The sequence below is a fragment of the Streptomyces subrutilus genome, assembly GCF_008704535.1.
GTDB lineage: Bacteria > Actinomycetota > Actinomycetes > Streptomycetales > Streptomycetaceae > Streptomyces > Streptomyces subrutilus.
Map to the genome: position 1 here is coordinate 3,468,498 of NZ_CP023701.1, position 57,671 is coordinate 3,526,168.

The window sequence follows — 57,671 nt, forward strand, 5'->3', positions numbered from 1 at the left end:
GTAGTCGAGCCCTTTGATCAGGTTCTCGGCCGTGCCCGGGTAGCCCGTCAGGACGATGGACGCCGGGAAGTTCTGGTCCTTGTGCTGCGGCTGGAAGTACTCCGGCGGCAGCCACACGTAGCCCGGGCTCGTTATCCTCGACTTCTGCCCGGTTATGGCCACCTTCAGGATCTGGCCGCCCACCTGGGGCTTGCCCCCGCCCGGCACGTCCAGCTTCTGCTTGTCGATGACCTTGATGTCGTCGCTGCTCATCGAGTGGTCGACGACCTTCCCGATGGACGTCTCCTGGCCGAACAGGTCGGCCCAGGACCCGTAGAAGAGGAACGACTTGTTCGCCGCGAGTCCCACGGCCGAGAACAGCGCGAGCTGGGTCGCCAGCAACAGGCCGACGCGGCCCGTGTAGGCGCGCCAGGAGCGGCCCGAGAGCTTCGGCCAGAGCCAGACCGTGGCTGCGAAGAGCAGCACACCCGCGACGATGGCCAGCGCCAGAACCGTATTACTGGTGAGACCCATGAGCAGTCAGTCGACTTTCTGATGGCAGGACTGGAAATTTCCGACGGAAGAGTGAACCCGCTCCTCGTCGATGTCGTCCTACTGGACGCACCACACACCGGAGGCTGTCGCGGCCTTCGGCCACATGATCTCTCGCGGAGCAACGGGAAGCGATGTCTAGCAGGATAGATGGCGATAAGTCGGGACAGGTTCCGAGCGGGGTGCGCCGAATCCTCCGTGGTCCACGGCCGGAGTCGGTGCCCGGCATCGTAGGTACGGCCGCCATGATCGTCGGGCTGCTGGACATCGCGGCCGGAGTCTTCCCGCGCTTCCGGCACAGCCGGATCCACGCGGTCACCGAAGTGCTGCCCGGTTCCTTCGGCCCCTTCGCGGCGGCCCTGTCGATCAGCGCGGGCGTCCTGCTGCTGCTGCTCGCCCACGGCCTCAAGCGGCGCAAGCGGCGGGCCTGGCGGGCCGCCGTGGTGCTGCTGCCCGCCGGCGCGGTGGCGCAGTTCACCTACCGGCACTCGATCATCGGCGTGGTCATCGTGGCCCTGCTGCTCGCCCTGCTGCTGCGCTACCAGGGTGAGTTCAAGGCGCTCCCGGACCCGCGCAGCCGCTGGAAGGCGCTCGCGAACTTCGTCCTGATGAGCGCCGGCTCCATCGGCCTCGGCCTGGTCATCGTCAACGTCCACCCGGGCAAGGTCGTCGGCGACCCGAGCCTCTCCGAGCAGATCACGCACGTGGTCTACGGCCTCTTCGGCTACGAGGGCCCCGTCGACTACGTCGGACGGGTCTCCTGGACCGTCGGCTACTCGCTCGGCGCCCTCGGCATGCTCACCGCGCTCACCACCATCTACCTGGCCTTCCGCCCCGAGCACCCGGCCGCCCGGCTCACCGCCGACGACGAGGACAAGCTCCGCGAGCTGCTCGCCCGGCACGGCGGCCGCGACTCCCTCGGCCACTTCGCGCTCCGCCGCGACAAGGCCGTCGTCTTCTCCCCCAGCGGCAAGGCCGCGGTCACCTACCGCGTCGTCTCCGGCGTGATGCTCGCCTCCGGCGACCCCATCGGCGACGTCGAGGCCTGGCCCGGCGCCATCGAGCGGTTCATGGAGGAGGCCAAGGCCCACTCCTGGACCCCGGCCGTCATGGGCTGCAGCGAGACCGGCGGCGAGGTCTGGACCCGCGAGACCGGGCTGGACGCCCTGGAGCTGGGCGACGAGGCGATCGTCGACGTCAAAGACTTCTCCCTCTCCGGACGCGCCATGCGCAACGTCCGCCAGATGGTGAAGCGCATCGAGCGCAACGGCTACACCACCAAGGTCCGCCGGGTCAGCGAGCTCACGCAGGCCGAACTGGAGCAGGTGCGCGGCGCCGCCGACGCCTGGCGCGGCACCGACACCGAGCGCGGCTTCTCCATGGCGCTCGGCCGGGTCGGGGACCCGGGCGACGGCGACTGCTTCATCGCCACCGCCCACCGCGTGGAGGAGGGCGACACCAGCCCCTTCGGCGACCTGAAGGCCGTCCTGCACTTCGTCCCGTGGGGCACGGACGGCATGTCGCTGGAGCTGATGCGCCGCGACCGCGCCGCCGACCCCGGCATGAACGAGCTGCTCATCGTCGCCTCCCTGGAGGCCGCACCCGCCCTGAAGATCGAGAAGGTCTCGCTGAACTTCGCGATGTTCCGCTCGGCCCTCGCCCGCGGCGAGAAGATCGGCGCCGGCCCCGTCCTGCGCATGTGGCGCGGCCTGCTGGTCTTCCTCTCCCGCTGGTTCCAGATCGAGTCGCTGTACAAGTTCAACGCGAAGTTCCGCCCCCGCTGGGAGCCCCGCTTCGTGGTCTTCCGCACCACCCGCGACCTGCCCCGGATCGGCTTCGCCGCCATGCAGGCCGAGGGCTTCGTGACGCTGGCCCTGCCCCGGCTGTTCGCCAGCCGGCGCCGGCCCAAGCCGGTCCGCACCTGCGCCCACTCCCACGTGGCAGCCGTGCCCAAGCAGGCCGAGCGCGAGGTGCAGGCGGCGTAACCGCCCGCGAGAGGACCGGGGCCCCGGCGGCCGGAAGGCGCCGGGGCCCTGCCGTATCCAGGTCAGCCCTACCCTTGGACCCATGAACACGAAGCGCGGAGCCACCGACAGGGGCCGGGTCGCAGGTCTTCCCGAGTGGGACCGCTGCGCAGTCATGGGCGTCGTCAACGTCACCCCCGACTCGTTCTCCGACGGCGGCCGCTGGTTCGACACCACCTCGGCCGTCAAACGCGGCCTCGACCTCGCCGCCCAGGGCGCCGACCTCGTCGACGTCGGCGGCGAGTCCACCCGGCCCGGCGCCTCCCGCGTCGACGAGGAGGAAGAGCTGCGCCGGGTCGTGCCCGTCGTGCGCGGCCTGGCCTCCGAAGGCGTCTGCGTCTCCGTCGACACCATGCGCGCCAGCGTCGCCGCCCGGGCCGTCGACGCCGGCGCGGTCCTGGTCAACGACGTCAGCGGCGGACTCGCCGACCCCGGCATGATCCCGGCCGTCGCCGCCGCCCGGGTGCCCTTCGTGGTCATGCACTGGCGCGGCTTCAGCGACGGCATGAACGGCCGCGCCGTCTACGGGGACGTCCTCGCCGAGGTCACCGCCGAACTCCGGACCCGCATCGACGCCGTCGTCTCCGGCGGCATCTCCCCCGACCGCGTCCTCGTCGACCCGGGCCTCGGCTTCGCCAAGAACGCCGACCACGACCTCGCCCTCGTCGCCCACCTCCCCGAGCTGCGCGCGCTCGGCTTCCCGCTCCTGGTCGCCGCCTCGCGCAAGCGCTTCCTCGGCCGCGTCCTGGCCGGCGCGGACGGCGCGGCCCCGCCGCCCGCCCGCGAGCGCGACGCGGCCACCGCCGCCGTCTCCGCCATAGCCGCCCACCAGGGCGCTTGGGCCGTACGGGTCCACGAGGTACGGGCGACGGCCGACGCGGTTCGGGTGGCCCGCGCCGTGGAAGGGGCACTGTGACCACCGACCGAGAAGGAGCCCAGTGAGCCGTACCGACATCGAAGCGGTCGAAGAGGTCAACACGGCCTTCTACGAGGCCATGGAGCAGGGGGACTTCGACGCGCTGTCGGCGCTGTGGCTGGAGGACGAGATCTCGTGCGTCCACCCCGGCTGGCCGGTGCTCTCCGGCCGCGGCGAAGTGCTGCGCTCGTACGCGCTGATCATGTCCCACACGGACTACATCCAGTTCTTCCTCACCGACACCAAGGTCGCCGTCATAGGCGACACCGCCCTCGTGACCTGCACGGAGAACATCCTCAGCGGCGGCCCCGCCGAGGACGGCGGCGAGCTCGGCCCGCTCGTGGGCCAGCTCGTCGTCGCCACGAATGTGTTCCGACGCACATCCGAGGGCTGGCGGCTCTGGTCCCACCACGGTTCTCCGGTGCTCACGGAGTCCGACGAGGACGACGAGGACGACTCCTCCTGACCCCTCCGGCGGGGTCACCGGTGTTTCGCAGGTAAATTCGAAGCCGGACGACGCCGACCGCACTCGGCGTGGGCCATGGACCCGGGGAGTCCCGGGACCGGAAGCACCAAAGAAAGCAGGAGTGATTCGCGTGGATCGTGTCGCGCTGCGCGGCCTCAAGGCTCGCGGGCACCACGGCGTCTTCCCCCGGGAACGCGAGGAAGGCCAGACCTTCATCGTCGACCTGGTGCTGCACCTCGACACCCGACCGGCGGCGGCCGGCGACGACCTGGCCAAGACCGTGCACTACGGGGTAGTCGCGGAGGAAGTCGTCGCCGTGGTCCAAGGAGAGCCCGTCGACCTGATCGAAACGCTCGCCGAGCGGATCGCCCGGCAGTGCCTCACACACGAAGCGGTGGCGCAGGTCGAGGTCATCGTCCACAAGCCGGACGCGCCGATCACCGTCCCCTTCGACGACGTGACCATCACGATCACCCGGAGCCGCGCATGAACAACGGACTGAACGCACAGAGCGACCCCACGGTGCAGCCGGTACCCGCATCCGTCGTGGAAGCGGTCGACGCGGCGGACGTCACCCTGTCCAACCCCAAATGGGCGGTGATCGCCCTCGGCGCCAACCTCGGCAACCGGCTGGAGACCCTCCAGGGCGCGATCGACGCCCTCGGCGACACCCCGGGCCTGCGGGTCAAGGCCGTCTCCCCGGTCTACGAGACCGAACCGTGGGGCGTGGACCCCGGATCGCAGCCCGCGTACTTCAACGCGGTCGTCTCCGTGAAGACCACCCTGCCCCCGTCCTCCCTGATGGAGCGCGGACAGGCCATCGAGGAGGCCTTCGACCGCGTCCGCGAAGAGCGCTGGGGCCCGCGCACGATCGACGTCGACATCGTCTCGTACGCCGAGGTCGTCTCCGAGGATCCCGTCCTCACCCTGCCGCACCCGCGCGCCCACCAGCGCGCGTTCGTCCTGGCACCCTGGCACGACATCGACCCGGAGGCGCAGATCCCGGGCCACGGCGCCGTCGCCTCGCTCCTGTCCGGAATCGGCCTCGCCGGCGTCACGGCTCGTCCGGACCTGGAACTCCGCCTCCCGGAGTAGTCGTTACCCTGTGGACTGCTGACGATCGGCGCGGGAAGCGGGGAACGGGCAAGTGAAGCAACTGAGGCCGGCGGTCCTGGCGGGCACGTTCGCGGTCGCCGCCGTCCTGTCCTGGGCGGCCGCCCGCCTGTGGAACGCGTACGGGACCCTGCCCGGCGTCCCGCTGGCCGCCCCCGTCGTGCTGGCCGCCATCGCCGTCGTCCTGCTGGCCACGGCCCTGTCGCTGCGCGCCCGGCTGAAGGCCCAGCGCGACCGGCGCCCGGGCGCCAAGGGCGTGGAGCCGCTGATGGCGGCCCGCGCCCTGGTCTTCGGCCAGGCCAGCGCACTGGTGGCGGCGCTCGTGGCGGGGATGTACGGCGGGGTGGGGGTCTTCCTGCTCATGGACTCGCTGGACGTCCCCGCCCGCCGCGACCAGGCCTGGTACGCCGGGTTCTCGGTCCTGGCGGGCGCGGCGGTCGTCGCCGCCGCCCTGTTCCTCGAACACGTCCTCAAGCTCCCCGAGGACGACGACGAGGCACCGGCCGCCCCGGCCACCGTCTAGACCGTCCCGTCCGGCCGCGTCCGGCCGCCCGCGGGGCGGCCGGCGCCGGAGCGGGCGGGCGTCAGCGCGCCATGATCAGGGTCATCGCCTCGTTGCGGGTCGCCGGGTCGCGGAGCTGGCCGCGGACCGCCGAGGTGATCGTCTTCGCACCGGGCTTGCGGACCCCGCGCATCGTCATGCACATGTGCTCGCACTCGATGACCACGATGACCCCGCGCGGGTCCAGGATCTCCATGACCGACTCGGCGACCTGCGTCGTCAGCCGCTCCTGCACCTGGGGCCGGCGGGCGAACACGTCCACCAGGCGGGCCAGCTTCGACAGTCCGGTGATCTTGCCGTCGGTGGACGGGATGTAGCCGACGTGCGCCACGCCGTGGAAGGGCACCAGGTGGTGCTCGCACGTGCTCATGACCTCGATGTCCTTCACCAGGACCATCTCGTCGTGCCCCAGGTCGAACGTCGTCGTCAGGACGTCCTCCGGCCGCTGCCGCAGACCCGCGAATATCTCCTTGTACGCCCGCGCCACGCGCCCCGGCGTCGCCAGCAGGCCCTCGCGGTCCGGATTCTCGCCGACCGCGATCAGGAGCTCGCGCACGGCCGCCTCGGCGCGCTTCTCGTCGAACTCGCCGATCGCGCCCTCGCCACCGCTCAGGGTCACCGGGTCGGTCATCTCATCCTCGTTCCTCTGGGGCACGCGCTCACCGGCACGTGAAAGTGCCGCGCCCCCCAGGCTAGAACCTGGGGGGCGCGGCTTCCATTCCGGGTGGATCAGGCCTCGGGGGTGTCCTCGGGGGCCACCTCGATGCCCTTCTCCGTGGAGACCGGCGACGCCGTCGACGTGCCGTTCGCCGAGTTCGTCAGCTGGAGCTCCTTGGGAGAGAGCACCGGCGGACGGGTGGAGGGGGTGCGGCGGGAGGAGCCGGTCCACGCGGGGCGGGCCGGGCGCTTGACGATCGTGGAGAAGATCTCGGCGATCTGCTCCTTGTTCAGCGTTTCCTTCTCCAGCAGCGCGAGGACCAGGTTGTCGAGGACGTCACGGTTCTCGACGAGGATCTCCCAAGCCTCGTTGTGCGCGGTCTCGATGAGCTTCTTGACCTCTTCGTCGACCAGCGCCGCGACCTCTTCCGAGTAGTCGCGCGGGTGGGCCATCTCGCGGCCCAGGAACGGCTCGGTGTTGTCGCCGCCGAACTTGATCGCACCGAGTCGCTCGGTCATGCCGTACTGCGTGACCATGGCCCGCGCCGTGGCGGTGGCCTTCTCGATGTCGTTGGCCGCACCGGTCGTCGGGTCGTGGAAGACCAGCTCCTCGGCCGCGCGCCCGCCCAGCATGTACGCCAGCTGGTCGAGCATCTCGTTGCGCGTGGTCGAGTACTTGTCCTCGTCGGGCAGGACCATCGTGTAGCCCAGGGCCCGGCCGCGGGACAAGATCGTGATCTTGTGGACCGGGTCGGAGTTCGGGGAGGCCGCCGCGACCAGGGCGTGACCGCCCTCGTGGTACGCGGTGATCTTCTTTTCCCGGTCCGACATGATCCGGGTCCGCTTCTGCGGGCCCGCCACGACGCGGTCGATGGCCTCGTCCAACGCGTGGTTGTCGATCAGCTTCTGGTCCGAACGGGCGGTCAGCAGGGCCGCCTCGTTCAGGACGTTCGCCAGATCGGCACCGGTGAAGCCGGGCGTACGACGGGCGACGGCGCCCAGGTCGACGTCCGGAGCGACCGGCTTGCCCTTCTGGTGGACCTTGAGGATCTCCAGACGGCCCTGCATGTCGGGACGGTCGACCGCGATCTGCCGGTCGAAGCGGCCCGGACGCAGCAGTGCCGGGTCGAGGATGTCCGGACGGTTCGTGGCGGCGATCAGGATGACCCCGCCCTTCACGTCGAAGCCGTCCATCTCGACCAGGAGCTGGTTGAGGGTCTGCTCGCGCTCGTCGTGCCCGCCGCCGAGACCCGCACCGCGGTGCCGGCCGACGGCGTCGATCTCGTCGACGAAGACGATCGCCGGGGCGTTGGCCTTGGCCTGTTCGAACAGGTCACGGACGCGCGAGGCGCCGACGCCGACGAACATCTCGACGAAGTCGGAGCCGGAGATCGAGTAGAAGGGGACACCGGCCTCGCCCGCCACGGCACGCGCGAGCAGGGTCTTGCCGGTGCCGGGCGGGCCGTAGAGCAGCACGCCCTTGGGGATCTTGGCGCCGACGGCCTGGAACTTCGCCGGCTCCTGGAGGAACTCCTTGATCTCGTGGAGCTCCTCGACGGCCTCGTCCGAACCCGCGACATCGGCGAACGTCGTCTTCGGGGTGTCCTTGGTGATGAGCTTGGCCTTGGACTTCCCGAAGTTCATGACCCGGGAGCCGCCGCCCTGCATCTGGTTCATCAGGAACAGGAAGACAACGACGATGAGGACGAAGGGCAGGAGCGAGAGCAGCACGCTCAGGAACGGGCTGGTCTTGTCCGGGGAGACGGAGTATCCGTCCGGGATCTGACCGGCTTCGTACTTGGTCTGGAGGTTCTGGGCGAGCTGGACGCCCTGATCCCCGATGTAGTTGGCCTGGAACTTGGTGCCGTCGTGCTTGCCGAGCTTCTGGTCCTTCTTGAGCTCGATCTTGATCATCTGGCTGTCGCCGGTGGTCAGCTTCGCTGTCTCCACCTGGCCACTGTTGATCGCCTTGACGACCTCGCTGGTGTCCACCGACTTGTAGCCGCCGCCGGAGCCGACGACATTCATCAACACGACCACGGCGAGGACGGCCAGCACGATCCACATGACCGGCCCACGGAAGTATCGCTTCACGTCCATCCATACGGGGCGCCAGGCACCCCGTCCCTCCTGCCCGTAGGTAAATGCTGCTGTGAGTAAAGACTGTTCTTCGGAATGTACCCCTGTATTGTCACCCGCGGCCTCGTGGGACGGCTGACAGACCCGCCTTCCCCTGCTTCAACGCCGGGAATCGCCCCCAGGTTCCCCTGGGTTCCCGGGCGAGTGCGGGGACCGGGAGGGTGATCAGCCGCCGTAGACGTGCGGGGCGAGCGTCCCGACGAAGGGCAGGTTGCGGTACTTCTCGGCGTAGTCGAGGCCGTAGCCCACGACGAACTCGTTCGGGATGTCGAAGCCGACCCACTTCACGTCGATGGCGACCTTCGCCGCCTCGGGCTTGCGGAGCAGCGTGACGACCTGCAGGGACGCCGGCTCGCGGGAGCCGAGGTTCGACAGCAGCCAGGAGAGCGTCAGCCCCGAGTCGATGATGTCCTCGACGATCAGGACGTGCCTGCCCTTGATGTCGGTGTCCAGGTCCTTGAGGATGCGGACCACGCCCGAGGACTGGGTCCCGGCGCCGTAGGACGACACCGCCATCCAGTCCATGGTGAGCGGGGTGGACAGGGCCCGCGCCAGGTCCGCCATCACCATCACCGCGCCCTTGAGCACACCGACGATGAGCAGGTCCTTGCCCGCGTACTCCGCGTCGATCTTCGCGGCCAGCTCGGCCAGCTTCGCGTCGATCTCTTCCTTGGTGATGAGCACCGACTGGAGGTCGCTGCCCATGTCCTTCTCGTCCACCCGCATCACTTTCGTCGTCGGCCGGGTCTCCGGGGGTGCCCCCGGAGGACGCGGCCGCGTTTCAGCACCAATCAGCCCTGCCGGATGACAAGTCTGCCACCCTGCCGCTGGGCCTCGACCCGGCCGGGCAGGTTGATGGCGCCCTGACCGCGCCATCCGGTGATGAGGCGGTCGACTTCCTCGATGTGGCGGGCGAAGAGCGAGCCCGCGGGGGAGCCCGCTGCGACCACCGCCCTGCGCAGCACGCGGCGGCGGACGGCCGGGGGCAGGGCGTACAGCTTGGCGCACTCCAGGCGGCCGTCGGCGTCCCGTACGCCGGTCTCCGCCTCGGCGGCCCAGGAGTCCAGGGCGTCGGCGTCGTCGCGGGAGAGCTGGGCGGTGCGGGCGAGCGCCTCGACGACCCCCTTGCCCAGCGCCTTCTCCAGGGCGGGCAGTCCCTCGTGGCGCAGACGGGAGCGGGTGTAGGCGGGGTCGGTGTTGTGCGGGTCGTCCCAGACGGGGAGGGACTGGACCATGCAGGCCTTGCGCGCCGTCTGCCGGTCGACCTGGAGGAAGGGGCGGCGGTAGCGGTTGGTGCGGCCGGGCCCGCCGGACTTCGCGGCCATGCCGGACAGCGAGCGGATGCCGGAGCCGCGGGCGAGGCCGAGCAGGACGGTCTCGGCCTGGTCGTCGCGGGTGTGGCCGAGCAGTACGGCGGCGGCGCCGAGCCGGTCCGCGGCCTCGTCCAGGGCGCCGTAGCGGGCGTCGCGGGCGGCGGCCTCGGGCCCGCCGTCGCGGCCCACGCGCACGGCGACGGACTCCACCGGGTCGAGGCGGAGCGCGGTCATGCGGGTGACGACCTCGGCGGCGCGGAGGTCGGAGCCGGCCTGGAGCCCGTGGTCGACGGTGATGCCGCCGGCCCGGATGCCGAGTTTGGGGGCCTCGAAGGCCAGGGCCGAGGCGAGGGCCATCGAGTCGGCGCCGCCGGAGCAGGCGACGAGGACGAGCGGCGCGGTGCTGCCGGCGGTGCGGGGGCCGGCGCCGGAGGTGCGCCCGGCCGCGGTCTGGGGGACGGTGAGGTCGGTGAGGACGTCGTGGAGTACGCGGCGGACCGCCAGGCGTATCGCCGCGACCGCAGGATGGGGACCCATGTCCGGTGCCCTTCGGTGGAGTTCGGATGCCTCGGAGGCTCCCCCGGCTGTCGCCGGTGGGTGCCTCCCGGGGTGGAGCGCAGGAGTGCTGCCCGGATGTCCCCGCGGGGGCGGGGATGTCACTCAGAGTGCGTCGATGGTGACAGAACCGAGCCGTTCCCCGAGCATCGCACGCCCCTTCACGGCCCACGGTCCCTCGGACGGGTGACGCTGCTTCCCCCAGTGGGTCATGTTTACGCCCCCTGCGTCACTCCCGTTCACTTCCTTCGCTCCCCTTGCGGTGCACCCGGGCCACCCAGTCCGCGGGCCTGGCGATCTCCGCCTTGGTCGGCAGTGTGTTCGGAGAGGTCCACACGCGGTTGAAGCCCTCCATGCCGACCTGCTCCACGACGGCCCGCACGAAGCGCTCGCCGTCGCGGTACTGGCGCAGCTTGGCGTCCAGGCCCAGCAGCTTGCGCAGGGTGGCGTCGAGCCGGCCCGCCCCACTGGCCCTGCGCTGCTGGAACTTCTCGCGGATCTCGGCGACGGAAGGCACCACCTGGGGCCCGACCCCGTCCATGACGTAGTCGGCGTGGCCCTCCAGGAGGGACATGACGGCGGTGAGCCGGCCCAGCACCTCGCGCTGCTCGGGGGTCTGCACGAGCTCGACGAGGGAGCGGCCGTCCTCGCCGCGCTCGGCGTCGGGACGGGCTCCGGTGAAGGACTGCGCGGCCTCGCGCAGGCGCTCCAGCACGGTCGAGGGGTCCATCTCGGTGGCGCCCAGGAACGTCTGGATTTCGCCCTCCAGGTGGTCCCGGAGCCACGGGACGGCCGTGAACTGCGTACGGTGTGTCTCCTCGTGCAGGCAGACCCACAGCCGGAAGTCGTGCGGGTTCACCTCCAGCTCGCGCTCGACGTGCACGATGTTCGGCGCCACGAGCAGCAGTCGCCCGCCGCCCGCCACCGAGCCCGGCAGGTCGCGGGAGGCCGGGGCGAAGGTCTCGTACTGGCCGAGCACCCGGGAGGCCAGGAAGCTCAGCAGCATCCCCAGCTCGACACCGGTGACCTTGCCGCCGACCGCGCCGAGGACCGCGGCGCCCGGGGTGCCCGCGCGGCGGTCCTGCATCTTGCCGAGCAGCGGCTGCAGCAGCGCCCGGAAGCCCGCCACGTTCGCCTTGACCCAGCCGGCCCTGTCGACGACGAGGACGGGCGTGTCGGGCAGGACGAGGCCCTCGGGCATCATCCGGGTGTACTCGCGCACGTGCCGTTCCGAGGTCCTGGCGTGCCCGCGCAGCTCCGCGACGACGGCCCGGGCCTCGTCCCGGCCGACCTCCGGGCCGGGGCGCACCAGCCGGGTCGCGGTCGCCACCGCGAGGTTCCAGTCGACCATCTCCGCACCACTGATGCTCGTCATGCGTCAACCGTACGTGGACCGGCCCGCGTACGGACCCCCTCGGAGCGCGGCCGCGGGGCCGGGGCGCCCTACGGCGTGGCCGCCACCGCCGCGGCCAGCTTGTCGAGGCCCTTCTCCGCGCCCTCGGCGCCGGGGCTGTTCGCGGTCAGGAAGGCGAAGGCGAGCAGTCGGCCGGAAGGGTCCACGACGGTCCCCGCGAGGGAGTTCACCCCGGTCAGGGTGCCGGTCTTGGCCCGCAGCAGTCCCGCGGCCGGGGAGGTGCCGGCGTTGCGGGAGCGCAGGGTTCCGGTGAATCCGGCGACCGGCAGCCCGGTCAGGACCGGCCGCAGCTCCGGGTGGTCCGGGCCGGCGGCCTTGGCCAGCACCCCGGTCAGCAGGCCGGCGCTGACCTTGTCGGCGCGGGCCAGGCCGCTGCCGTCGGCGAAGCGGGAGCCGGCGACGTCCAGGCCGAGGCCGGCCAGCCGGGCCGCGACGGCCTTCTCGGCGCCCTCGAAGCTGGCGGGCTGGCCGGAGGCGAGCGCGGTCTGCCGGGCGAGGGCCTCGGCGATGTCGTTGTCGCTGTTGGTCAGCATCCGCTCGACCAGGCCGGCCAGCGGGGTGGAGCGGGTGGTGGCCAGCGGCTGGGCGCCCTCGGCGGGCCGGGCGCGGACGGGCTCGCCGGTCACCTTCACCCCGCGCTCGGCCAGCAGGGCGGCGAAGGCGCGCGCGGCCTCCCCGGACGGGTCCTCGACCCGGTCCACCGGACCGGAGGCGGACTCGTCGGTACGGCCCTCGTCGGCCGTCAGGGCGGTGACCAGCGCGATGTTGGGGTTGACGCCGATCGGGTGGCGGGCGGGCCCGGTGTAGAGGGAGTCGTCGTAGCCGAGGCTCACCGAGGCGGTACCGGCCGCCTTGAGCGCCCGGGCGGTGTCGGCGGCCAGCGCGACGAGGCTGCCGCCCGACCCGGCGGGCGCCTTCTTCCGGGCGGTCAGCGAGGGGTCGCCGCCACCGACCAGCACGATCTGCCCGGGAGCGGTGCCCGGGACGACGGTGGTCCTGATCCGGTGCTCGGGGCCGAGGGCGGCGAGCGCGGCCGCCGCGGTGGCGATCTTGACGGTGGAGGCGGGGGTCATGGCGTCCCGCGCCCCGGACTCGTAGAGCACCTGCCCGGTGGCCGTGTCGACGACGGAGGCGGTGCGGACGGTGCCCAGCGCCCGGTCGGCGAGGAGCGGGGCCAGCGCCGCGGCGAGCCCGTCGGAGGAGGCGGCCGCCTGCCCGGACCCCGTACCCGCGCCGACGGCGCCGAGCACCCCGGGGGCGCTGGGCGCGGCCTGCGGCGCGCGCCCGCCGGCGTGATCTGCGCCACCCCCGACGATCCAGGAGGCAGCCCTGTCGCGCTCGGCCTTACGCTGGCCCGAGTCCCAAGGACCGGCGGCGGCCACCGCCGTCACCGACAGGGCGAGGCCGGCGACGGCCGACCCCGCGATGAGCTGCCACGTCTTGACCAATGGCACCTCGGACCAGCCCCTTTCGCGATCACACACCTGCGTGAGGGACACTTAACCACTGCGTCTTGCCGCGAGCATGGCACCCCACCCGGCAGGGCTGGGCCGGACGCGCTATCACTCGAGCGATGAAGCTGAGCATGGAGGAGCAGGACGTGGAGTTCGACGTCACCATCGAGATCCCCAAGGGTTCGCGGAACAAGTACGAGGTGGACCACGAGACCGGCCGGATCCGTCTGGACCGTCGCCTCTTCACCTCGACCAGCTACCCGGCCGACTACGGCTTCGTCGAGAACACCCTCGGCGAGGACGGCGACCCGCTGGACGCGCTGGTCATCCTCGACGAGCCGACCTTCCCGGGCTGCCTGATCAAGTGCCGCGCCATCGGCATGTTCCGCATGACGGACGAGGCGGGCGGTGACGACAAGCTGCTCTGCGTGCCGGCCTCCGACCCGCGCGTCGAGCACCTGCGCGACATCCACCACGTGTCCGAGTTCGACCGCCTGGAGATCCAGCACTTCTTCGAGGTCTACAAGGACCTGGAGCCGGGCAAGTCGGTCGAGGGCGCGAACTGGGTCGGCCGCACCGAGGCCGAGGCCGAGATCGAGAACTCGTACAAGCGCCTAGCGGCCCAGGGCGGCCAGCACTAGGTTCTGCCGGTGATCCGGGCCCGCGGGGGGATGCCCCCCGGCGGCCGGGGCACGACAGCGGGCGGCACCCCTCACGGGGGTGCCGCCCGCTGTGCGTTACCGGCCGGGGACGGGTCGGCGCGGGGGCCGCGGGCGGGGCCCGGCCCCCGCCCGCGGGCCTGCCGGGACGGCCCGGGCGACGGGGACGGAACGATTCCGCATACTGATACCGCGGGTGATCACGGACGGGAGGACGCGTGGCGGAAGCCGACGGGACCGAGGACAGGAAGCCTCAGTCCGACGAGGCGCGCAGTGCCTTCACACCCCCGCCCGGGATGGAGCCGGAGGGGCAGGAGGAGGACCAGCCGACCTCCGAGTTCGCGGTCCCCGCGGGCTTCGAGAGCCTCCCGGTGGAACCGGAGGGCTCGGCGTTCGCCCACCCCGCCACGTACAGCGCCCAGCACTCCCCGCCGGCGTACACCCCCGGCCAGGGCTTCCCGGTCGCCCGGCTCAAGGAGTCCCCCTGGCAGGACCGGATGCGCACCATGCTGCGCATGCCGGTCGACGTCCGGCCCGTGCCCGACCTGGTGCAGAAGCAGAGCGACGCCGGGCCCGCCGTGGGCCGCGTGCTCGACCTGACGCTGCGCATCGGCGAGCTGCTGCTGGCGGGCGGCGAGGGCGCCGAGGACGTGGAGGCGGCGATGTTCGCTGTCGCCCGCTCGTACGGTCTGGACCGCTGCGAGCCGACCGTCACCTTCACCATGCTGTCCATCACCCACCAGCCCTCGCTGGTGGACCACCCCGTCTCGGCCAACCGGACCGTGCGCCGGCGCGGCACCGACTACAACCGGCTCTCCGCCGTCTTCCGGCTCGTGGACGACCTCAGCAACCCCGAGGTCGACGTGTCGCTGGAGGAGGCCTACCGGCGGCTCGCCGAGATCCGCCGCAACCGGCACCCGTACCCCGGCTGGATGCTGACGGCCTCGGCCGGACTGCTCGCCGGAGCCGCCTCCACCCTCGTCGGCGGCGGAGTGCTCGTCTTCTTCGCGGCCGCGATCGGCGCCGTGCTCGGCGACCGGCTGGCCTGGCTGTGCGCCGGGCGCGGGCTGCCGGAGTTCTACCAGTTCGTGGTGGCCGCGATGCCGCCCGCCGCCCTCGGCGTGGCCCTGGACATGACGGGGATCGACGTCAAGGCCTCCGCCGTGATCACCGGTGGGCTGTTCGCGCTGCTGCCCGGGCGGGCCCTGGTCGCGGCGGTGCAGGACGGTCTGACGGGCTACTACATCACCGCGTCCGCCCGGCTGCTGGAGGTCATGTACCTCTTCATCGGGATCATCATGGGCGTGCTGGTCGTGCTCTACGTCGGCCTGCAGGTCCACTCCTCCCCCAGGCCGGAGGAGGTGCTCCAGATCCAGCAGCGGCCGCTGATCCAGATCGCGGCCTCGATGGTGCTGGTGTTCACGTTCGCGATCCTGCTCCAGCAGGAGCGCTCCACCGTGTGGATCGTGACGCTCAACGGCGGGATCGCCTGGGCCACGTTCGGGGCCCTGCACTACGCGGGCGGCATCCCGCCGGTGCCGTCCACGGCGGTCGCGGCCGGGCTGGTCGGCCTCTTCGGGCAGCTCTTCTCCCGTTACCGGTTCGCCTCCGCCCTGCCGTACGTGACGGCGGCCATCGGACCGCTGCTGCCGGGTTCGGCGACGTACTACGGACTGCTGCTGATCGCCCAGAACCGGCTGAACGAGGGGCTGGGCTCGCTGACGAACGCCGCGGCCATCGCGCTGGCCATCGCGATCGGGGTCAACCTGGGCTCGGAGGCCTCGCGGCTGTTCATGCGCATCCCGGGGGCCGCGAGCGCCGCCAAGCGCCGTGCGGCGAAGCGCACCCGCGGCTTCTAGGCCGCCTCCCCCGCGCCCGTACGACCGCCCCCTCCCCGACCGCACCCGCACCCGCACCCGCACCCGCACGCACGGACGCCCCGGGGCGCTGGCGGCCTCCGGGGCGTACGGGTGGTGCGGGGCGGTGCGGGGCGGTGTCCCGTGCCCTAGCGCTTGGCGTGGCGGCCGCGCTGGCCGCCGCCCGGCGTCTGCGGACCGGGGGCGTCGGGGCCGGCGGAGTCGGCCGGGGCCTCGGCGGCCTTGGCCTTGCTCTCCTTGCGGGCCTTGAGCACCTCGTAGACCACCGGGAGGACCGAGACGAGGACGATGCCGACGAGGATCGGCTCGATGTTCTCCTTGATGAAGGTGATCTGGCCGAGCCAGTAGCCGGCGACCGTGACGCCCGCGCCCCAGCCGATGCCGCCGATGACGTTGTACGTCAGGAAGGTGCGGTACTTCATCGAGCCGGCGCCGGCGACCATCGGGGCGAAGGTGCGGATGATCGGCACGAACCGGGCGAGCACGATGGCCTTGGGGCCGTGCCGGTCCATGAACTCGTGGGCCTTGTCGAGGTTCTCCCGCTTGAACAGCTTGGAGTTGGGCCGGTTGAAGAGCTTCGGCCCGAAGTATTTGCCGATCATGTAGCCGACCTGGTCACCGATGATCGCGGCGGCCACGATCAGGGTGCAGACCAGCCACAGCGGCTGCGAGATGTACTGCCCGTCGGCGACCAGCAGGCCGGCCGTGAACAGCAGGGAGTCACCGGGGAGGAACGCGAAGAGTCCCGACTCCGCGAAGACGATGACCAGGATCCCGATCAATCCGAAATTCGAAATCAGATAGTCCGGGGACAGCCACTCAGGGCCGAGCGCAAGCGTGTACACGGGTTCCGGACTCTCCTGGATCGGGGGGGTGCCGGCGGAGGCAGGCGGATAGGGGCGGTCTCAATTATCAACGCACGCGCCCCCCGCCCAGTTCCAGGTACCGGAGGGGGGTTGTGCGGGTTCCGTTCCCGACCGGCCGACCGTCCCCGGCGGCCCGCGACGGCTGGTGCGCAGTGCCGTTTCGGCAGGGAAAAAGCACGCCCATACGGGGGAATTCCGGGCGCCGCCCCTGTCCCCGGGCTCTCCCGAGGCCCTAAATCCGTGCTGTGACCAAGAACCTCCTGCGGCGCGGCCTCCCCGCGCTCGCCCTCGCCCTCCTGCCCGTACTCGCCTCCGTCCCGGCCGCCGACGCCTCGGACACCGGCAGCGGCCCCGCCGCCCGCGGCGCCCACACCCGGGAGGCGCAGCGCAGCGACTCCCGCTTCTACGCCCCCGCCACCCTCGGCAGGAACCAGGCGTGGACCTCCGGCAACGGCCGGACCGCCCTGCGCGTCCAGAGCGACGGCAACGTCGTCGTCTACAAGGACAACCGGCCCGCCTGGCAGGCCCCGAACGTCTACCCCAACGCCGACCACCTGGTGATGCAGGAGGACGGCAACTTCGTCATCTACAACCGCTCCGGCCAGCCCATCTGGGCCGCCGGGACCTGGCACAAGGGCCGCTACCTCGCCGTCCAGGACGACGGCAACGTCGTCGTCTACAACAGCTCCAACCAGCCCGTCTGGGCCACCAACACCGGAGACTGACCCCCGGCCCGCACGCGGGCGCGCACCGGCCGGGAGCCGGCCCGGCCGGGCCGCCCGCGCACCGGCCGGGGCGCGCTACGCCGCCGCCCGCACCGCGTTGGCGGTGATCGCGTCGCGCAGGAACACCGCCAGCCCCGGGCGGACGGCGTCGTAGTGCGCGGTGAAGCGCTCGTCGGCCGCGTACATCTCGCCGAGGCAGGTGTGCATCGCGTACGAGCAGGTGTAGGCGTGCCCGTCGATCCAGCCGCGGTGCTCCTCCGCCAGGTCCATGGCCGGCTCCGAATCGGCGGCGGCGCCCGCCTCCATCAGCCCGGCCAGCCGCCGGTCGATGTCGTCGGCCAGGTCCCGGGCCCGCTCCCAGTCCTCCTTCGTCATCGAGGCGGCCCGGCGCCGGGACTGCGCGTAGGCGTCGGTCGCGCCCCAGCGCCGCTCCACCTCCTCGGCGTACCGCTCGGGGTCGTGGTCCCCGAAGACCTCGAACTTCTCCTCGGGGGTGAGGTTGATGCCCATCTTCTTCGCCTCCATGGCGCGCTCCACGGCCTCGGCCATCCGCTGGAGCCGGGCGATCCGGTCGGACAGCAGCGCGTGCTGCCGGCGCAGGTGCTCCCGCGCGTCCGTCTCGGGGTCGTCCAGCAGGACCGCGACCTCGTCGAGGGGGAAGCCGAGCTCCCGGTGGAACAGGATCCGCTGCAGCCGGTCCAGGTCGGCGTCGTCGTACCGCCGGTGGCCCGCGTGGCTGCGGCCGCTCGGGGAGAGCAGACCGATCTCGTCGTAGTGGTGCAGGGTGCGCACCGTCACTCCGGCGAAACCGGCGACCTGGCCCACGGAGTAGCCCATCTCTTCCGCTCCTCTTCCTCGGGTACGCCCCTCACTGTGGTCCCTCACGTCGCGTGAGGTGCAAGTCCGGCGGGCGGCGGCGGTCAGCCGGCGGTGCGTGATCTCGCCGATGTGCCCGAGCTGCTCCGGGCCGCCGCCCGGCGCGGGATCAGCCCATCGCGCGGGTGCCGTCGAGCGTCTCGCGGACGATGTCCGCGTGCCCCGCGTGCCGGGCGAACTCCTCCACCAGGTGCAGCAGCAGCCAGCGCATCGAGACCTTGCCGTTCTCGGGGAACCAGGGCGCCGGCGGCAGCGGGAAGGTGTCGTCGAGGCTCGGGACGGCGGCGATGAAGGCCTCCGTCTCGCGCGCGACCCCGTCCCAGAACTCCAGCACCGAGGCCACGGACTCCCCCTCGGCAAGCCGGAAGCCCTCCTGGTACGCCTCCCGGGTCCGCTCCCGCTCGCTCGGGCGGCGCTGCGCCATCCGCAGCCAGCCCAGCTCGCACTCGGCCACGTGCTTGAGCAGCCCGCCCACCGAGAGCGCGCTGGCGCTCGGGCTGCTCGACGCCTGCTCCGCCGTCAGCCCCCGCGCCGCCTCGCGCAGCGCGGCCCGCTGGGCCTCGACGAAGGAGAGGAGCGTGCCGCGCTCGTCACCGGGGACTTCCAGGGACACCTCAGCCATGACCGACCGCCTGCTTCCGTTGCTCGCGTGAGGGTCGAAGCGGGTCTCTCTCCCGCTTCGACGGCTTCGAGGACCACGCTACGGAGCCCTGCGGTCGGGTTCTGTCCGCTACTGCGGTCAGGACGCGGGATTCTCGCCGTCCGGCCGCACCGCCGGCAGCGCGGTGGCCGGCTTGGGCAGCAGGGCCTTGGAGAGGTCCTGGGCGCCCTTCTCGTCCAGCCCGTACATGGCCTCGTAGATCTTGCGGACCGCCGGACCCGACGCGCCGGAGCCCGTACCGCCCTGGGAGATCGTCATGACGATCGAGTAGTCCTCGGTGTACGAGGCGAACCACGAGGTGGTCTGCTTGCCCTGGACCTCGGCGGTGCCGGTCTTGGCGTGCATCGGGATCTGCTTCTGCGGCCAGCCGACGAACCGCCAGGCCGCGCTGCCGGTGGTGGCCACCGAGGCGAGGGCCCCGTCGATGTCCTCGCGGGTCTCGGCGTCCATCGGCAGCCTGCCCTGGACCTTCGGGGCGATCTCCCGGACCGAGGTGCCGTCGGCGCTGACCACGGCCTTGCCCACGCTGGGCTGGTGGAGGGTGCCGCCGTTGGCGATCGCCGCGTAGACCGAGGCCATCTGGACCGGCGTGACGAGGGTGTCGCCCTGGCCGATCGAGTAGTTGATCGCGTCGCCCTCGCGCATCTGGTTGCCCTCGCGGCAGTTCTCGTAGGCGATCTTCTCGGCGAACGAGCCGTTCTTCTTGCCGTCCCGGCACCAGGCGGCCTTGTTCGCCTCGAAGAAGTCCTGCTTCCACTTGCGGTCGGGGACCCGGCCGGGGACCTCGTTCGGGAGGTCGATGCCGGTGGGCTTGCCGAGGCCGAACTCGTGGGCCGTCTTGAAGAACCAGTCGTTCGGCGTCTTCTTCGGGTTGATCCCGCCGTCCTTCTTCCACTCCTGGTCCGCGATGGCGTAGTACACCGTGTCGCAGGAGACCTCCAGGGCCCGGCCGATGGTGATGTCGCCGTAGCCCTGCGACTCGAAGTTGGTGAAGGTCTGGCTGCCCACCGAGTACGCGCTGGGGCAGGGGTAGCGCCGGTCGAAGGGGTAGCCGGCGTTCACCGCGGCGGTCGAGGAGACGACCTTGAAGATGGAGCCGGGGGCCGCCTGCCCCTGGATCGCCCGGTTCAGCAGCGGGTAGTTCGACTTCTTGTCGGTGAGCTTGGCGTAGTCCTTGCCGGAGATCCCGCCCACCCAGGCGTTCGGGTCGTAGGTCGGGTTCGACGCCATCGCGACGACACGGCCGGTCTTGGCCTCCATGACGACGACGGAACCGGAGTCGGCCAGGTAGTTCTTGCCCGTGTTCTTGTCGTAGGTCTTGCGGGCCTCGATCATCGCGTTGTTCAGCTCGCGCTCGGCCACCGCCTGCACCCGCGCGTCGATCGAGGTCACGACGTTCGACCCGGGCTGCGACTTGTCGGTCTGCCCCTGCCCGGTGACCCGCCCGAGGTTGTCCACCTCGTAGCGGGTGATGCCCGCCTTGCCCCGCAGCTCCTTGTCGTACGTGCGCTCCAGACCGGAGCGGCCGACCTGGTCGGAGCGCAGGTAGGGCGAGTCGGTCTTCTTCGCCTTGGCGATCTCCTCGTCGGTGACCGGGGAGAGGTAGCCGAGCACCTGGGAGGTGTTGGCCCCGTCCGGTCCCGCGTAGCGGCGCATCGCGGTGGGCTCGGCGGTGATCCCGGGGAAGTCCTCGGCGTGCTCGTGGATCTGGAGGGCCTGTTCGGTGGTGGCCTCGTCGCTGACCGGGATCGGCTGGTACGGCGAACCGTTCCAGCAGGGCTGCGGCGTCTTGGCGTCGCAGAGCCGGACCGTGTCGATGACCTCCTGCGGCTCCATGCCCAGCACCCCGGCCAGGCGGGTCAGGACCCCGGCGCCGCGGTCCTTCATCTTGAGCAGCTCGGTCCGGCTGGCGGAGACCACCAGGTGGGTCTGGCTGTCGGCGAGCGGCACCCCGCGCGAGTCGAGGATCGACCCGCGGACGGCGGGCTGGACGACCTGTTGGAGATGGTTGTTCTTCGCCTCGTCCGTGTACTCCTGGCCGTTGCGTATCTGCAGGTACCAGAGCCTTCCGCCCAGGGTGAGCAGGAGCGAGAAGACGACGATCTGGATGACGACGAGCCGGTTCTGGACCCGAGGGGTCCGGCCGGTCTCGGGTATGTTGCTCAACTTGCTCTCCCCCGGGCGGGCGCCGCGTACGCCCGGCCGAGTCTAGGCCGATCGGGTGTCAGAACGGGAAGTGCGTCCGGCCGTGCTGGACGGAGATCCACTTCGTGGTGGTGAAGGCCTCGACCGTGGCCTCGCCGTTCAGCCGGCCCAGCCCCGAGGCCTTCTCCCCGCCGAACGCCGCCAGCGGCTCGTCCCCGATCGTGGAGTCGTTGACGTGGATCATCCCGGTCTCGATCCGCTGGGCGAAGCGCACGCCCCGCTCCACGTCCCGGGTGTGCACGGCGCCGCTGAGCCCGTACGGGGTCGCGTTGGTCAGCCGTACGGCCTCGTCCTCGCCGTCGAAGACCACCAGCAGGGCCACCGGGCCGAAGATCTCCTGCCCGAGCAGCGGCGAGTCCTCGGGGAGGCCGGCCAGCACGGTCGGCTCCACCAGGTTGCCGCGCGTAGACCCGCGGACGAGCGCCTGCGCGCCCTCCGCGACGGCCCGGTCCACGAGGGCGGTCAGGGCATCGGCCTGGAAGGAGTTGATCAGCGGGCCGATGTGGGTGTCGGCCTCGTGCGGATCGCCCGTCTTCAGGGCGCGGACGCGGGCGGTGAACTTCTCGGTGAACTCCTCCGCCACGGAGGCGTCGACCAGGATGCGGTTGGCCGCCATGCAGACCTGGCCCTGGTAGACGAACCGGCTGAAGACGGCCGCGTCCACCGCGTAGTCCAGGTCCGCGTCGTCCAGGACGACCAGCGCGCTGTTGCCGCTGAGCTCCAGGACGGTCCGCTTGAAGTGGCGGGCGGCGACGGCGCCGACGTGCCGGCCGACCCGGTCCGACCCGGCGAAGGAGATGACCTTGGGGACGGGGTGGGTCAGCAGCGCGTCGCCGATCTCCGCTATGTCGGTGACCAGCACGTTCAGCAGGCCGGCCGGGAGCCCGGCGTCCTCGAAGATCTTGGCGATGACCCCGCCGCCGACCACGGGCGCGTTCTGGTTCGGCTTGATCACCACCGCGTTGCCCAGGGCCAGGGCCGGGGCCACGGACTTGAGGGTGACCAGGAACGGGAAGTTGAACGGGCTGATCACCGTGACGACGCCGACCGGGAGGCGCTGGACCCGGTTCTCCTTGCCCGCGACGGGCGAGGCCAGGATGCGGCCCTCGGGGCGCACGGCCAGCTGGATCGCCTCGCGGATGAACTCCATCGCGCTGTGGACCTCGTACTCGGCCTTGGGACGGGTCCCGCCGAGCTCGTCGATCATCGCCTCGGCGATCTCGTCCGCGCGCTCCCCGGTGATCCGCAGGGCGCGTTCCAGGACCTCGCGTCTGGCGTAGGGGCTGGTGGCGGCCCACTCCCGCTGCGCGCGCTCGGCGCCGCGGTAGGCCTGGTCCACCTGCTCGACGGTGGCCACGGTGATGGCGGCCAGCTTCTCGCCGTTGTAGGGATTGACGTCGATGATGTCCCACGAACCGGTGCCGGCCAGCCATTCGCCGTCGATGTACTGGTGAGCCAGGTCGCTGAATATGGACATGCCATCCCTTACTGCGAGCGCGCACCCGTGCGCTGCACCGGAGACCGATCGGTCATCATGCACTGATCAGACGTCATACTACGTGCGAATCAAGACAGTTGGAGCAGGCCGCGAAGAAGATCCCTGGTCCGGTCGGGATCGGGGCAGTCGGACTGGAGCCGCTCCATCGCCCGGCCGTACTGACCCACTTCCTCGTCCTTGTCCAGGTAGAGGGCGCTGGTGAGCTGTTCCAGATAGACGATGTCCTGAAGGTCCGACTCGGGGAAGCGCAGCAGGGTGAAGGCTCCGCTCTCGCCCGCGTGGCCGCCGAAGGAGAACGGCATCACCTGGAGCTGGACGTTCGGCCGCTGGGAGATCTCGATGAGGTGCTCCAGCTGCCCCCGCATGACGTCGCGGTCGCCGTACGGGCGGCGCAGCGCGGCCTCGTCGAGGACGGCGTGGAAGACCGGGGCGCTCTCGGAGACGAGGACCTTCTGCCGCTCCAGGCGCAGGGCGACCCGGCGGTCGATCTCGGCGGAGGTGGCGCCGGGCATGCCGCGCCGGACGACGGCCTGGGCGTACGCCTCGGTCTGCAGCAGGCCGTGGACGAACTGCACCTCGTAGATGCGGATGAGGGAGGCGGCTCCCTCCAGTCCGATGTAGGTCTGGAACCACCCGGGCAGCACGTCGCCGTAACTGTGCCACCACCCCGTGGCGTTGGCCTCGCGCACCAGCCCCAGGAGGGACTCCCGCTCGGCGTTGTCCGTGACCCCGTAGAGCGTGAGGAGGTCCTCTACGTCCCTGGACTTGAAGCTCACCCTTCCCAACTCCAAGCGGCTGATCTTCGATTCGGATGCGCGGATCGAGTAGCCGGCCGCCTCGCGGGTGATGCCGCGGGATTCACGGAGTCGCCTGAGCTGCGAGCCCAGGAGGATGCGGCGCACCACAGAACCGCTGGCTTCTGCGGTCACTAGTCCTGCCCTCCCCATCGCAATGGTGTGCGCCCCGTTCCGCGCCTTCGCGCGGGCGGGACAGCCAGCGGGGCCCCCGTACCCCAAGGGCCGCAGTCTGCCACCAAAACGCACTCGGCCGTACTCGTTCTGTAACGGAATCCCGCCTGCGGGAAAAGAAGTCCGTAAGTATGCGTAGGAAGAAATGAGCAAGAACCGTCACGGGTGCGGACAGGTCCGGCGCGTGCACGTGCATCTGCCCTTGCATACGGCTGCGCCATTCGGAACGATGGTCCCCGCGCACCTGCGTGCTGTTCGCGCCGGCGCCGGACCCACCCCGCAGTTCTCTTTGGTCGAAGCCGCCGCTTCGGCCGCGAATCCCGGGAGTGCCTCGCATGGGGACGAATGGATCGACCATGCTCGAGCCGTTACGGCAGGGGCTTCCCCCGGTCGACCCCACGGCTGTGTCCGGATCCGCGTCCTGCGCTCTGCCGGCCCGCTTCGAAGCGGTGCGCGGCGCACGCAGTTTCACCCGGTCCACGCTCGGCCAGTGGGGTCTCGACGAGCGCTTCGACGACGTGTCGCTGGTCGTGTCCGAACTCGTCACCAACGCGCTGCGCCATGCCCTGCCCGAGGAAGTGCGGGGCGGCTGCCCCGACGCGGACCCTCCGGTACGGCTGCACCTGATGCGGTGGAGCACCCGGCTGGTGTGCGCCGTGCGCGACCCCAGCGAGGACCGGCCCGGCGGCGCGTTCTCGCCGGAGCGGACCGAGGAGAACTTCGACCTGGAGTCCGGCCGCGGGCTGTTCCTGGTGGACTCCTACAGCGACAGCTGGGGCTGGCACCCGCTCGCGGGGCGGCTCACCGGCAAGGTCGTCTGGGCGCTGTTCCTGCTGCACGACTGAGGCGCCGCGGCGGCGGTGCCGACCAGCCCTTACACGCCAACCGGCCGGGATTGATCACTGCGATCAATCCCGGCCGGTGCACGTGCATGGCTTGATGAGTGCGCTGTTGCCTCAGCCGATCAGGTGATCGAACTCGCCGTCCTTCACGCCCAGCAGCAGGGCTTCGATCTCGGCCGGCGTGTAGACCAGGGCCGGACCGTCCGGAAAGCGCGAGTTGCGCATGGCGACGTCGCCGCCGGGCAGCCTCGCGAACTCCACGCAGGAACCCTGCGAATTGCTGTGTCTGCTCTTCTGCCACGTCAGCTCAAACAGGGAAGCGAGTTCTGCAGCTGCCATCCCGTTGTACGCGTGGTCCACAGGAAGCCCCCGATAGTGCAGATGTCAACTGCACCGGATCATAGCTGTGTTCATAAGCGCCTGCATGGGCAGATGCACGTGCACGGAGGGTGCCGTACTGATCACAAACGCGACCGCATCAGGAACGCAGTGCCTCCGACACCTCGTCGAGGGAGTCCAGCAGCCGGCCCGCCGGCCCGCGCAGCGGCCCGGCCGCCGCCCCGTCCCCCTCGTCCAGCAGCTCCCTGACCGCGCCCCACTCCGGCACCCGGCCCTCGCGCACCGCCTGCGCCCCCGCCTCCGTCGCCGTGCGCAGCGCCTCGGCCAGCCCGGCCGCGCCCGGCACCGGTGCGTGGGCCCGCTCCGGCAGGTGGGCCTCCAGCAGCATGGTGCCCCGGCCCAGCGCCGCCAGCGCCTCGGCCGCCGCGTCGGCGGCCGCCCGGGACAGGCCGCGGTGGCGCACCGGCTCCCCGGCCGCCCGGGCCACCGCCTCCTGCCAGGCGATGCGGGCGTCGCGCGCGGCCAGCAGGGTGTCGCGCACGTCGGCCCGCCGGGCCCCGGCCGGGTCGGCGTACTGGGCGAGCACGGCGGCGGCGTAACGGCCGTTCGCGGCGGTCCAGTCGGCGAGCCGGTGGCGCAGCCGCGGGGTCTCCCAGGCCGGGTAGAGCGCGTAGCCGAGCATCGCGAGGACTCCGCCGACCAGGGTGAGGGTGACGCGGTCGGGCACGGTCTGGTCCCAGCGCAGGCCGCCCATGCCGAGCAGGAAGACGACGTAGGCGGAGACGAAGACCTGCGAGACGGCGTAGCCGGTGCGCATCAGCACGTACATCAGGTACGCGCTGACCACGGCGAACAGGCCCGACAGGTACATGCCCGGGTGGGCGAGCTGCACGATGCCGGTGGCGACCGCGACCCCGACCAGGGTCCCGGTGAAGCGGGCCACGGCGCGGGAGTAGGTCTGGCTGAAGTCGGGCCGCATCACCATCACGGATGCCATCGGCGCCCAGTACGCGTGCCCGAACGGCAGCGCCCGGCCGATCACCAGGCCGGCGCAGGCCACGGCGGTGACGCGCAGGGCGTGCCGGAGGACCGGCGACCCCGGCCGCAGCTCGGCCCGTACGGCCTCCCAGACGCGCGGCGCCAGCCGCCACAGGCTGGGCCGCAGCATCACCTCCCCGGGACCGGCGCTCCGGCCGGAGCCGGGCTCGGCCGTCTCCAGTACGTCGTCCAGCAGCACGGCCAGCCGGCGCGCGGCCCGCAGCGGCGCCCCGGCCAGCAGGTCCGCGGTGTCGGGGGAGCGCAGGACCGCGAGGGCCGGGGCGGGTACGCGGACGGGCTCCCCGTGCCGGATCGCCCGGGCCGCGGCGTCCAGCACGGACCCGGCGGCGGCGAGCAGCTCCCGCACCCGGTCCTCGGCCGGAGCCCCGGCGGGGGCGGAGGCGGGGGCGGAGGCGGAGGCGGGGGCGTCGGCGGGGGCGTCGGCAGGGGTCTGGAGTGGGGCGTGCGCCAGGGTCCGGGGTGGGGCGTCGTCCGGTGCCTCGGCCCGGCGGGCCGCCGCAGCCGCCGCAGCCGCCGTGGCCGTGCGGGGATCGGCGAGCGAGGCCAGCACGGGCCGGATCCGCTCGGCCAGTCCCCGGGCCCCGTGCAGCTCGGCGGGGCGCCGGCGGGCCTGGCGGGGGGTGACGGTGGCCGCGGCCCGGGCCCGCATCAGCGGCTGCGGGTCGAAGGGCGCGCCGGGGTCGTGCCGCAGCCGGCGGGCGTAGTCGGCCTCGGCGGCGAGCGCGTCGGCCAGGGCGTCGCGCTGCGCGCCCCAGCGGCGGATGGGGAAGAGGACGATCAGCAGCGCCTGGACCACCCCGCCGGCGGCGATCATCGCCGCGTGCCCGGCGGCCTGCGGCACGGAGGTGGGCAGGGTGACGGTGACCAGCATGATCGCGACGTTGCCCGAGGCGATGATCCCCGCGGTGGGGCCGACCGCCCACAGCAGGCCCGCGGCGAAGGTCCACACCGCGAGCAGGGCCAGGAACAGCCCGGTGTGCGAGGCGCCGACCAGGTAGCCCACGAAGGTGGAGACGGCCAGGGTCAGCCCGGAGGCCAGCGCGAGCACCGGGCGGGGCCGCCAGCTCTGCTGGAAGGAGGCGATGGCGGCCATGAACGCACCGAAGGCGGAGCTCGCGGCGGAGGCCGGGCCGAGCAGGGCGAGACCGGCGGCGATGACGATCGCCAGCCCGGCCGCGCCGCGCAGGGCGACCAGCGGCTCCAGCCGGGTCCGCTCGATCTTCATGCCGGACCGGGCGGTGTGCTTCAGCGCCCGGAGCCAGCTCATGGCGCGAGCCTAACCGCTTTCAGGACTTCTTCAGATTTGTCCGAACGCCGTCCGCGGCTGTTCCATGGTCCCGTCCGCACCCCGGAGGAAAGGGCCGACGGGGGCGTCCGAAGGGGGAGCGCCGTGTTCCGCAATGCCGTCCAACCGTGGCACCTGCTCGTGCTGCTGGTCGTCTGTCTGCTGGTGTTCGGGTCGAAGAAGCTGCCCGACATGGCCCGTTCGCTGGGCAAGTCGATGCGCATCCTGAAGTCGGAGACCCGCGCCCTGCGGGGCGAGGACGCCCCCGGCCCCCGGAACGGGCCGCCGGGAGCGGCGTGACGGACCCCGCCGGCCCACCGGTCCCGTCGAGGTCCGTACGGCTCGCGCGGGAGCAGGTCGCACCGTCCCGTACGGCTAACGCGGCAGCGGGTCGTACGGGCCCGTACGGCTCGCGCGGGAGCAGGTCGCACCGTCCCGTACGGCTAACGCGGCAGCGGGTCGCGCCGCCCGCCGCCCATGTGCGCCCGGTCGGCGGCCGCCGTGCCGTCCTCCCAGCCCGCGTGGTCCGTGGCCCCGCGCAGCCGGGTCGTCGTGGTCCGGGGGAACATCTCGTCGGCCCGCGAGGTGACGGCCATGTCGCGGGCCACGAGGGCCGGCAGGTTGTCGGGGGCCTCGGCGGCCGTGTGTTCGGCCGTCTCGGCGAGCCGCTGGCCGAGCCGGCTGGCGTACGCGAGCAGGAACGACTGCCGGAAGGTCTTCGTCCGCTTGCGCCCGCCGGAGCGCTGCGCGGCCTCGGCCCGGGTCATCGCCGCCGTGCCCTGCACCAGCAGCGAGGTGTACAGCAGCTCCACCGCCTCCAGGTCGCTCTCGAAGCCGACCACCGTGGAGAACTCGAAGCCGCTGTTCCACACCGCCCGGCAGCGGTTGGCGCCGGCCACCGCGTCGAGCAGCACCGCCTTGGCCTCCTCGTACGGCGGCTCCACCCCGATCCGGCACGCCCCCGGCACCCGGGCCGGGCCTCCGCCGCGCGCCGCGAGCAGCGCCTCGTCCACGGTGTGCCGGGCCATCAGCTCCTGGGCCTTGGCGCTGAGCGCCTCGGCCTCGTCCGGGAAGTTCGTCGCCTCCGCCTTCGCCAGCAGGGCCCGGATGCGGCCCAGCATGCGCGGCTCGATGTGGGCGTGCTCCCCGAGGTCCGCCGGGTCGCCCGGCAGCGGGCCCACGGGCTCGATCGAGGGCAGCCGGACCAGCAGCCGCAACACCTCCAGCACCGCGGTGGCCAGCGTGAACCGGTCCGTCCGTTCCCGCTGCGCGAGCCGCTCGGCGTACTGCTCGTCGCTGCCCCACCACACCTCGGCATCGGTCCAGCGCTCCGGGAGGCGGGCGTAGCGGCGCGCCTCCGCGGCGACGATGTCCCCGGTGATCCGCAGGTGCCGCTCGTCCAGGTCCCGGCGCACCAGCCGGAGCACGTCGGCCGGCCGCCAGCCGCGCTCCCAGCCCTGCCGCGCGTACGCCTCCCCGCGCGCCAGCAGCTCCTGCCCCACGCCCGGCCAGAGCGCGGGCTCGGCGGCGAGCAGCGACGCGCCGGTGTCCAGCCCGGTGTCGTCCCGGGCGTAGAGGGCGGCGGCGAAGGCGCGGTCGACGGTCTCGGCAAGGTCTCTCACCCCTCCAGCTTGGCATGTCCGCCCCGACCCCCGTCCCGGCCCTCACGCGCGGCGGGCCCGGGCCCGTACGCCCCGGCCCGTACGCCCCGGCCCGTACGCCCCGGCCCGTACGCGCGCGGCGAGCCCCGGGCCCGTACGCCACGGCAGGCCGCGCGGGTCCGCGTACAGGAGGCCCGGCCCGCGCCGGAGCCCGCGCCCGTCCCGGAGCCCCGCCCCGCCCGCCGTCCGCCGGTGGCCGGGCAGTGTCAGACCGCGGTGGGAGACTCGCACCCGTGAGCGAACACGCCGGCCGGTGGGCCCTCGCCGAGGAGGGCGACGGGTGGTGGCACGCCGCGCCCGCGGGCCCCGGCCCGGCCGCGGGGGCCGCCGCGGCCGGCCCCCGGCTGCGCGTCCGGGACCCCGCCGAGGCCGTGCGCGCCGCCCCGGCCGGGACCCGCTGGGTGTGGCGTTCCACCGCGGCCGTGTACCCCCGCCTGCTCGCCGCCGGAGTCCGCGTCGAGCGCTGCCACGACGTCGAGGACGCCGAACTGCTGCTGCTCGGCCACGAGGGCCGCAGCGGCGAGCCCCGCTCGGCCGCCGCCGCCTGGGCCCGGCTCAGCGGCGCACCGGTGCCGCCCGACCCGCCCCAGCGGGCCCCCGGGCGCGGCGCCCAGGACTCCCTGTTCGATCCGCAGCCCGCACCCGTACCGCTCGACGCCCTGCTCGCCGTCCACGCCGACCAGGCCCGCCGCCTGGACGCCACCGCGCACCCCGACCGGATGCGGCTGCTGGTCGCCGCCGAGTCCGCCGCCTTCCTCGTCGCCGCCGAGATGAACCGCGCCGGCCTGCCCTGGCGCGCCGACGCGCACCGCGCCCTGCTGACCGAGCTGCTCGGCGAGCGGTACGCGGGCGGCGGCGAACCGCGGCGGCTGGCCGAGCTGGCCGACCAGGTGTCGGCCGCGTTCGGCCGGCGGGTGCGGCCCGACCTGCCCGCCGACGTCGTCAGGGCCTTCGCCGGGGCGGGCATCAAGCTCAAGTCCACCCGCCGCTGGGAGATCCAGGGGCTCGACCATCCCGCCGTCGCACCGCTGATCGCGTACAAGAAGCTGTACCGCATCTACACCGCCCACGGCTGGAGCTGGCTCGCCGACTGGGTCCACGACGGCCGCTTCCGCCCCGAGTTCGTCCCCGCCGGCACCCTCACCGGCCGCTGGGTCACCCACGGCGGCGGCGCCCTGCAGATCCCCAAGGTCATCCGCCGGGCGGTCGTCGCCGACCCCGGCTGGCGGCTCGTCGTCGCCGACGCCGACCAGATGGAGCCGCGGGTGCTGGCCGCGATCTCCCGCGACCCCGCCTTCATGGAGGTGGCCGGCCGGCCCGAGGACCTCTACACCGCGGTTTCCCGGCAGGGCTTCTCCGGCGACCGCGACAAGGCCAAGCTGGCCGTCCTCGGCGCCGTCTACGGACAGACCTCGGGGGACGGCCTGAAGAACCTGGCCGCCCTGCGCCGCCGCTTCCCCCGCGCGGTGGCCTACGTGGACGACGCGGCGAAGGCCGGCGAGGAGGGCCGGCTCGTACGTACCTGGCTCGGCCGCACCTGCCCGCCGCCCGCCCGCTCCGGCGACCCGGACGAGGAGCCCGGCGGCGAGGCCGGGGTCCCGCAGGACCGGGACGAGTCCTGGACCCCCGGCCACGGCTCGACCGACACCCGGGCCCGCGGCCGGTTCACCCGCAACTTCGTCGTACAGGGCAGCGCCGCCGACTGGGCGCTGCTGCTGCTGGCCGCCCTGCGGCAGGCGACCGCCGGGATGCGGGCCGAGCTGGTGTTCTTCCAGCACGACGAGGTGATCGTGCACTGCCCGGCCGAGGAGGCCGAGGCGGTGGCAGGGGCGATCCGCGCAGCGGGCGACCGGGCCGGCCGGATCGCCTTCGGCGACACCCCCGTCCGGTTCCCGTTCACCACGGCGGTCGTCGAGTGCTACGCCGACGCCGAGTGAGGCCGGCCGGCGCACCCGCAGCGGGGCGGCGCCGGATCCGGGAGAAGCGGCAGCCGGCCTGCTGCGGGGCCGGAAGGGCCCGCACCGCTCAGTCCCGCTGCCGTCCCAGCTCGTGGAAGTAGGCGTGGAACTCCTCGCGGACGAAGCCCTCCGCCTCGTACAGCCCCTGCGCGACGTGGTTGTCGTACGCGGTCTCCAGCTGCACCCCGGCCGCCCCGGCCGCCCGGGCCCGGGCCAGCACCTCGCGCAGCAGCGCCCGCCCCGCGCCGCTGCGGCGCCCGGCCGGGGCCACGTACAGGTCGCTCAGGATCCAGGCGGAGCTCAGCGAGAGCGACGCGAACGTCCGGTAGACCTGCGCGAACCCGACCGTTCCGGCCCCCGGCACCTCGGCGAGCAGCACCAGGGACTCGTCGGCCGCGATCCGTTCGGCGAGGAAGGCCCGCGGCCGGCCGGGGTCCTCGACCTCCACGCCGTAGAAGTCGAGGTAGCCGCCGAACAGCGCGGCGGCCGCGTCGAGGTCCGCCTCGCCGGCGGTGCGCAGCACCACGTCCGTCGGGTCGTTCGTGTCCGTCATGGGTGTCGTCTCCTGGAGTCCGCTCGCGCGCCGTCCCCCATTCTGCGCGGGCGGACGGGACGGCGGGAAGCCGCGGGCGGGTACGCGTCGGCGGGCGGACCGCGGACCCGACCTCAGCGCTTCTCGGCGGGCTGCTGGGCGGGCAGCAGGAACACGTGGTCCGGGGTCACGATCCGGGTGATCGCCTCGCCGAACAGGGAGCTGGGCTCCTGCCCCTGGTAGCCGGTGTCCGTGTTGAGGAGCACCACCAGCGTGGCCCGCGCCTCGGGCAGGTAGACGGTCAGCGACTGGTAGCCGGGCAGCGAGCCGTTGTGCCCGATCCACCCGCCGACCTCGGCGATGCCCAGGCCGTACCCGGTCTCGGGCAGGTTCCCCGCCGGAACGATCTTCAGCCGCTGCGCCTGCGTGGCGGGGGTCAGCAGCGTGCCGGTGGCCAGCGTCTTGGCCCAGCTCCGCAGGTCGGCGAGGTCGGAGACCATCGCCCCGGCGGCCCAGGCCCAGGAGGGGTTCCAGTCGGTGGCGTCCTCGGTCTTCCCGGAGGCCGTCTGCCGCGTGTAGCCGTGGGCGTGCGGATCGGGGAACTCCGCGCCCTCCGGCAGCAGCGTGTGGGTGAGGCCGGCGGGCCCCACCACCTCGCGGGCCAGGTAGGCGCCGAGGGAGGTGCCGCTCACCTTCTCCACCACCAGGCCCAGCAGGACCAGGTTGGTGTTGCAGTACTCGAACTGCGCGCCGGGGGCGAACTGCACGGGGTGCGCGAAGGAGTACGCGAGCAGCTCCCGCGGGGTGAACTGCCGTTGCGGGTCGCCCGTCAGGGCCTTGAAGAAGGCCGGGTCCGCCGAGTAGTTGAACAGCCCGCTGCGCATGCCGGCCAGCTCGCGCAGGGTGATCTTGTCGCCGTTGGGCACCCCCGCGACGTACGTGCCGATCGGGTCGTCCAGCCCCACCTTGCCCGCGTCGACCAGCCGGAGCAGCGCGGTCACGGTGAAGGTCTTGGTCTCGCTGCCGATCCGCATGTTCAGACCGGTGTCCATCGCCGCACCCGTCGCCTTGTCCGCGACGCCGAAGGACCGCACGTACTCGCCCTTGCCGGGCGCGGACACCGAGACCATCACCCCCGGCACCCCCGCCCGCTCCATGACCTTGCGGACGGCCGCGTCCAACTGCCGGGCCACGGCCGGGGTCAACTGCGGGAAGTCGCCGGCCGCGGGAGTCGCGGCGGCCACCGCCGCCGTCGTCGCGGCCGGAACCTCCCAGGCTCCCAGCGACGTCACCAGGAGCCCCGCCGCGGCGGCCGCCACGGCCGCGTCGCGCCAACGTGCTGCCATGACCGGCCTCCTGTCGCCGTGCCCAGGACCCACCCGACCAACGTAGCCGCACCCCCCGCGACGGGCGACCGGGGAGCCCGTCCCCCGGACGGCGGCCCTCCGGTGGCGACCGCTCAGGCGGGCACGACGCGGCCGGTGAACCCCTCCGCGCAGAGCCGCCCGTACGCCTCGGCCACGGCCCCGGGGGCCTCCCGACCGGCCCGGGGCAACCGCTGCTGGGCGCCGACGAGTATGTCGAAGACGAGCCGGACGTCCTGGACCGCGTCCACGTACTCCCGCAACGTCAACGGCGGTGACGCCACGACCACCTCGGCCTCCGGCCACACCGCCCGGGCGGCCGCGTGCGCGCCGCGCTCCGCGTACGGCCCGGTGACCAGCAGCACGGACCCCACCTCCACCCCGCGCCCGTCGAGCAGGGCGCGGGCGCCGCGGATCGCCCCGTCGGCGTCCGGGGCGTCCGGCGCGACGAGCACGGCCCCCGCCGGCACCCCCAGCTCCACCACCCGCTCCCCGGCCGCGCCTCCGGCCACCACGACCACCGGCACCATCCCCCGCCGGTACAGCTCGACCGCCGTCCCGACCACTCCGGGGCCGCGGCCGCCGAGCACGATGCCCGCGGAACACGGACGCGGCTCGTGGTGCATCTGCTGGAAGTCCCACAGCCGTTGCGCGTCGGACCACGCCTGTACCGAGATCACTCGCCTACCTCCTGTGCCGAATCGGGCCCCGTGCCAGCCGTATGCCCAATCCCCCCGCCCGGACCGCCCCACGGCCCACCGATCCACCCCGCACCCACCCCGAACCCACCCCCGAAAACAGCAAAACCCCCAGGTCACGGCGAGTGAGTCCTGGGGGTTCTACAGAGCCGCCTTCGGGATTCGAACCCGAGACCTACGCATTACGAGTGCGTTGCTCTGGCCAACTGAGCTAAGGCGGCACCGCTGGTCAGACAAGTATTCCCTCGGAGAGGTGCTCTCATCAGCAGCGGCGCCAAGTCTACAGGGTGTCGACGGGTGCCCCGCACCAGGGTGCACCCAGGGGGACGGAGCGGGACACGACCGGGCGAAACGGGCCTAGCACTTCTTGCCGGCCTCCGGGGCCCGGCCCTCCAGGAGGTACCGGTTGATCGAGGTGTCGATGCAGTCGCTGCCCTGCCCGTACGCCGTGTGCCCGTCCCCGTCGTAGGTCAGCAGGGTGCCCGAGTCGAGCTGGCCGGCCAGGGCCTGGGCCCACTTGTACGGGGTCGCCGGGTCCCTCGTCGTGCCGACCACCACGATCGGCGGCGCGCCCTTCGCCGTCAGGGCCTTGGCCGTACCCGTGGCCTTCACCGGCCAGTACGTGCAGTTCAGCGAGGCCCAGGCGAAGCCGGTGCCGAAGACCGGGGAGGCCTTCTGGAAGGACGGCAGCGCCGAGTCCACCGCCGCCGGACCGCTGAAGGCGGGCGGCTGGTCGAGGCAGTTGACGGCCGCGTTGGCGAACATCAGGTTCGCGTACTTGCCGTCCGGCTCGCGCTCGTAGTAGCTGTCGGCCAGGGCCAGCAGGGACGCCCCGTCGCCGTTCATGGCCGCGCCAAGCGCCTCCCGCAGCTGCGGCCAGGCACCCTTGTCGTACAGCGCGGCGATCACCCCGGTCGTCGCGAGCGACTCGCCGAGCGGCCGGGCCGGATCGCCCGACGGCACGGGCTGCGCGTCCAGCTTCGTGAAGAACTCCTTCAGCCGCTCCCCCACCGCCTCCGGGCTGCCCCCGCCCAGCGGGCACTCCGGCTGCTTCACGCAGTCCTTGGCGAAGGAGGTGAAGGCCGTCTCGAAGCCCGCGGTCTGGTCCCGGTTGAGGTCCAACGACGACCGCGAGGGATCCATCGCCCCGTCCAGGACGAGCCGGCCGACGCGTCCGGGGAAGAGGTCCGCGTACGTGGCGCCCAGGAGCGTGCCGTACGAGGCCCCGACGTACGTGAGCTTCCGGTCCCCCAGCGCCGCGCGCAGCAGGTCCATGTCCCGGGCCGCGTCGACCGTGGAGACGTGCGGCAGGACACGCTGCGAGCGGGCCTGGCAGCCGGCCGCGAACTCCTTGAACGCCGCCACCAGCCGGTCCCGCTCCGCCTGGTCGTCCGGCGTCTGGTCCACCTGCGTGTACGTGTCCATGGCCGGGCCGTCCAGGCACTCCACCGGGTCGCTGCGGTCCACGCCGCGCGGGTCGAAGGAGACCATGTCGTACTGGGCGCGGACCGGGGCGGGGTAGCCGATGCCCGCGTACGCCTGGAGGTAGCCGATGCCCGAGCCGCCGGGGCCGCCCGGGTTCACCACGAGCGACCCGAGCCGCTTGCCGGGGCCGGTGGCCGCCCGGCGCGCCACCGCGATGTCGACGTCCTGGCCGGAGCCGGGCTTCGCGTAGTCCAGCGGCGCCCTCATGGTGCTGCACTGGAAGCCGGCGACGCCGCAGTCGCGCCAGGTCAGCTTCTGCTCGTAGTACGGGCGCAGCGCGGCGGACTCGGCGGAGGGCGAGGGCGACGCCGAACCCCCGGAGGTGCCCGGGGTCGCCGAGGCCGCGGTGCTCCCCGACCCGCCGGACGTACACCCGGAGAGCAGCAATCCGGCGGCCGCGATCACGGTTCCGGTCGTACGCAGCAGGCGGCTGGTGTCCATCCCCGGAGCCTACGGCCTGTCGGCGGGGCCGTCCGGGCACGGCTGCCCCCGGACGGCCCCGGGCCTTCCGTGGCCCGCGCCGGTGTGGGCCACGGACCCGGGCCGTACGGCTCCGGGCCCGGGATCGCCCGTACGGGTGAGCCGGTCAACCCGGCGCGAGCCGCCCGCCCGGTCGCGGGGCCGGGCCGGGGCCGCGCCGCCGCGCGGGCTCCGCCGCCGTCAGCCCGCGCGCAGGGACATCGTCATCGCCTCGACCGCGAGCAGCGGGGCCACGTTCCGGTCGAGGGCGTCGCGGCAGGCGATGATCGCCTCGATCCGCCGCAGCGTCCGCTCCGGGCCGCCGGCACGGGCGATCCGGTCGAGGTCCGGCCGTATCTCCTCGTTGGCGATGGCCAGGGACGAGCCGAGCTGCAGGGCCAGCACGTCGCGGTAGAAGCCGGTCAGGTCGGTCAGCGCGAGGTCGAGGCTGTCGCGCTGGGTGCGCGTGCGCCGCCGCTTCTGCCGGTCTTCCAGCTCCTTCATGACGCCCGCCGTGCCCCGCGGCATCCTGCTCCCGGCGCCCGCTCCGGCGCCGAGCGCGGCGCGCAGCTCCTCGGTCTCCTTGCCGTCGACCTCCTCGGCCACCTGCTTGGCGTCCTCGGCGGCGGCGTCGACCAGCTCCTGCGCGGCCTTGAGGCAGCCGCCCACGTCGTCGATGCGCAGCGGCAGCCTCAGCACCGCGGACCGGCGGGTGCGGGCCGCCTCGTCGGTGGCCAGCCGGCGCGCCCGGCCGATGTGGCCCTGGGTGGAGCGGGCGACGACCGCGGCGACATGGGGCTCGATGCCGTCGCGCCGGACCAGGACGTCGGCGACCGCCTCGACCGACGGGGTGCGCAGCGAGAGGTGCCGGCAGCGGGAGCGGATCGTGGGCAGCACGTCCTCCAGCGAGGGTGCGCACAGCAGCCACACCGTGCGCGGAGCGGGCTCCTCCACGGCCTTCAGCAGGACGTTGCCGGCGCCTTCGGTGAGCCGGTCGGCGTCTTCCAGGACGATGACCTGCCAGCGTCCGACCGCCGGGGAGAGCTGCGCCCGGCGGACCAGGTCGCGCGTCTCCTTCACACCGATGGACAACAGGTCGGTACGGACGATCTCCACATCGGAGTGGGTGCCGATGACGGTGGTGTGGCAGCCGTCGCAGAACCCGCAGCCCGGCTCGCCGCCGAGGGCGCGGTCGGGGCTGGTGCACTGGAGGGCGGCCGCGAAGGCCCGGGCGGCGGTGGCCCGCCCGGAACCGGGCGGGCCGGTGAACAGCCAGGCGTGCGTCATCTTCGAGCCGGAGGGCTGCGGGGTCCCCTCCGTGATGGCGGTGACCAGGGCGTCCGCGTCCCGGGCGGCGGCGGCCAGCTGTGCCTGGACCCGCTCCTGTCCCACCAGGTCGTCCCATACGGGCATCCCGCCCACCACCTTCCGCTCTCCGTGCACCCATTGTGGCGGGCGCCACCGACATTCCCGTCCCGCGGCGGTCCGCCGCCCGCCCGCCGCCCGCCCGCCGACCGCCCGCCGACCGCCCGACAGCCGCCCGACAGCCGCCCGGCCGCCGCTCAGCGGCGGCGGCGCGGGCCCCGGTCGTCGTCCTCGTCGTCGGAGTCCCGGTGGCGGCCGAGCAGCTCGTCGGCCAGCGACGGCAGGTCGTCCAGCGGGGTCTCCTCGGCCCAGTCCGACCGGCGGCGGCGCGGGGCGCCGTCGTCACCGACCACCGGCAGTTCGCGCGTCCGGGCGTTGTCGGTGTCCCGGAAGATGCCCGGCGGCACCCGGTCGGCCGGATTCTCCGGAGGGCGCTGGGCGGTCGGCCGCGAGGCGGAACGCGCCGGGCCGGCCGGCGCCCGCCGGGCGTCGTCCCGGGCGTCCCCGCCCGGCCGCCGGGCGCGGTCGGAGCCCTCGGCCCGGTGTTCCCGCGGGTCGGGGCCGCCGGCCGCCGGACGCACCGGCGGCAGCACGGCCGTCTCCTCGGTGTCGCGCACCGGCCGCAGCACCGCCGTGTCGTCCGTCGCGCGGACCGGCGGCAGCACCGCCGTGTCCGCGGCGTCGCCCGCACCGCCCGCACCGCCCGGCTTGTTCGCGTCGTTCGCGTCGTTCCCGTCGTGTGCGTCGGCCGCCTGGGCCGGGCGGCCGTCCGCCGGGTTCACCTTCGGCACCGGGACCGTCTGCGTGACGTCGTCCGGCTGGACGACCCGCTTCATCAGGGGCGTCTCCACGGTCACCGCGTCGTCCGCGTGCCGCCGGGCCTCACCGGACCCCCCGGACCGACCCGCACCGCCCGCACCCGGCCCCGTCGCGCCCGGCGCGGACGCCGGCGCCCCCGCCGCAGGTGCCGAAGCCGCCGAGGCCGCGGCGGCAGCCGCCGCCTTCGCCGCGGCCTCGGCCGCCGACGCGGCCGCCAGGCGGCGCGCCTCCTCTGCCTTCAGCAGGGCCTCCTCGGCCCTGCGCTGCTTCTCCCGGCGCCGCTCGTCGGCCTCGGCCCGCAGCCGGGCCTCCTCCTCCGCCTGCCGCCGCAGCCGCGCCTGCTCCGCCTCGCGGGCCCGCTCCTCGGCCTCGGCGCGCAGCCGCTCGGCCTCGGCCCTGGCCCGGGCCTCCTCCTCGGCGCGCAGCCGCTCCTCCTCCGCCTTGCGCGCGGCCTCCGCCTCGGCCCGGATCCGGGCCTCCTCGGCCTCGCGCGCCTTGCGGGCCTCCTCCTCGGCGCGCAGCCGCTCTTCCTCGGCCTTGCGCGCGGCCTCTTCCTCCGCCCGCCGCCGTGCCTCCTCCTCGGCGAGGCGCCGGGCCTCCGCCTGGGCGGCCAGCTCGGCCTCGGAGAGCGGCAGCATCCGGTCCAGCCGGTGCCGCACGACGGTGGTCACCGACCCCGGGTCCTGCCCCGCGTCGACGACGAGGTAGCGGCCGGGATCGGAGGCGGCCAGGGTCAGGAACCCGGCCCGCACCCGCTGGTGGAACTCCGCCGGCTCCGACTCCAGCCGGTCCGGGGCCTCCGTGAAGCGCTCGCGCGCCGCCTCGGGCGAGACGTCGAGCAGCACGGTCAGGTTCGGTACCAGCCCGTCGGTGGCCCAGCGGGAGATCCGGGCGATCTCGGTGGGCGAAAGGTCTCGGCCGGCGCCCTGGTAGGCCACCGAGGAGTCGATGTAGCGGTCCGAGATGACGACCGCCCCGCGCTCCAGGGCCGGCCGCACCACGGTGTCCACGTGCTCCGCCCGGTCGGCGGCGTACAGCAGCGCCTCGGCCCGGTTGGACAGGCCGGCGGAGGAGACGTCGAGCAGGATCGAGCGCAGCCGCTTGCCGACCGGGGTGGCCCCCGGCTCGCGCGTCACGACGACCTCGTGGCCCTTGCCCCGTATCCAGTCGGCCAGCGCCTCCACCTGCGTGGACTTGCCGGCCCCGTCGCCGCCCTCCAGGGCGATGAAGAACCCCGCGTCGGAGGCCGTCTGCACCGGCTCCCCGCCGCGCAGCGCCTCGCGCAGGTCGCGCCGCAGGGGGACGCCCGCGCGGTCGTCGGCCTTGGCCAGCACCACCACGGCGACCGGCAGCAGCAGGGCGCCGACCAGCATCAGGGTGAAGGCGGCGCCGCCGTGCGAGAAGACGACCCCGCCGCCGGTCAGCCGGTGCGGGCCGATCAGCGCGGCCAGCACGGGGGCGGTGACGGCCCCGACGGCCACGGCGACCCGGACGACGGCCTGGAGGTGTTCGGTGACCCGGGCCCGCCGGAACTCCTCGGTCTCCTGGTCCAGCAGGGTGTGCCCGGTGTTGGCCGCGACGCCCGCGGCGACGCCGGCGAGCAGCATGAGGAACAGCACGGTCGCGGTGTCCGGCACCAGGCCGGCCAGCAGCAGCGCCACCCCCACCAGCGCCATGGCCAGGGCCAGCAGGCGGCGCCGGGACAGCGCGGGCAGCACCTTGCCGGCCTGGGTGGCGCGGATGCCGGCGGCGGCGCCGCCGAGCAGGGCGAGGACGAACAGGGCGAAGGCGGCCGGGCCGCCGCCCAGGTCGAAGGCGTGCAGCACGGCCACGGCGGCGGCGCCGGACACCGCTCCGGCGACCGCGGCGCAGGCCAGGACGAAGAGGGGGATGGCGCCGGTACGGCCCTTCTCCCGGCGGTCGCCGGCCTTCGGGGCGCGCAGCCCCTCCAGCGGCGAGCGCGGTCGCGGGGTCTTCGAGCCGGGCAGCACCAACGGCAGCAGCAGCGAGACGGACGCGGCGAAGAGGCCGGCGGCCACGTACGAGCCGAGGGCGGCCTGGTTGTCGGCGAACCAGTCGACGCCGAGGCCGAGGGCCTTGCCGACCAGGGTCGCGGCGAGCAGCACGGCCGCGGCGACGGGCAGCGCGGCGAAGGTCGTACGGAGCGTCAGCCGCCGCAGGGCGTCGAGGTGGTCCGGCAGCGGCCGTACGGTCGCGCCCTCCAACGGCGGCGCGGGCAGCAGCGCGGGGGCCGCGCTCTCCTTGGCCAGGGTCCACAGCCGCTCCGCGGCGCCCGCGACGAAGACGGTGGCCAGCAGGGCGGTGAGGGCGTCGGACGGGATCCAGTCGAGCCACAGCGGGGCGACGACGAAGAGCCCGAGGCGAACCCCGTCGGCGCCGACCATCGTCCAGCGGCGGTCCAGCTTGCCACCGGGGGCGAGCAGTCCGGCCAGCGGGCCCAGCAGGACCGCGCCGAAGAGCAGGGTGGCGAGGATGCGGACCCCGAAGACGGCGGCGACGGCGAGGGCGGCGCCGCGGTACCCGCCGCCGAAGGCCGCCTCGGAGACGGCCGCCTGCAGGGCCAGCAGCACCAGCACCAACAGGGCGAGGGCATCGCCGATGCCGCTCACCAGTTGGGCGCTCCACAGGCGGCGGAGCCTGGGGGTGCGCAACAGTGCGCGCACCGCCCGCTCGCGGGAATCCGCGGCTAGGGCTTCGTCGTAGGTGGGATTCGCCGGGGCGGTCACGACCGTTGGCTGCTCGGCTCCTCGCGTCATCCGCCCAGCCTATCCGCTGCGCCTGGCGGGTGCGGAAGCCTGTGGACAACCTCCGCCGCGACCCCGCCCCGGGCCCGGCCCGCCCGCCGCCGGCCCCGCCCGCCGGCCGGACCCGCCCGCGTACGGCGAGGGGCCCCGCACGTGCGCGCGGGGCCCCTCGCCGTCAACCGTCGTCGCGGCGGCTACTCGTCCGCCGTCGCGGTCGCCGTCGCCGTCTTCTTCGCCACGGTCTTCTTCGCCGTGGTCTTCTTGGCGGCCGCCGTCTTGGTCACGGTGGCCTTCTTCGCCGCGGCCGTCTTGGTCGCCGTCGCCTTCTTGGCCGGGGCCTTCTTCGCCGGGGCCTTCTTGGCGGGAGCCTTCTTCGCCACCTTCTTGGCGGGGCCCTTCGCCCGCTTCTCCGCGAGCAGCTCGTAGCCACGCTCCGGCGTGATCGTCTCGACGTCGTCGTCCCGCCGCAGCGTCGCGTTCGTCTCGCCGTCCGTCACGTACGGGCCGAAGCGGCCGTCCTTGACCACCACCGGCTTCTCGCTCACCGGGTCCGTGCCCAGTTCCTTCAGCGGCGGCTTGGCCGCGGCGCGGCCCCGCTGCTTGGGCTGGGCGTAGATGGCCAGGGCCTGGTCCAGCGTGATCGAGAAGAGCTGGTCCTCGGTCTCCAGGGACCGCGAGTCCGTGCCCTTCTTCAGGTACGGGCCGTAGCGGCCGTTCTGCGCGGTGATCTCCACGCCCTCCGCGTCCGCGCCGACCACCCGCGGCAGCGACATCAGCTTGAGCGCGTCGTCGAGCGTGACCGTGTCCAGGCTCATCGACTGGAAGAGCGAGGCGGTGCGCGGCTTGACCGCGTTCTTGCCCGTCTTCGGGGTGCCCTCGGGCAGGATCTCCGTCACGTACGGGCCGTAGCGGCCGTCCTTGGCGACGATCTCGTTCCCGCTGACCGGGTCCTTGCCGAGCTCGAATTCACCGCTCGGCTTCGCGAAGAGCTCCTCCGCGTACTCGACGGTCAGCTCGTCCGGGGCCATCTCGTCGGGCACGTCCGCCCTCTGGTGGCCCTCGGAGTCCTTCTCGCCGCGCTCCACGTAGGGCCCGTAGCGGCCCACGCGCAACACGATGCCCTCGCCGACCGGGAAGGAGGAGATCTCCCGGGCGTCGATCGCGCCCAGGTCCGTGACCAGCTCCTTCAGGCCGCCGAGGTGGTCGCCGTCGGCCGGCACGACCTCGGTCGCGTCCTCCGAGCCGAAGTAGAAGCGCTTGAGCCACGGCACGGACTGGGCCTCGCCCCGCGCGATGCGGTCGAGGTCGTCCTCCATCTTCGCGGTGAAGTCGTAGTCGACGAGCCGCCCGAAGTGCGTCTCCAGGAGGTTCACGACGGCGAACGACAGGAAGGACGGCACGAGCGCCGTGCCCTTCTTGAAGACGTAGCCGCGGTCGAGGATGGTGCCGATGATCGACGCGTAGGTCGACGGGCGGCCGATCTCGCGCTCTTCGAGCTCCTTGACCAGCGAGGCCTCGGTGTAGCGGGCCGGCGGCTTGGTCGAGTGCCCGTCCGCCGTGATCTCCTCGGCGGCGAGCGCGTCGCCCTCCGCGACCTGCGGCAGGCGCTTCTCGCGGTCGTCGAGCTCGGCGTTCGGGTCGTCGGCGCCCTCGACGTAGGCCTTCATGAAGCCGTGGAAGGTGATCGTCTTGCCGGAGGCGCTGAATTCCACGTCCCGGCCGTCCGAGCCCCTTCCGCCGATCTTGACGGTGACCGAGTTGCCGACCGCGTCCTTCATCTGGGAGGCGACGGTCCGCTTCCAGATGAGTTCGTACAGCCGGAACTGGTCGCCGGTCAGGCCGGTCTCGGCCGGGGTGCGGAAACGATCACCCGAAGGACGGATCGCCTCGTGCGCCTCCTGCGCGTTCTTGACCTTCCCGGCGTAGACGCGCGGCTTCTCCGGCAGGTAGTCGGCCCCGTAGAGCTGCGTGACCTGCGCGCGGGCCGCCGAGACCGCGGTCTCGGAGAGCGTCGTGGAGTCCGTACGCATGTAGGTGATGAAGCCGTTCTCGTACAGCTTCTGGGCCACCTGCATGGTCGCCTTCGCACCGAAGCCCAGCTTGCGCGAGGCCTCCTGCTGGAGCGTGGTCGTGCGGAACGGCGCGTACGGGGAGCGGCGGTACGGCTTGGACTCGACCGAGCGGACGGCGAACGAGGCGCCCTCCAGCGCGGCGGCCAGCGCCCGCGCGTTCGCCTCGTCGAGGTGCAGCACCTCGCTCTTGAGCTGTCCGGTCGAGCCGAAGTCGCGGCCCTGGGCGACGCGCTTGCCGTCGACCGTGTTCAGCCGGGCGACCAGCGTGGACGGGTCGGAGGCGTCACCGGTGCGGCCGGTGGAGAAGGTGCCGGTGAGGTCCCAGTACTCGGCGGAGCGGAAGGCGATGCGCTCGCGCTCCCGCTCGACGACGAGGCGGGTGGCCACCGACTGGACGCGGCCCGCCGACAGCTTCGGCATGACCTTCTTCCACAGGACCGGCGAGACCTCGTAGCCGTAGAGGCGGTCGAGGATGCGGCGGGTCTCCTGGGCGTCGACCATGCGCTGGTTGAGCTCGCGCGGGTTGGCGACGGCGTCGCGGATCGCGTCCTTGGTGATCTCGTGGAAGACCATCCGGTGGACGGGGACCTTGGGCTTGAGGACTTCCTGCAGGTGCCACGCGATGGCTTCGCCCTCGCGGTCCTCATCGGTGGCGAGGAAGAGTTCGTCGGACTCGGCCAGCAGCTCCTTGAGCTTCCTGACCTGGGCCTTCTTGTCGGCGTTGACGACGTAGATCGGCGCGAAGTCGTGTTCGACGTCCACGCCGAGACGGCGGACCTCGCCGGTGTACTTGTCGGGAACCTCGGCCGCGCCGCTGGGGAGGTCGCGGATGTGCCCGACGCTCGCCTCGACGACGTAACCCGGGCCGAGGTAGCCCTTGATCGTCTTCGCCTTGGCAGGGGACTCGACGATGACGAGTCGGCGGCCGCCCTTTGCGGTCTCGCTAGTCGGGGACAACTTGGCTCTTCTCTCCGGTCGGCACTCGGTCGCGGTACGGCGACGCTGCGGAGTGTGACGGTACAACCCGCCCCCGTGTCAAACGGCAGAAGCCCGCAACGGCCACTCGAACGGTAACCCGACAAGTGCGGTTTCTGCCGCCCGGATGCCGCGCCGGACCGTCGCCGGTCACCGCGCCGGGTGGCCGGAGGGCCGTCTGGCCCCGCTCCCGCACCCCCCGCAGCCCCGGCTCCGACGGCCGGAACCCGCCGTTCGGCGCCCCGGCTCAGAGCCGGGTCAGGCACCAGGTCCCGAGGGCCAGCGACACCCCGGCGGCCAAGAGCGCCACCGGCACGGCGACCGCGGGGCGCACGCCCTCCGCCACCGGCGCGCGGTGCAGCGCGCGCGCCCCGGTCCAGGCCAGCAGAGCGGCCCCGAACAGCAGGAACACCGCCGCCGCGAAGACCGCCGGACCGTCCTCCATGCCGTTCCCCCCTTGCCCCGGACGCGCTCCGGGCCGCTCCCGGGATCCCGCTGCCCGTGAGCCTGGCAGCCGGGGGGATACGGCGGGCGAACCCCGGGTTACATTCCGCCGCCGGCTACTGCGCGGGGCCCTCCAGCGGCTCCAGGAAGCCCTGCTCCACGAGCAGCCGGATGGCCTCCGGGGTGCGGTCGCGCAGGACCACCGGATCCTCCTGGACGAGCTGCGCGATGGCGTCGAGGATCCGGCCCGCGCTCAGTGAGCCGTCACACACTCCCGCGAAGCCCGCCCCGACCGTGTCGACCTTCGTGGCGCGCCGCATCCCGCGGTTCTGGCGCAGCACCACGTGCTCCGGGTCCTCCGCCCCGGGCGCGCCGACCTGCTCCTGGACCACTTCGGCGGACAGCGCGAAGTAGCCCTCCAGGATCGCCGCGTCGTCGTGCCGGCGCAGGTAGTCCTGGCGGGCGAAGTGGGCCACGACGGCGTCCCCGAGCGGCTGCTCGACCGAGTGCGGCCACTCCTCCACCACGATCGAGGGCTGGGCCGCGTCCGTACGGCGCAAGGTGATCCAGCCGAAGCCGACGGCCCTGGTCCCGCGGGCCTCGAACTCGTCGAGCCACTCCTCGTAGCGCCGCTCGTAGGCGGCCGGGTCGCCGTGGTGGTCGCCCGCGTCGCGCAGCCACAGCTCCGCGTACTGCGTCACGTCCTGTACGTCGCGCTGCACGATCCAGGCGTCGCAGCCGCGCGGCACCCAGGAACGCACCCGCTCGTGCCAGTCCTCGCCGTCCACGTGCTGCCAGTTGCCGAGGAACTGCGCGTACCCGCCCGGGTTCAGCCGCGCCCCGGCCTGCTGGACCAGCGTCCGGCACAGGTCGTCGCCGCCCATCCCGCCGTCCCGGTAGGTGAGGCGGGCGCCCGGGGAGATCACGAACGGCGGGTTCGACACGATCAGGTCGTACGTGGCCTCGCCGACCGGCTCGAACAGCGACCCGGCCAGCAGCTCGGCCTCCGGCGCCCCGGACAGCGCCAGCGTCAGCCGGGTGAACTCCAGGGCACGGGGGTTGACGTCGGTCGCGGTGACCCGGGTCGCGTGCTGGGCCGCGTGCAGCGCCTGGATGCCCGACCCGGTGCCCACGTCGAGGGCGGTGGCGACCGGGGTGCGGACGGTGATCCCGGCCAGCGTCGTGGACGCGCCGCCCACGCCGAGGACCACGCCCTCCTCGTGGCTGCCGATCCCGCCGGCCCCGCCGACGGCGCAGCCGAGGTCCGAGACGATGAACCAGTCCTCGCCGTCCGGACCGCCGTACGGGCGCACGTCGACCGTGGCGCGCACCTCGTCGCCGTCGCCCCGCAGCCACCCGTCGGCCAGGGCGGCCTCGACGGGCAGCGCGGCGGCGGCCCGCTCCCGGGACACGGGCCGCTGGAGCAGGAACAGCCGGACCAGGCTCGGCAGCGGGCCGTCCCCGCCGGTGCGGGTGGCGCGCAGGGCCGGGACGGTCTCGCTGCGGGCCAGGGCGGCGTAGGCGGGGGCGCCGAGCAGGTCGAGCAGGCCGTCGGCGGTGAACCCGGCGGCGAGGAAGGCGGTGCGCAGCTCGGCGGCGTGGTCGGACGAGGGGAGGCTGGTGGTACTCACGCGTCCATTGTGTCGGCTGCGCCCGGCAATCGCCGCGCCGCGCCGGGCCGAAGGCGCCCGGCCAGGACGGGGGCGGCACGCGCCAGGGCGGGGGCGGCACGCGCCAGGGCGGCCGGAACCCCTCCCCGGGGGTCCGGCCGCCCTGATCGGTCCGCCGCGCGGAAGGCGGCGGACCGGCGCGCTACTTGGGCGAGGCCGCGGGCGAGGCCATCGCGACCTGGCAGCCCTTCTGGGCGTTCATCGCCTTGTCCAGACCGCCCGCGTTGAGCTTGGCGAGGGCGTCCTTGCCGCCCTTCGTCGCCTCTTCCAGGCCGCCCGCGAGTTCCTTGAGCCCCTCGGCGAACTTGGTCTGGTCCTTGGCGTCGAGGGCTTCCATCTTCGCCTTCAGGTCGGCGTAGCCCTTGGACGTCGACTCGAAGCCCTTGACCGACTCGTCGAGCGTCGTCTGACCCTCCTTGACCGGCGGAACACCCGCTCCCTTCAGGGCCGTCCCCATCGTCGCGTACGACCCGGACATGGTCGCGAAGGCAGCCGAATCGGTCGTCTGGACCTCCTCGGGCCTGCTGCTCTCCGTCGCCACGCGCTTGATGTCGGCGTTGGCCGCCTCGATCTTCTTCAGTTCGGGCTGCCACTGGTCGCAGACCTTCTTGGCCCAGGCGTCGGCCTTCTTGTCGCTGTCGTCCCCGCCGCAGCCGGACAGGACGAGCATCAGCACCGCACCGCCCGACAAGGCGGCCGCAAGCTTCTTGTTCACCGGATTGGTCCCTTCGAAGGCTCTCGGCCCGGAAGATACACGCCAGCCATCGGGGGACGCACAAAGGCGGACAGACGGCGCGTCAGTCCGCGCCGCCCGTCCGCCGTTCGGGCGTACGTCCGGCCCTGCCCGGCCCACCCGTCCCGCAGCCCCGGTCCAGGCCGGGGTCGGGCAGGGTCGGGCGGGGCCGGGGCCGGTGCGGTCAGCGGACCGGCGCGGGATCGTTCGGCCGGGCCACCCGCTCGGCCGCTCCGTCGTCGGTCCCGTCGCCGACGGAGACGCCCCGGCGCTTGGAGGCGTACACCGCGCCGACGATCACGCCGATCGCCAGGACCGCGACGACCGCCCGTACGATCGGGCTGGTGTCGTCCCCGTAGCTGAACTGCACGACCGCCGGGGCGATCAGCAGCGCCACCAGGTTCATGACCTTGAGCAGCGGGTTGATCGCGGGCCCGGCCGTGTCCTTGAACGGGTCGCCGACCGTGTCGCCGATGACGACGGCCGCGTGCGCCTCGCTGCCCTTGCCGCCGTGGTGGCCGTCCTCGACGAGCTTCTTCGCGTTGTCCCACGCACCACCGGAGTTGGCGAGGAAGACCGCCATCAGCGTGCCCGTGCCGATGGCGCCGGCCAGGAACGAGCCGAGCGCGCCGACACCGAGGGCGAAGCCCACCGCGATCGGGGTGAGCACGGCGAGCAGGCCGGGCGTGGCAAGCTCGCGCAGCGCGTCCTTGGTGCAGATGTCCACCACGCGCCCGTACTCGGGCTTCTCGGTGTAGTCCATGATCCCGGGGTGCTCGCGGAACTGCCGGCGCACCTCGTAGACCACGGCCCCCGCGGACCGGGACACCGCGTTGATCGCGAGCCCCGAGAACAGGAACACCACCGCCGCGCCCAGGATCAGCCCGACCAGGTTGTTGGGCTGGGCGATGTCCAGGCTGAGGTTCATCTCGTCGGCCTTCGCCCCCACCTGCCGGACGGCGGTGGCGATGGCGTCGTTGTACGAACCGAACAGGGCCGCCGCGGCGAGCACGGCCGTGGCGATGGCGATGCCCTTGGTGATGGCCTTCGTGGTGTTGCCCACGGCGTCCAGGTCCGTCAGGACCTGCGCCCCGGCCCCCTCGACGTCGCCGGACATCTCGGCGATGCCCTGCGCGTTGTCGGAGACCGGCCCGAAGGTGTCCATGGCGACGATCACGCCCACGGTGGTGAGCAGGCCGGTGCCGGCCAGCGCCACCGCGAAGAGGGCGAGCATGATCGACGTGCCGCCGAGCAGGAACGCCCCGTAGACCCCGAGACCGATGAGCAGCGCGGTGTAGACGGCGGACTCCAGCCCCACCGAGACGCCGGCGAGCACGACGGTGGCCGCGCCGGTCAGCGAGGACTTGCCGATGTCCCGGACGGGACGGCGGCTGGTCTCGGTGAAGTAGCCGGTGAGCTGCTGGATCAGCGCGGCGAGGACGATGCCGATGGCGACGGCGACGAGTGCCAGGACGCGCGGGTCGCCGGCGTGGCCCGCGATGGCGGCGTCCTCGACGCCGACGAGCTGCTTGTAGGTGCCCGGCACGTAGGCGTAGACGGCGACCGCGACGAGCACCAGGGAGATCACGGCGGAGATGAAGAAGCCGCGGTTGATGGCGGTCATGCCGCTGCGGTCGGAGCGGCGCGGGGAGACCGCGAAGATGCCGATCATCGCGGTGACGACGCCGATGGCGGGGACGATCAGCGGGAAGGCGAGCCCCAGGTCGCCGAAGGCCACCTTGCCCAGGATGAGTGCGGCCACCAGGGTGACGGCGTACGACTCGAAGAGGTCGGCGGCCATTCCCGCGCAGTCGCCGACGTTGTCGCCCACGTTGTCGGCGATGGTCGCGGCATTGCGCGGATCGTCCTCCGGAATGCCCTTTTCGACCTTGCCGACCAGGTCGGCGCCGACATCGGCGGCCTTCGTGAAGATGCCGCCGCCCACGCGCATGAACATCGCGATCAGGGCGGCCCCCAGCCCGAATCCCTCCAGGACCTTGGGGGCGTCGGCGGCATAGACCAGGACCACGCAGGAGGCACCGAGCAGCCCGAGGCCGACCGTGAACATGCCGACCACCCCGCCCGTGCGGAAGGCGATCCTCATGGCCTTGTGGGAGACCTCGGTCAGGTCCTTGGCGGGCTCGCCCTCGGCGGGGGTGGCCTGCCGCGCGGCGGCGGCGACGCGGACGTTGGCGCGGACCGCCAGCCGCATGCCGAGGTACCCGGTGGTGGCCGAGAAGAGGGCGCCGACCAGGAAGAACGCGGAGCGGCCGGACCGCTGCGACCAGTCGTCGGCGGGGAGCAGGAAGAGCAGGAAGAAGACCACGAAGGCGAAGACGGCGAGGGTGCGCAGCTGGCGGCCGAGATAGGCGTTGGCGCCCTCCTGCACCGCCGCGGCGATCTCCTTCATGCTGTCGGTGCCCTCGTCCGCCGCGAGCACCTGACGGGTCAGGATCTGCGCGACGACGAGTGCGAGCACGGCCACGGCCGCGATGACGATCACGATGAGTCGGTTTTCATCGGTGAGTACTGCCGCTGCCAGATCATGGGGGCGATCCGGCGCGAGAGGGGTGAAGAGCCCCGTCATTCGTCCTCCTTGACGCGATGAGCTCAAGATGTGGACGGATTGTAGGGAGCGGAACCCCGATCAAAACAGCATGCGGGAATCGAAAGGGAACGACACCGGCCCGGTGGCCGTGAATCACGCCGCCCCATTACCCCCGAATGCAGTAAGGGGACAAAGTCATGGGGTGACCGGCCGCCGGTCCGAAATCGTTCCCGGAAAATAAAAAAGGCCCTGCTCGGCAGGGCCCTGATAAAGATCGGAAGACGGCGGGAGGACGACGGGAGGACGATCGGAAGATCCGACGGACCTACGGAACCGAGGGAATCGAAAGAGCCGACGGGAATACCCGCCCGGCGGATCCGCGACCCTACGACAGCGTGGACGTCCCCGAAACGGGCCAGCTCATCCGGATGGTCCCGCCCGATGCGCCACTGGTCACCTCGACGTCGTCGACGAGCCCGCTGATCACTGCGAGGCCCATCTCGTCCTCGCCCTCGATGTCCGGGTCCAGGACGGCGTCGAGCCCCGCCACCGCGTCCACAGGCCCGCCGGCCGGACCGGGGACGTCGTCGCCGACCTCGATGGAGAACACCTTCTCCTCCTCGGTCAGGACGACCCGGACGGGCGCGGTCAGGCCGTTGTTGCGGTGCAGCCCGACGGCGCGCGAGCAGGCCTCGCCGACGGCGAGGCGGACCTCGTCGAGGACGGCTTCCTCCACGCCGGCCCGGCGCGCCACGGCAGCCGCGACCAGGCGGGCCGTCCGGACGTGTTCGGGCTGCGCGCTGAAGCGCAGTTCAACGGTGGCCATGCGCGTCCCCCTCGGACTACGGGCGTGCCTTGACAGGGGCCCGGGCCGACCGCGGCCCGGTACCCCCGCTCTCCTTGGCGGCAGCTCGCCGCCGGGAGCCGTCAGTCGGTGGCGTTGACGGCGTCTTCCACCGAGGTGTGAATCGGGAACACCTTGGTCAGACCGGTGATCCGGAAGATCTTGAGGATGCGCTCCTGGTTGCACACCAGGCGCAGCGAACCCTCGTGCGCACGGACGCGCTTGAGACCTCCCACCAGCACACCGAGTCCGGTGGAGTCGAGGAAGTCCACTCGCTCCATGTCGACAACCAGGTGGTAGCTGCCGTCGTTCACCAACTCCACCAACTGCTCGCGCAGCTTGGGCGCGGTATACACATCAATCTCGCCACCGACCTCCACGACCGTACGGTCGCCGACAGTGCGAGTCGACAGGGACAGGTCCACGGATCCTCCAGCACCTTGCTATCGAGCGGCGCCCCCCAGGGGCCTCCCCACCCGAAGGTAGGTGAGGGATTGGCTGCCGCAATGGCATTCAATCACTTACCGGCAGGCGCGCACGACGCCTTGGGACCATTGTCCCGCACGCCGGTGACACACTCGGTTCCCATGGCCAATACTCACCGCCCCGGTCGGCCCACGGCACCCGCGGACCCACGGCCCACTCCCGACACGGTCCTGGACCGGCTGGCACGGGGGCCTACCCGAGCTGCGCGCATCACCCATACGGAGCACTTGCCCCCTCGGGTGGGACGTCATGCGGTCTGGCCCGATCGCATCCGAACGGATGTCGTGGCCGCCATCACGGCGGCCGGGATCGAACATCCGTGGGAACACCAGACGGCCGCAGCCGAGCACGCCCTCGACGGCGTGTCCGTGGTCGTCGCCACCGGCACCGCCTCGGGCAAGTCGCTGGCGTACCTCGCCCCCGTGCTCTCCGCCCTGGCGGACGGCGCCGAGGCCCCCAACGGCAGGGGCGCCACCGCCCTGTACCTCGCCCCCACCAAGGCCCTGGCGGCCGACCAGCGGCGCGCCGTACGGGAACTGGCCGCCCCGCTCGGCAACGCCGTGCGCCCCGCCGTCTACGACGGGGACACGCCGTTCGAGGAGCGCGAATGGGTCCGGCAGTACGCCAACTACGTCCTCACCAACCCCGACATGCTGCACCGCGGCATCCTGCCCGCCCACCCCCGCTGGGCCTCCTTCCTGCGGGCCCTGCGCTACGTCGTCATCGACGAGTGCCACACCTACCGGGGGGTATTCGGCTCCCACGTGGCGCAGGTGCTCCGCCGGCTGCGGCGGCTGTGCGCCCGCTACGGCTCCGAACCGGTGTTCCTGCTGGCCTCGGCCACGGCCAGCGACCCGGCGGCCGGCGCCTCCCGGCTGACCGGGGTCCGCGTGATCGAGATCACCGACGACGCCTCCCCGCGCGGCGAGGTCGTCTTCGCCCTCTGGGAGCCGCCGCTGCTCACCGAACTCCGCGGCGAGAAGGGTGCACCCGTACGGCGTACGGCCACGGCCGAGACCGCCGACCTGCTGACCGACCTGGTGGTGCAGGGCGTCCGTACGGTCGCCTTCGTCCGCTCCCGGCGCGGCGCGGAACTGATCTCGGTGATCGCCCAGGAACGGCTCGCGTCGGTGGACCGCTCGCTGGTCCGGCGTGTCGCGGCCTACCGGGGCGGCTACCTGCCCGAGGAGCGCCGGGCCCTGGAACGCGCCCTGCACTCGGGCGAACTGCTGGGCCTGGCCGCCACGACCGCCCTGGAGCTGGGCGTGGACGTCTCGGGCCTGGACGCCGTCCTGATCACCGGCTACCCGGGCACCCGGGCCTCCCTGTGGCAGCAGGCCGGACGCGCCGGGCGCTCGGGCCAGGGCGCCCTGGCCGTCCTGATCGCCCGGGACGACCCGCTGGACACCTACCTCGTCCACCACCCCGAGGCGCTGTTCCGGCAGCCCGTGGAGGCCACCGTCCTGGACCCGGACAACCCGTACGTCCTCGCCCCCCACCTGTGCGCGGCGGCGGCCGAGCTGCCGCTGACCGAAGCCGACCTGGAGCTCTTCGGACCGGCCACCCGCGAACTGGTCCCGCAGCTCGAAGCGGCCAAGCTGCTGCGGCGGCGGGCCACGGCCTGGCACTGGACCCGCCGGGAGCGGGCCTGCGACCTGACCGACATCCGGGGCGGCGGCGGCCGCCCGGTGCAGATCGTGGAGGCCTCGACCGGCCGGCTGCTGGGCACCGTCGACGAGTCCGCGGCCCACACGGCCGTCCACGAGGGCGCCGTCCACCTCCACCAGGGCCGCACCTACCTGGTGAAGCAGCTGGACCTGGAGGACTCCGCGGCCCTCGTGGAGCGGGCCGATCCGCCCTACTCCACGACCGCCCGGGACGTCACCTCCATCTCGGTGCTGGAGACCGACACCGAGATCCCGTGGGGCCCGGCCCGGCTCTGCTACGGCTCCGTCGAGGTCACCAACCAGGTCGTCTCCTACCTGCGGCGCAAGCTGATCACCGGCGAGGTCCTGGGCGAGGCCAAGCTGGACCTGCCGCCGCGCACCCTGCGCACGCGCGCCGTGTGGTGGACGGTGACCGAGGACCAGCTCGACGAGGCCCGGATCAACCCGGAGATCCTCGGCGGCGCCCTGCACGCCGCCGAACACGCCTCGATCGGCCTGCTGCCGCTCTTCGCCACCTGCGACCGCTGGGACATCGGCGGCGTCTCGGTACCGCTGCATCCCGACACCCTCCTCCCCACGGTCTTCGTCTACGACGGCCACCCCGGCGGCGCCGGCTTCGCCGAGCGCGCCTTCCACACCGCCCGCGCGTGGCTGACGGCCACCCGCGACGCCATCGCCGCCTGCGAGTGCGAGGCCGGCTGCCCCTCGTGCATCCAGTCCCCCAAGTGCGGCAACGGCAACGACCCCCTCCACAAACGCGGCGCCGTCCGCCTTCTCACCCGCCTCCTCGCAGAGGCCCCACCGGACACCACACCCACCCCACCCGCACCACCCACCCCGTAACCCCACGCACATCGGATGCCCGAGGGTCCGATCCCGCGGCCCGGCACTGCGGCCCGTCACGGCGGCCGGGGCCGGCCCGACCCCTCGTACGGGCACGTAGGCCTGATCGGGGTCGGGCCGGTCCCACGCATTCACCCAAGGGCCCCGGAAGCCCCCATGTCCTGCCCAGGGCCACCCGAGGCCGCCCGGGCCACCTGGGCCTGACGGGCTTGGGGGGCGTGGTGGGGACCGGGCGGCGGCCTAGGGACCCAGGGGGCCAGGGGCTTGGGCGGGCTTGGGCACGGCCCTGAGGGCCCAGGGGGCCTGAGCGGGCCGGGCGGGCCCAGGCCGGGCCGGCTCAACCATCCGAGCCCGCCTGCGGGGCCGTCCGAGCCGGTGCACAGGGCGGGCAGCCCGGGTCACTCGGCCGGCAGCTCCGGGCGCCCAGCAGGTGAGCCCGGGCGGGTGCCATGGTCTGCCGGGCCCGGCAGACGGGCCCCGGCGGGCGGCAGGTGGACCCGGTCGCCCCGTAGCGAGCCGGCGAGGTCCGCGGGTACCGCCGGACCTCCGACAGGCAGCCCTCGACCCCCGGCGGGTGGGACCGCGAGGCCGCCCGGTGCCGTCGGGCTCCCGGCATACGGGTCCGGCCCCTCCGCCGGCGGCCCCGGGGTGCCCGCAGGTACCGTCGGGCCTCCGACCGGTGGGTCCTGGCGCTCGGCCGGCGGGCCGGCTCGGGCTCGGATGGCAGGGGCGAAGGGGCCCGTGGCCGGGTGGGCCGTCACCTCGGCCACTTCGCCCGACAGGCGGCAGGTGTTCAGTGCCGCGTCCTGGGCCCGGGCCACCCGCAGGGCCGCGGCGCAGGCACGCTCCGGCCCGTGGGCCCATGTCGCCGCCGCTGCGAGTGCCGCCAGGTCCGCGGCTGCGGCCGCCCGGTGCCGGGCGACCACGGCCTGACCCAGCAGCAGGACGCCCCCGAACACCGCTCCGAGCACCGTCGCCACCAGCGCCGCCCACACCGTCGCCGACCCGCGGTCCCGGCTCACGGCGGCGGCCCCACGCTGTCCTCGGCCAGGGCCACCGCCCGGGCACCGAGCCGTACCGGCAGGAGCGCGGGCCCCGGCGCCGGTGCCGCCACCCGGACCCGCCAGAGATCGCCCACCCGCTCCACCTCCACCTCCGCCCCCGGCGGAGCGGCGGCCCGGGCCGCCGCCACCGCCACACCGGTCGGCTCCGACCGCGCCGCCGCCCGGGCGCCGGCGCGGGCCGCGTCCACGCACCGGATCTGCGCGGCCGCCGCCATCAGCGCCCACACGAGCAGAGCCGCGAACAGCACCAGCGCCGGAATCACCAAGGCCGCCTCCGCCGTCACATATCCGCGGTCGCCGCGCCTTTTCCGTACCGCCCCCGATCCGTCCTCAGAACGGCACATCGAGCGCCTTCCCGATGGTCGACTGAAGGGCCGTGGAGACGACTTCACTCGTCACCACCTTGTACAGAACCGCCGCGAACGCACAGGCCGCGATCGTGCCCATCGCGTATTCCGAAGTGGACATCCCCGTGTCCCCGCCGCGACCCTTGAGCGCCACCCGTACGCGACGCCAGATGATCCTCATGACAACTCCTTTGATTTCCTTTGTGGATGTACGTGTCCGATGCGTCTTCAGTTACTTGAGAGGAGTCCGGAAGCCATACCGATCACCACCGGCGCGACCCCGATCGCGAGAAATGCGGGGAGGAAGCAGAGCCCGACCGGCGCGGTGACGAGAACGGCCGCCCGCTGCGCCCTGGCACCGGCCCGCCGCGCCCGGTCCTCCCGGAGGGCCGACGCGAGCCGGGAGACCGGCTCGGCCGCGGGCGCCCCGGTCCGGGCCGCCCGTTCCAGGCAGTCCGCGAGCGCCCGGGCGCCCGGTATCTCCGCCAACCTCCCCCAAGCGGAACCCGGTTCACCGCCGAGCCGCAGCTCCGCACCGGCCCGCACCAGCCCTTCCCCGACCGGGCCGCCCAGCGACTCGCCCACCACCTCCGCCGCCTCCACCGGGGCCGCCCCCGCCGTCAGGCAGGCGGCCAACAGGTCCGCGGCCAACGGAAGCTGACGCTCCACCTCCCTCGCATCAGGGCCGACCGGTGGCCGCGGCCTGCACTGCCAGCGCCACACACCCAGGCCGGCCAAGGCCCCCACGGCCACTCCCGCGGCGCAGCCGACCAGCACCCAGCCGGCGAGCAGCGCCCCGGCCGGGGCGGCCCACCGCACCAGGTCCCTCCGGCCCCCCAGAGCCCGCAGGCCCCCTCTCCGGACGTGCTCGGCCCCCAGCAGTCCTGCTGCCCTGCGCCTCACCGCCCGAGTGCGGACCCGCTTCGTCAGCGCCGACACGAGGAACACCCCCGCCACCGCGAGAAGCACGGCCGTCCCCAGCCTGTGGACAGTGAAGCCACCCATCACCGCTCCCCCGTCCGCACGATCCGCCGGCACCACAGCAGCCCCAGCCCCTCCAGCACCGCGCCCACCGCGAGGCAGCCCCACCCCATCGGGGTGTGCAGCAACACCCGCAGCGGATCGGCCCCGAGGCCCGTGCCGATCACCAGCCCCACCAGGGGCAGCAGCGCGAGCACGATCGCCGTCGACCTGGCTCCCGCCAACTGGGCCCGCAGCGACTCCTGCCGGTCCCGCTCGGCCCGCAGCGCCCCTTCCAGCCGGTCGAGCCCGGCGGCCAGCCCCGCACCCCCGTGCACGGACACCCGCCAGCAGGCGGCCATCCCGGCCAGTCCCTCCGCGCCCGGCTCCCGGGCCGCGAGGTGCAGCGCCCCGGGCACGTCCCCGCCGAACGTCGCCGCGGCCAGCACCCCCGCCTCCGCCGGGCCCGGGCCCCCCGGCCCCGCGGCCGTCCGCCGCAGCGCCGCGGTGAGGGCCTGCCCGGGCTGCGCGCCCGCCCGCAGCTCGCCCACGGCCGCCCCGCACAACGCCACCACCCCGGCGGCCCGCGCCTCCCGGGACCGCTCCCGCTGCCGCTGCCGGACCCGGCGCCGCACCACGGGCACCGCGGCCGCCCCGACGATCAGCGGGACCACCGAACCTCCGGCCACGGCGACCAGCAGCCCGGCCGCCAGACAGGCCCACTCCCGCCACCGGCCCGCCCGCATCCGCACGGCGAGCGTCAGCCGCTCGCGCCGCCCCGGCCCGGGCAGGGCCACCGGACCATAACCGGCCAGCAGCGCCCGGGCCCGGCGCGACGTCCGGTCTCCCCCGCCCACCGTCCAAGCAGCGGCCCCGGCGCACAGCAGCCCCGCGAAGACCGGCACCGTCAGCACCTCCGCCGCGCTCACCGGACACCCCGCAGCAGCGGGCACAGCCGCTCCCAGCCCCGCTCCCGCACGAATCCGCGCGCCGACCAGCGCAGCGCCGGCACGGTCACCACCAGTCCGGCGGCGTCCCGCTCCAGCACGTGCACCTCGGCCACCCGGCGGCGCCCTTCGCGGTCCCGGGCCAGGTGGACCACGAGGGTCAGCGCGGCGGCCAACTGACTGTGCAGGGCGGCCCGGTCGAGCCCGGCGGTCGTCCCGAGCGCCTCCAGCCGCGCCGGGACGTGCGCGGCGGCGTTCGCGTGGACCGTGCCGCAGCCTCCCTCGTGGCCGGTGTTCAGGGCGGCGAGGAGGTCGGCCACCTCGGGACCCCGGACCTCGCCGACCACCAGCCGGTCGGGCCGCATCCGCAGCGCCTGCCGCACGAGGTCGGCCAGGGTGACCAGGCCGGCCCCCTCCTGGTTGGCGGGCCGGGTCTCCAGCCGCACCACGTGCGGATGATCGGGGCGCAGCTCGGCCGAGTCCTCGGCCAGTACGATCCGCTCCCGCGGCCCGACCAGCCCCAACAGGGCGCTGAGGAGCGTGGTTTTACCGGTGCCCGTCCCGCCCGAGACGAGGAACGACAGCCGGGCCTCGACCATCTCCCGGAGCAGGAGGTGCCCTCCGGGCGGGAGCGTGCCCGCCTCGACCAGCTCTTCGAGGGTGAAGGCCCTCGGCCGCACCACCCGAAGCGAGAGGCACGCGGATCCGACGGCGACGGGGGGCAGTACGGCGTGCAGCCGGGTGCCGTCCGGCAGCCGGGCGTCGACCCACGGCCGGGCGTCGTCCAGCCGCCTACCCGCCACGGCGGCCAGCCGCTGGGCGAGCCTGCGCACCGCGTCCGGCCCGGTGAAGGTCACCCCGGTGAGCTCCAGCCCGCCGCCGCGGTCCACCCACACCCGGTCGGGAGCGGCCACCAGCACGTCGGTGACCTCGGGGTCGGCGAGCAGCGCCTCCAGCGGACCCGCGCCGACCAGTTCGGACCGCAACTCGGCCGCCACGTTGAGCACTTCGGCGTCGCCCAGCAGTCGGCCTTGAGCCCTCAGGGCCTCCGCCACCCTGGCCGGGGTCGGCTCCGCGCCCGTCTCGGCGAGCTGCCGGCGCACCGCGTCCAACAGCAGGGCGCTCATGCCGGCACCCCCTGGACCGGCATGAGCGCCCGCTGCCAGAACCCGTCGCAGAAGCGGGCCAGCGCCCCGCGTCCCTGCGCTCCCGGTGGCTCTCCCTCGGCCACCCGCCCCGGCAGCCCCACCTCGACCGGTACCTCCCCGGCCAGCGGCGCTCCCAGCAGCCCGGCCACGGCCTCCGCGTCGAGACCACCGGGGCAGCGGCCCCGTACGACCACGCGCACGTCCCGGGCGACCATCCGCACCCCGGCCGCCACCCGGCCCGCGGCCGCCACCGCGCGCAGTTCACCGGGCACCACGATCAACACCAGGTCCAGCTGTGCCAGCACCTCGGCCACGGCCTCGTCCACCCGGCGGGGCAGATCGACCACGACCACGCCGCCCCTGCGGCGGGCCGCGGCGACCACCGAGCGCATCGCGGCGGGAGGCACCACCACCCGGTCTCCCCGGTCCCAGCTCAGCACCCGCAGGGCGTGCAGTTCGGGAAGGGATTCCTCCAGGGCGCCGGCCCCGACCCGTCCGCGCGAGCCCGCGAAGTCGGGCCAGCGCAGGCCCTGCGCCCCTTCGCCGCCGAGCAGGACGTCCATCCCCCCACCGAGGGGGTCGCCGTCGATGAGGATGGTGCGTTCGCCCGCGCGGGCGGCCCGCAGGGCCAGGGCGCAGGCGAGCGTGGACGCCCCCGCCCCGCCGCTGCCGCCGATCACCCCCACGGCGAGCGCGGGCCGTCCGGCTCCTTCCACCACGTCGGCGATGCGGTCGACCAGACGGTTCTCGGCATCGGGCAGCCGGAGCACCTCCGCCGCGCCGATCTCCACCGCCAGCTGCCAGATCGCGGGG

Annotated in this window: 48 protein-coding genes, 1 tRNA gene and 1 pseudogene (2 of these 50 cut by a window edge); 13 read left to right on the forward strand and 37 right to left on the reverse strand. The window is 73.5% G+C overall.

The window, feature by feature from the left end:
• On the reverse strand, positions 1-513 hold the beginning of the coding sequence (locus CP968_RS15135) for an alpha/beta hydrolase (protein ID WP_150518513.1). Its footprint begins 597 nt before the window's first position; the window shows 513 of its 1,110 coding nt (coding positions 1-513); its start codon is at positions 511-513; its stop codon lies beyond the left edge, outside the window.
• Between the two features lie 152 nt (positions 514-665).
• Here CP968_RS15135 and CP968_RS15140 point away from each other — a divergent pair, with 152 nt between their 5' ends.
• The 6 genes from CP968_RS15140 (at position 666) to CP968_RS15165 (ending at position 5,573) form a co-directional block, all read left to right on the forward strand.
• Positions 666-2,516 (forward strand): phosphatidylglycerol lysyltransferase domain-containing protein, encoded by a 1,851-nt coding sequence (locus CP968_RS15140; protein WP_150518514.1) that lies wholly within the window; start codon positions 666-668, stop codon positions 2,514-2,516.
• A gap of 82 nt (positions 2,517-2,598) precedes the next feature.
• Positions 2,599-3,471: a dihydropteroate synthase gene (gene folP, locus CP968_RS15145; protein ID WP_150518515.1), complete on the forward strand. Its 873-nt coding sequence runs from the start codon at positions 2,599-2,601 to the stop codon at positions 3,469-3,471.
• A gap of 22 nt (positions 3,472-3,493) precedes the next feature.
• A complete protein-coding gene (locus tag CP968_RS15150) occupies positions 3,494-3,937 on the forward strand; it encodes a nuclear transport factor 2 family protein (RefSeq protein ID WP_150518516.1) in 444 nt (147 codons plus the stop codon).
• A gap of 130 nt (positions 3,938-4,067) precedes the next feature.
• Complete coding sequence (gene folB / locus CP968_RS15155) at positions 4,068-4,427, forward strand: dihydroneopterin aldolase (RefSeq protein WP_150518517.1); 360 nt, start codon at positions 4,068-4,070, stop codon at positions 4,425-4,427.
• Positions 4,424-5,032: a 2-amino-4-hydroxy-6-hydroxymethyldihydropteridine diphosphokinase gene (gene folK / locus CP968_RS15160; RefSeq protein ID WP_150518518.1), complete on the forward strand. Its 609-nt coding sequence runs from the start codon at positions 4,424-4,426 to the stop codon at positions 5,030-5,032. Before folB ends, folK begins: the two co-directional genes overlap by 4 nt.
• A gap of 52 nt (positions 5,033-5,084) precedes the next feature.
• Positions 5,085-5,573, forward strand: a complete 489-nt coding sequence (locus tag CP968_RS15165; protein WP_150518519.1) for a DUF3180 domain-containing protein — start codon at positions 5,085-5,087, stop codon at positions 5,571-5,573.
• A 61-nt stretch (positions 5,574-5,634) separates the two neighbouring features.
• Here CP968_RS15165 and folE read toward each other — a convergent pair whose 3' ends face one another.
• From folE to dacB, 6 genes are all read right to left on the reverse strand, one after another.
• Complete coding sequence (gene folE / locus CP968_RS15170) at positions 5,635-6,243, reverse strand: GTP cyclohydrolase I FolE (RefSeq protein ID WP_150518520.1); 609 nt, start codon at positions 6,241-6,243, stop codon at positions 5,635-5,637.
• A 98-nt stretch (positions 6,244-6,341) separates the two neighbouring features.
• The gene (ftsH, locus tag CP968_RS15175) at positions 6,342-8,369 is read right to left on the reverse strand and encodes an ATP-dependent zinc metalloprotease FtsH (RefSeq protein ID WP_150518521.1); all 2,028 of its coding nucleotides are present in this window, start codon (positions 8,367-8,369) and stop codon (positions 6,342-6,344) included.
• 204 nt (positions 8,370-8,573) lie between these two features.
• Positions 8,574-9,134 (reverse strand): hypoxanthine phosphoribosyltransferase, encoded by a 561-nt coding sequence (gene hpt, locus CP968_RS15180; RefSeq protein WP_150518522.1) that lies wholly within the window; start codon positions 9,132-9,134, stop codon positions 8,574-8,576.
• A 65-nt stretch (positions 9,135-9,199) separates the two neighbouring features.
• Positions 9,200-10,258, reverse strand: coding sequence for a tRNA lysidine(34) synthetase TilS (tilS, locus tag CP968_RS15185; RefSeq protein ID WP_150518523.1), 1,059 nt, complete (start codon positions 10,256-10,258; stop codon positions 9,200-9,202).
• Positions 10,259-10,505: 247 nt separating this feature from the next.
• A complete protein-coding gene (locus CP968_RS15190) occupies positions 10,506-11,651 on the reverse strand; it encodes a zinc-dependent metalloprotease (RefSeq protein WP_150518524.1) in 1,146 nt (381 codons plus the stop codon).
• A gap of 68 nt (positions 11,652-11,719) precedes the next feature.
• Positions 11,720-13,144: a D-alanyl-D-alanine carboxypeptidase/D-alanyl-D-alanine endopeptidase gene (gene dacB, locus CP968_RS15195; RefSeq protein ID WP_150518525.1), complete on the reverse strand. Its 1,425-nt coding sequence runs from the start codon at positions 13,142-13,144 to the stop codon at positions 11,720-11,722.
• Positions 13,145-13,290: 146 nt separating this feature from the next.
• Here dacB and CP968_RS15200 point away from each other — a divergent pair, with 146 nt between their 5' ends.
• Complete coding sequence (locus tag CP968_RS15200) at positions 13,291-13,785, forward strand: inorganic diphosphatase (RefSeq protein ID WP_150521928.1); 495 nt, start codon at positions 13,291-13,293, stop codon at positions 13,783-13,785.
• Between the two features lie 236 nt (positions 13,786-14,021).
• Positions 14,022-15,662: a threonine/serine exporter family protein gene (locus CP968_RS15205; protein WP_229886741.1), complete on the forward strand. Its 1,641-nt coding sequence runs from the start codon at positions 14,022-14,024 to the stop codon at positions 15,660-15,662.
• Positions 15,663-15,808: 146 nt separating this feature from the next.
• Here the strand turns inward: CP968_RS15205 and CP968_RS15210 are convergent, their stop codons facing one another.
• Entirely contained in the window at positions 15,809-16,462 is a 654-nt protein-coding gene (locus CP968_RS15210) for a VTT domain-containing protein (RefSeq protein ID WP_229886739.1), read from the reverse strand.
• A gap of 329 nt (positions 16,463-16,791) precedes the next feature.
• On the opposite strand from CP968_RS15210, the gene CP968_RS15215 reads away from it, so the two are divergent.
• Positions 16,792-17,271: a hypothetical protein gene (locus CP968_RS15215; protein ID WP_150518527.1), complete on the forward strand. Its 480-nt coding sequence runs from the start codon at positions 16,792-16,794 to the stop codon at positions 17,269-17,271.
• Between the two features lie 75 nt (positions 17,272-17,346).
• On the opposite strand, the gene CP968_RS15220 is transcribed toward CP968_RS15215, so the two are convergent.
• The 5 genes and pseudogenes from CP968_RS15220 to CP968_RS15240 form a co-directional block, all read right to left on the reverse strand.
• On the reverse strand, positions 17,347-18,108 hold the full coding sequence (locus CP968_RS15220; RefSeq protein ID WP_150518528.1) for a MerR family transcriptional regulator: 762 nt from the start codon (positions 18,106-18,108) through the stop codon (positions 17,347-17,349).
• 148 nt (positions 18,109-18,256) lie between these two features.
• Positions 18,257-18,769, reverse strand: a complete 513-nt coding sequence (locus tag CP968_RS15225; RefSeq protein ID WP_150518529.1) for a DinB family protein — start codon at positions 18,767-18,769, stop codon at positions 18,257-18,259.
• A gap of 135 nt (positions 18,770-18,904) precedes the next feature.
• A pseudogene (mrdA, locus tag CP968_RS15230) lies at positions 18,905-20,974 on the reverse strand (penicillin-binding protein 2); the annotation flags it as partial.
• A 58-nt stretch (positions 20,975-21,032) separates the two neighbouring features.
• On the reverse strand, positions 21,033-22,490 hold the full coding sequence (locus tag CP968_RS15235) for an aldehyde dehydrogenase family protein (protein ID WP_150518531.1): 1,458 nt from the start codon (positions 22,488-22,490) through the stop codon (positions 21,033-21,035).
• 89 nt (positions 22,491-22,579) lie between these two features.
• Positions 22,580-23,458 (reverse strand): helix-turn-helix domain-containing protein, encoded by an 879-nt coding sequence (locus CP968_RS15240; protein WP_150518532.1) that lies wholly within the window; start codon positions 23,456-23,458, stop codon positions 22,580-22,582.
• A gap of 356 nt (positions 23,459-23,814) precedes the next feature.
• Here CP968_RS15240 and CP968_RS15245 point away from each other — a divergent pair, with 356 nt between their 5' ends.
• Positions 23,815-24,324 carry an ATP-binding protein gene (locus CP968_RS15245; RefSeq protein WP_150518533.1) on the forward strand — a complete coding sequence of 170 codons (510 nt, stop codon included), beginning with the start codon at positions 23,815-23,817 and terminating at the stop codon, positions 24,322-24,324.
• 111 nt (positions 24,325-24,435) lie between these two features.
• Here CP968_RS15245 and CP968_RS15250 read toward each other — a convergent pair whose 3' ends face one another.
• Together CP968_RS15250 and CP968_RS15255 are read right to left on the reverse strand one after the other, a co-directional pair.
• Positions 24,436-24,681 (reverse strand): DUF397 domain-containing protein, encoded by a 246-nt coding sequence (locus tag CP968_RS15250; RefSeq protein ID WP_069920830.1) that lies wholly within the window; start codon positions 24,679-24,681, stop codon positions 24,436-24,438.
• A gap of 118 nt (positions 24,682-24,799) precedes the next feature.
• Entirely contained in the window at positions 24,800-26,986 is a 2,187-nt protein-coding gene (locus CP968_RS15255) for an FUSC family protein (RefSeq protein ID WP_150518534.1), read from the reverse strand.
• 123 nt (positions 26,987-27,109) lie between these two features.
• Between CP968_RS15255 and tatA the strand changes: the two genes are divergently transcribed.
• Positions 27,110-27,304, forward strand: coding sequence for a Sec-independent protein translocase subunit TatA (gene tatA, locus CP968_RS34085; RefSeq protein ID WP_167536806.1), 195 nt, complete (start codon positions 27,110-27,112; stop codon positions 27,302-27,304).
• A gap of 143 nt (positions 27,305-27,447) precedes the next feature.
• On the opposite strand, the gene CP968_RS15265 is transcribed toward tatA, so the two are convergent.
• Positions 27,448-28,626, reverse strand: a complete 1,179-nt coding sequence (locus tag CP968_RS15265) for a DUF2786 domain-containing protein (RefSeq protein ID WP_150518536.1) — start codon at positions 28,624-28,626, stop codon at positions 27,448-27,450.
• A gap of 272 nt (positions 28,627-28,898) precedes the next feature.
• On the opposite strand from CP968_RS15265, the gene CP968_RS15270 reads away from it, so the two are divergent.
• The gene (locus CP968_RS15270; protein WP_150518537.1) at positions 28,899-30,602 is read left to right on the forward strand and encodes a bifunctional 3'-5' exonuclease/DNA polymerase; all 1,704 of its coding nucleotides are present in this window, start codon (positions 28,899-28,901) and stop codon (positions 30,600-30,602) included.
• A gap of 88 nt (positions 30,603-30,690) precedes the next feature.
• On the opposite strand, the gene CP968_RS15275 is transcribed toward CP968_RS15270, so the two are convergent.
• The 14 genes from CP968_RS15275 to bldG form a co-directional block, all read right to left on the reverse strand.
• The gene (locus CP968_RS15275; RefSeq protein ID WP_150518538.1) at positions 30,691-31,176 is read right to left on the reverse strand and encodes a GNAT family N-acetyltransferase; all 486 of its coding nucleotides are present in this window, start codon (positions 31,174-31,176) and stop codon (positions 30,691-30,693) included.
• Positions 31,177-31,289: 113 nt separating this feature from the next.
• On the reverse strand, positions 31,290-32,501 hold the full coding sequence (locus CP968_RS15280) for a serine hydrolase domain-containing protein (RefSeq protein ID WP_150518539.1): 1,212 nt from the start codon (positions 32,499-32,501) through the stop codon (positions 31,290-31,292).
• Positions 32,502-32,614: 113 nt separating this feature from the next.
• Positions 32,615-33,199: a YdcF family protein gene (locus tag CP968_RS15285; RefSeq protein ID WP_150518540.1), complete on the reverse strand. Its 585-nt coding sequence runs from the start codon at positions 33,197-33,199 to the stop codon at positions 32,615-32,617.
• A 165-nt stretch (positions 33,200-33,364) separates the two neighbouring features.
• A tRNA-Thr gene (locus CP968_RS15290) sits at positions 33,365-33,438 on the reverse strand.
• Positions 33,439-33,574: 136 nt separating this feature from the next.
• Positions 33,575-35,143 (reverse strand): alpha/beta hydrolase, encoded by a 1,569-nt coding sequence (locus tag CP968_RS15295; RefSeq protein WP_150518541.1) that lies wholly within the window; start codon positions 35,141-35,143, stop codon positions 33,575-33,577.
• Between the two features lie 219 nt (positions 35,144-35,362).
• On the reverse strand, positions 35,363-36,574 hold the full coding sequence (locus tag CP968_RS15300) for a DNA polymerase III subunit delta' (RefSeq protein ID WP_150518542.1): 1,212 nt from the start codon (positions 36,572-36,574) through the stop codon (positions 35,363-35,365).
• A gap of 149 nt (positions 36,575-36,723) precedes the next feature.
• The gene (tmk, locus tag CP968_RS15305) at positions 36,724-40,122 is read right to left on the reverse strand and encodes a dTMP kinase (RefSeq protein WP_150518543.1); all 3,399 of its coding nucleotides are present in this window, start codon (positions 40,120-40,122) and stop codon (positions 36,724-36,726) included.
• Positions 40,123-40,304: 182 nt separating this feature from the next.
• Positions 40,305-43,139: a type I DNA topoisomerase gene (topA, locus tag CP968_RS15310; RefSeq protein WP_150518544.1), complete on the reverse strand. Its 2,835-nt coding sequence runs from the start codon at positions 43,137-43,139 to the stop codon at positions 40,305-40,307.
• A gap of 265 nt (positions 43,140-43,404) precedes the next feature.
• Positions 43,405-43,602, reverse strand: coding sequence for a hypothetical protein (locus tag CP968_RS15315; RefSeq protein ID WP_150518545.1), 198 nt, complete (start codon positions 43,600-43,602; stop codon positions 43,405-43,407).
• A 115-nt stretch (positions 43,603-43,717) separates the two neighbouring features.
• Complete coding sequence (locus CP968_RS15320) at positions 43,718-45,232, reverse strand: DUF7059 domain-containing protein (protein WP_150518546.1); 1,515 nt, start codon at positions 45,230-45,232, stop codon at positions 43,718-43,720.
• Positions 45,233-45,413: 181 nt separating this feature from the next.
• Positions 45,414-45,986 carry a small secreted protein gene (locus CP968_RS15325; RefSeq protein WP_150518547.1) on the reverse strand — a complete coding sequence of 191 codons (573 nt, stop codon included), beginning with the start codon at positions 45,984-45,986 and terminating at the stop codon, positions 45,414-45,416.
• Positions 45,987-46,188: 202 nt separating this feature from the next.
• Positions 46,189-48,591: a sodium-translocating pyrophosphatase gene (locus tag CP968_RS15330; RefSeq protein WP_150518548.1), complete on the reverse strand. Its 2,403-nt coding sequence runs from the start codon at positions 48,589-48,591 to the stop codon at positions 46,189-46,191.
• A gap of 346 nt (positions 48,592-48,937) precedes the next feature.
• Entirely contained in the window at positions 48,938-49,378 is a 441-nt protein-coding gene (locus CP968_RS15335) for an ATP-binding protein (RefSeq protein WP_150518549.1), read from the reverse strand.
• Positions 49,379-49,479: 101 nt separating this feature from the next.
• Positions 49,480-49,821: an anti-sigma factor antagonist BldG gene (gene bldG, locus CP968_RS15340; protein ID WP_069920854.1), complete on the reverse strand. Its 342-nt coding sequence runs from the start codon at positions 49,819-49,821 to the stop codon at positions 49,480-49,482.
• Between the two features lie 81 nt (positions 49,822-49,902).
• Here bldG and CP968_RS15345 point away from each other — a divergent pair, with 81 nt between their 5' ends.
• Entirely contained in the window at positions 49,903-52,392 is a 2,490-nt protein-coding gene (locus CP968_RS15345; RefSeq protein ID WP_150518550.1) for a DEAD/DEAH box helicase, read from the forward strand.
• Positions 52,393-52,790: 398 nt separating this feature from the next.
• On the opposite strand, the gene CP968_RS35575 is transcribed toward CP968_RS15345, so the two are convergent.
• The 7 genes in view from CP968_RS35575 to ssd are tightly spaced (at most 47 nt apart) and all read right to left on the reverse strand, a layout consistent with a single transcriptional unit that may run on beyond the window.
• Positions 52,791-53,414, reverse strand: coding sequence for an Rv3654c family TadE-like protein (locus CP968_RS35575; protein WP_150518551.1), 624 nt, complete (start codon positions 53,412-53,414; stop codon positions 52,791-52,793).
• Positions 53,411-53,800 (reverse strand): TadE family type IV pilus minor pilin, encoded by a 390-nt coding sequence (locus CP968_RS15355; protein ID WP_150518552.1) that lies wholly within the window; start codon positions 53,798-53,800, stop codon positions 53,411-53,413. The genes CP968_RS35575 and CP968_RS15355 overlap by 4 nt, the downstream gene beginning before the upstream one ends.
• Positions 53,787-53,984 (reverse strand): DUF4244 domain-containing protein, encoded by a 198-nt coding sequence (locus CP968_RS15360; RefSeq protein WP_150518553.1) that lies wholly within the window; start codon positions 53,982-53,984, stop codon positions 53,787-53,789. Before CP968_RS15360 ends, CP968_RS15355 begins: the two co-directional genes overlap by 14 nt.
• Before the next feature lie 47 nt (positions 53,985-54,031).
• Complete coding sequence (locus tag CP968_RS15365; protein ID WP_150518554.1) at positions 54,032-54,808, reverse strand: type II secretion system F family protein; 777 nt, start codon at positions 54,806-54,808, stop codon at positions 54,032-54,034.
• Positions 54,808-55,692, reverse strand: a complete 885-nt coding sequence (locus tag CP968_RS15370; protein ID WP_229886737.1) for a type II secretion system F family protein — start codon at positions 55,690-55,692, stop codon at positions 54,808-54,810. The genes CP968_RS15365 and CP968_RS15370 overlap by 1 nt, the downstream gene beginning before the upstream one ends.
• Complete coding sequence (locus tag CP968_RS15375) at positions 55,689-56,837, reverse strand: TadA family conjugal transfer-associated ATPase (protein WP_150518556.1); 1,149 nt, start codon at positions 56,835-56,837, stop codon at positions 55,689-55,691. The genes CP968_RS15370 and CP968_RS15375 overlap by 4 nt, the downstream gene beginning before the upstream one ends.
• Positions 56,834-57,671, reverse strand: partial view of a septum site-determining protein Ssd gene (ssd, locus tag CP968_RS15380; RefSeq protein ID WP_150518557.1) — the 3' portion only. The gene runs 302 nt beyond the window's last position; only the last 838 of its 1,140 coding nucleotides appear in the window; its start codon lies beyond the right edge, outside the window — the gene reads right to left on this strand; it ends in the stop codon at positions 56,834-56,836. The genes CP968_RS15375 and ssd overlap by 4 nt, the downstream gene beginning before the upstream one ends.

Bases quoted from the DNA above. Each gene is read 5' to 3' on its own strand.
- folP (WP_150518515.1), top strand. From the start codon at position 2,599: ATGAACACGAAGCGCGGAGCCACCGACAGGGGCCGGGTCGCAGGTCTT.
- CP968_RS15275 (WP_150518538.1), bottom strand. From the start codon at position 31,176: ATGACGGACACGAACGACCCGACGGACGTGGTGCTGCGCACCGCCGGC.
- CP968_RS15255 (WP_150518534.1), bottom strand. From the start codon at position 26,986: ATGAGCTGGCTCCGGGCGCTGAAGCACACCGCCCGGTCCGGCATGAAG.
- CP968_RS15345 (WP_150518550.1), top strand. From the start codon at position 49,903: ATGGCATTCAATCACTTACCGGCAGGCGCGCACGACGCCTTGGGACCA.
- CP968_RS15375 (WP_150518556.1), bottom strand. From the start codon at position 56,837: ATGAGCGCCCTGCTGTTGGACGCGGTGCGCCGGCAGCTCGCCGAGACG.
- CP968_RS15190 (WP_150518524.1), bottom strand. From the start codon at position 11,651: ATGACGAGCATCAGTGGTGCGGAGATGGTCGACTGGAACCTCGCGGTG.
- CP968_RS15235 (WP_150518531.1), bottom strand. From the start codon at position 22,490: ATGTCCATATTCAGCGACCTGGCTCACCAGTACATCGACGGCGAATGG.
- tmk (WP_150518543.1), bottom strand. From the start codon at position 40,122: ATGACGCGAGGAGCCGAGCAGCCAACGGTCGTGACCGCCCCGGCGAAT.
- CP968_RS15315 (WP_150518545.1), bottom strand. From the start codon at position 43,602: ATGGAGGACGGTCCGGCGGTCTTCGCGGCGGCGGTGTTCCTGCTGTTC.
- CP968_RS15360 (WP_150518553.1), bottom strand. From the start codon at position 53,984: ATGAGGATCATCTGGCGTCGCGTACGGGTGGCGCTCAAGGGTCGCGGC.
- CP968_RS15335 (WP_150518549.1), bottom strand. From the start codon at position 49,378: ATGGCCACCGTTGAACTGCGCTTCAGCGCGCAGCCCGAACACGTCCGG.
- hpt (WP_150518522.1), bottom strand. From the start codon at position 9,134: ATGCGGGTGGACGAGAAGGACATGGGCAGCGACCTCCAGTCGGTGCTC.
- CP968_RS15330 (WP_150518548.1), bottom strand. From the start codon at position 48,591: ATGACGGGGCTCTTCACCCCTCTCGCGCCGGATCGCCCCCATGATCTG.
- CP968_RS15225 (WP_150518529.1), bottom strand. From the start codon at position 18,769: ATGGCTGAGGTGTCCCTGGAAGTCCCCGGTGACGAGCGCGGCACGCTC.
- CP968_RS15295 (WP_150518541.1), bottom strand. From the start codon at position 35,143: ATGGACACCAGCCGCCTGCTGCGTACGACCGGAACCGTGATCGCGGCC.
- CP968_RS15220 (WP_150518528.1), bottom strand. From the start codon at position 18,108: ATGGGCTACTCCGTGGGCCAGGTCGCCGGTTTCGCCGGAGTGACGGTG.
- CP968_RS15140 (WP_150518514.1), top strand. From the start codon at position 666: ATGTCTAGCAGGATAGATGGCGATAAGTCGGGACAGGTTCCGAGCGGG.
- tilS (WP_150518523.1), bottom strand. From the start codon at position 10,258: ATGGGTCCCCATCCTGCGGTCGCGGCGATACGCCTGGCGGTCCGCCGC.
- ftsH (WP_150518521.1), bottom strand. From the start codon at position 8,369: ATGGACGTGAAGCGATACTTCCGTGGGCCGGTCATGTGGATCGTGCTG.
- CP968_RS15365 (WP_150518554.1), bottom strand. From the start codon at position 54,808: ATGGGTGGCTTCACTGTCCACAGGCTGGGGACGGCCGTGCTTCTCGCG.
- folK (WP_150518518.1), top strand. From the start codon at position 4,424: ATGAACAACGGACTGAACGCACAGAGCGACCCCACGGTGCAGCCGGTA.
- CP968_RS15240 (WP_150518532.1), bottom strand. From the start codon at position 23,458: ATGGGGAGGGCAGGACTAGTGACCGCAGAAGCCAGCGGTTCTGTGGTG.
- CP968_RS15300 (WP_150518542.1), bottom strand. From the start codon at position 36,574: ATGCCCGTATGGGACGACCTGGTGGGACAGGAGCGGGTCCAGGCACAG.
- CP968_RS15245 (WP_150518533.1), top strand. From the start codon at position 23,815: ATGGGGACGAATGGATCGACCATGCTCGAGCCGTTACGGCAGGGGCTT.
- folE (WP_150518520.1), bottom strand. From the start codon at position 6,243: ATGACCGACCCGGTGACCCTGAGCGGTGGCGAGGGCGCGATCGGCGAG.
- CP968_RS15280 (WP_150518539.1), bottom strand. From the start codon at position 32,501: ATGGCAGCACGTTGGCGCGACGCGGCCGTGGCGGCCGCCGCGGCGGGG.
- CP968_RS15355 (WP_150518552.1), bottom strand. From the start codon at position 53,800: ATGTGCCGTTCTGAGGACGGATCGGGGGCGGTACGGAAAAGGCGCGGC.